We start from the raw sequence: 52,017 nt of genomic DNA on the forward strand, positions 1-52,017 counted from the left end.
GTGCCGCCCCGCACAGGGGCAACACCAATATACCGACATGAAAACAAGGAAAGGCCAACAAAACCAAAACCCTCACCCCAACACCACCAAAACCCGAGAAATCACCCCATCAAAACACGCACTCAGTGCCCGTCGCGCGGGTGCTCAAGCTGCGCGGCACGCCAGCGACTGGGCGGCTGCCCAAATTCCCCACTAAACCACCGCGAGAACGCACTGGGCTCGGAAAACCCCAGCCGGTCGCTAATATCGGACACCGCATGCCGCGGCTGCGCCAGATACCGCACTGCAAGCGAGGCACGCACTTCATTCACCAGCAACGAGAACTTCTCGCCATGTTGCTCGAGCTGTCGCTGCAGCGTGCGCGGCGTGAGTCCGAGGCGCGCGCTCACGGGCTCGATCGCACCCGCGCCGCGCGGCAACAAGAGATGGATCGCCCGTCGCACGTTGTCGGCGAGCGAAGTCTCGCTATAGCGCGGCTGCAGATCGAGCAGCTCTTGTGCGTAGCGCGCGAGATGGCTGTCGGCAAGCGGGTTCGCGCGATCGAGATCGCGGTGCGCCAGCACGATGCCGTCGAACTCGCTTTCGAATTCGATTCGCGATCCGAAGAAACGCCGGTGCACCTGAAGGCGCTCGGGCGCCGCATGCGCGAAATGCACGGCGCGCGGCGCGTATTGGGCGCCGAGCACGGCGCGCACGAGACTGAGCACCGCGCCGACTGTCAATTCCACGATCTCCGGCCCCGGATCCGGGCGCGCGGTGACAAGCGCGACGTGCAGCACCGCGGTGTCCTCGATCTCCTCGACCTGAACCGAGACCGAATCGCTCAACAAATGCCGGTAGAGCTCGATGCGCGCGAGCGCCTCGCGCAGTGTGGGCTGGTGTTGCAGCAAGAGGCTGAGCGAGCCGAAGTCGGAGAGCCGCCATGCCTCGCCAATGCGCGCGCCAAGTGTGCGGCACTCTGCCTGCCCGGCGCCGCCCGCCAGCGACACCTCGAACACGCGCGCAAGGCTCGTCTCGGGAATGCGCAGGTCCGGCGTCGTGAGGCAAGACAGATCGAGTCCCGCCTCACGCAGCGCGCGCACCGGATCGATGCCCGCGTGGGCGGCAATCTCCGAAAACTTGGTGAGGGACGCGCTTCGAACAAGGATGGGCATGGGGTCACATGGAGGGCTGCAAGGACGATTGCTTCGATGACGATTGCACGAGCAGGCGCCGGTAGCCGAGCGTACCGTTGCAACGGCGCTTCGTCTGTGGGGAATAACCATGAGTGCGTGCGCATGTCGTCGCGCGTCAGGTCGTGGCGCGCAGAGTCAAGCATGCGGGCCGTGCATTTCACACAATGCCATTCATGCCGGCACCGTCACGCAAATCACGCAGATCGGGCGCACGCAAACCCACTCAAAGGAGACCGCCCATGCGAGTCAAACAACTGACCTGTACCATTGGCGCCGAAGTGTCGGGCGTTCATCTCGGCGATGTCGCGCGCGACGACGCGCTGTTCGCCGAAATCAAGGCGCTGCTGCTCACGCACAAGGTGCTGTTCCTGCGCGACCAGCACATTACGCGCGCCGAGCACGTGGCATTCGCGCGCCGCTTCGGCGATCTGGAGGATCACCCGGTCGCGGGCAGCGACCCCGAGCATCCGGGCCTCGTGCAGATCTATCGCAGCGACAAGAAAGAGCACTACGAGAACAGCTATCACACCGACGGCTCGTGGCGGCCCTGCCCGCCGATGGGCGCGGTGCTGCGTTGCATCGAATGCCCCGAGGTGGGCGGCGACACGATCTGGGTCGACATGGCGGCCGCGTATCGCCATTTGCCCGAGGACATCAAGCAGCGCATCGGCGGACTGCGCGCGAAGCACAGCATCGAGCATTCGTTCGGCGCCGCGATGACGCTCGAAGCGAGAACGAAGCTCGCAGCCGAGAATCCGATGGTCGAGCATCCGGTCGTGCGCACGCACCCCGAGACCGGCGAGAAAATCCTCTACGTGAACAGCTTCGCCACGCACTTCGCGAACTTTCATACGCCGGAGAACGTCCGCTATGGGCAGGACAAGACGCCCGGCGCGAGCCATCTGCTCAATTACCTCATCAGCCAGGCCTACATTCCCGAGTATCAGGTGCGCTTTCGCTGGACGCCCAATAGCGTCGCCATCTGGGACAACCGCGGCACCCAGCACTATGCCGTGCAGGACTACTGGCCCGCGCCGCGCAAGATGGAGCGCACGGCTATCGTCGGCGACCGGCCTTTCTGAGCCGCGCGATTGCGCTTCATGGCGCCCGATTGCGTCACGCGGCCTCGTGGCTGAATCCGCGCAATCGGTGCCATCGCTGCCATCGGCTCGATTGGCGCCATCGCCTCAATCGCCGTTTTCCAGCAACCCCAGTAGTTGAGCGCGCAGCACCGCATGCTTGCGGGTGCTCGCGCTCAGCTTGCCGAACAGGTTCTTCACATGCCACTTGGCGGTGACTTCCCCCACACCGATTGCTTGCGCGATCTCCTTGTTCGAGAGATTGCGGGCCAGCAATTCGAGCACTTCGCGCTCCTTGGGGGTGAGCACCATGCTCGGCACGGCGCGTGGCGCAGCGTGCGCGCGCCGGGGCTGCCCAGCGGCCTGGGCCGTGCGCGCAGGCGTGGCCGTTGTAATGGCGGCCTGCTTGCCGCCGTCTTGCGCCGCCAGGCTGCGCACCCAGTCGGCCAGCGCGGGATGCGCATCGGCGAAAACACGCACGAGGCCGTAGGTGGCGGTCAGCCCGATCGCCTCGCGCAGCAGCGGCAGGCCGTCTTCGCCATGGACTTTGCTGGCGAGGGCGCGCAGTCCCATGATCTCGATGCGCTCGCGACCGAGCTTCATTTCGTCGGCCAGTGCCTGCGCCTGGGCAAGCTGCCCGAGCGCCCGGGCTCCGTCCTGCTGGGCAAGCGCCGTGTACGCATGGGTCATCGCCTGGCGCCACGCCACATCGCGGCGCCAGAGCGGGCCGTGCGATCCTGCGCACTGCTCGACCAGGGCGTCGAGCTGCGCGCTCAATGCACGGCATGTTTCGGCGCGCCCGTGGCCCGCGTGGATGCGCACGCGCTCCGCCAGGCTCGCGATGGACAGACGTGGCAGCTCACGCGCCATGCCGGCGGCGTGCATGGCTTCGAGCAGGTCGAGCGCGCGCCGCTCCACGCCTTGGGCTTGCGCCACGCGCGCGGCGCACAAGTAAGCGATCAGCGAAGTCTCGGCAGAGCCGGCGCGCTCGAGCACGTCGAGCCGGTTCGCGAGCAGCGCATCGGCTTCGTCCACGCCGTTGCGCTCGAACAGGGCGGCCGCCAGCACGGCCGCGAGCATGCAGGGCAGCGGATGGCGGCGGCCCAGCTCGGCTTCGGCGCTCGTCAGCGCGGGGCGCAGCACGGTCTCGGCGAGCACGGCCTGGCCTTCGCTCAGGTAGCTCAGGCCGATCACGAATTCGCCCCAGTGCGCGGCGTAGCGGTGCGCCTTGCCAAATTCGCCGCGTGGCGTGAGCTGCAGATGGCGGCGCGCGTTGGCGGGCTCGCCCTGCAGCAGCGCGGCCATTGCGAGGCGGTTTGCGTGCGTCTGGAGCCGACGCGGCTCAGCGAGCGGAGGCGGCTCGCGCCACGGCGCGAGGAGCGCGAGGAAGCGGTCGGGCTCGTCGGCGTAGTACGCCGCCACGCTCAGGATGAGCGCGCATTCGTAGCGCCGCTCGGGCGTGCAATCGGGCGCCTCGGCCATCGGCGCGACGAGCCTGCCGGCCTCTGCGTGGCGCTCGCTGAGCGCGAGCGCCCAGGCGGCGGCGAGGCGCAGGTCCGGCTGCCGGTCGAGCTCGTCCTCGGGCAGCAGCTCGAGCCATTCGAGCGCGGCAGTGAGGCGCCCCTGCATGACCGCGCCATAGAGCGAGCGGCCGGCCAGTTCGAACGCCACGTCGCGCTCGCCCGCCGCATGCGCGTGGCGTGCCGCTTCTTCATGGATCCCGTGCGCGGCGAGCCAGTGCATCGCGCGCCGGTGCAGGGCGGCGAGCTCGCCGGGCGCAAGCTCGGCCAGACGCGCGCCCAGCGCCGCGCGGGCGAGCGTGTGCAGGCGGCACCAGTCGCTGCCGTCGCTGATCATGAAGATGGGCGTGTCGCGCATGAGCCGCGCGAGTTGAGCCGGGGCCTGCGGATCGTCGAGCAGCGCGCGGCACAGGTCGGGATGCAGCATGTCGACGAGCGCGAGGCGCGTGAGGAACGCGACATCTTCGGGCGCGAGCCGCGCGAGCAGGCTGCTCACCAGATGCTCGCCTTGCTGGCCCGGCTGCCCCGACATCGCGTCGATGACTCCGCGCGGGTCGCCGCTCTTTTCCATCGCGGCAAGCGCGAGCTGCAGGCCAAGCGGCCAGCCGTCGGTGAGCTCGTGCAGGCGCGCGCAACTGTCGGTGTCCACGCGGTCGCCGAAGCGCCGGCGCACGAGCGCCAGCGTTTCATCAAGGCGAAAGCGCAGCGCTTCGGGCCCGAGGCAGACGCACTGGCCGTACGCGCTCAGGTCGTCGACGGCGGTCTCGAAGCCGCTGCGCGCGGCCACGACAATGCGCAGGTTCGCGGGTGCGTTGTGCAGCAGATAGAGCAGCGCCGCGCTGCCCACCGGCGAGAGCCGCTCGGCTTCGTCGACGATGAGCACGAGATCGAGCGCCGATTGCGAGACCTCGGCGAGCCAGCCGGTCAGGCCCTCGGTGTCGCCGGGCGCGGCGAAGCTGCTTTCGAGCAGCGTGCGCCCGAACTCGGGGCGAGCGCCGCCCACGCGCACGGCGAGCACGAGGCTGTGCAAGAAGCGTTGCGGGTCGTCGTGCGCATCGGCCGACACCCAGGCGACGGCGGCGCCGTGCGCGAGATGCTCGCGCCGCCATTGCGCGAGCAGCAGCGTCTTGCCGAAGCCGGGCGGCGCCTGGACGACGATCGCGCTCTGATTGCGCAAGGGCTCGCTGGCGAGATTCAGGCGCTCGCGCGCGAGCAGGTGGCGCGGCGCGCGCGGCGGCGTGGTCTTGAGCGTGAGTTCGGAAAACGCGGGCTGTGCGCCGCGGTTCGCGGAGGTCATCTGATGAATCGAAATAAGCCGTGGGGCCGGCGTGCCGGCGAGGTGATCTGGAGGCGCGTGCCGGCTGCGCCGCGCATGGCCGCGCCGCATGGCAAGGCCGTGCGGCTCGGGGTATCGATCGGACGATTATATGCACGGCAGCCGCTTTCCTGACAATTGGGTCGCAGCCGGGTAAGAATCGCGTCTGTGTTGGGTGGGTGCCGGGCTCCCCCTCCTGCAAGGAGGGCGCGCGGCGCGCAACCCCGTCCTACGATGAATTCAGACACGGTGTCCCGCTGGATTGGGCCGCATGGGCAGCGACACGAGCGCCGCCGCGGGATATCGACAGCTCAAGCAGCAGCAGGAACAACAAGGAGACAGAAGATGGCACATGCGATCAGGTTCCACGAGACCGGTGCGCCGGAAGTGATGCGCTGGGAAGAAGTGGACGTGGGCGCGCCCGGTCCGGGCGAGGTGCGGCTGCGCCACGAAGCGGTCGGCCTGAATTTCGCGGACACGTATTTCCGCTCCGGCCTCTATCCGGTGCCGCTGCCTGCGGGCATGGGCGTGGAGGCGGCGGGCGTGGTGGAGGCGGTGGGCGCGGGCGTGACCAACGTCGCGCCGGGCGACCGCGTCACCTACACCGGCTTCGTGAACACGCTGGGCGCCTACAGCACCGAGCGGCTGATTCCGGCGGCGCCGCTCATCAAGCTGCCCGACGCCATCGCCTGCGAAACGGCGGCGGCCATGACGATGCGCGGCCTGACCTCGGCCTACCTCATGCGCCGCATCTGGCCGCTGCAAGCCGGCGAGACGATCCTCGTGCACGCTGCGGCGGGCGGCGTGGGCCTGATCGTTTGCCAATGGGCGAAGCTGCTCGGGCTGAAGGTGATCGGCACGGTGTCGACCGAGGAGAAGGCGGCCATCGCGCGCGCTCACGGTTGCGATCACGTGATCCTCTACCGCAGCGAAGATGTCGCGAAGCGCGTGCGCGAGCTGACCGATGGCGTGGGCGTTTCGGTGGTCTACGACAGCGTCGGCCAGGACACCTTCATGGCGTCGCTCGATTCGCTCAAGCGCCGCGGCCTGCTCGTGTGCGTGGGCACGGCCTCGGGCAAGCCGCCCGCGTTCGAGCCGCAGATCCTCGCGATGAAGGGCTCGCTCTACATCACGCGCCCCGCGCTGGCCGACTATATCGCCGATCCCGCGGAGAAGGCCGCGCTCGCCGAGGAGATCTTCGGCCACGTCGCGGCGGGGCGCATCAAGATCGAGATCAACCAGCGCTACGCGCTGCAGGACGCCGTGCAGGCGCACCACGACATCGAAGCGCGCAGGACGACGGGCTCGTCCGTCTTCACGATCTGAGGCCGCCATCATGAGAGTCGAGCAACTGACCTGCGCCATCGGCGCGGAACTGGTGGATGTGCATCTGGGCGATGCGGTGCACGACGATGGCTTGTTCGCAGCGATCAAGGCGGCGCTGCTCGAGCACAAGGTGCTGTTCCTGCGCGACCAGAAGATCACGCGCGCCGAGCACGTGGCCTTCGCCCGTCGTTTTGGAGAACTCGAGGGTCATCCGGTGGCGGGCAGCCATCCCGAGCATCCGGGCCTCGTGCAGATCTACAAGACGCCCGAGCAGCCGAACGACCGCTACGAGAACTCGTGGCACACCGACGCCACCTGGCGTGCCGCGCCGCCGATGGGCGCGGTGCTGCGCTGCGTGGAATGCCCGCCGGTGGGCGGCGACACCATGTGGGCCAACATGGTGCTCGCCTACGAGAACCTGCCGCAGCACGTGAAGGACGAGATCGCGGACCTGCGCGGGAGCCACAGCATCCAGGCGAGCTTCGGCGCGGTCATGCCGATCGAGAAGCGCCTCGCGCTGAAGGCGCAGTACCCGGACGCCGAGCATCCGGTGGTGCGCACGCACCCGGAGACGGGCAAAAAGGTGCTGTTCGTGAACGGCTTCACCACGCACTTCGTGAACTATCACACGCCGGCGCGCGTGCGCTACGGCCAGGACGGCAATCCGGGCGCCGCGCAACTGCTGCAGTACCTCATCAGCCAGGCGTACATCCCCGAGTACCAGGTGCGCTGGCGCTGGCGGCCGGACAGCGTGGCGATCTGGGACAACCGCAGCACGCAGCACTACGCGGTCATGGACTACCCGCCGTGCCACCGCAAGATGGAGCGCGCGGGGATCATCGGCGACGTGCCGTATTGATCTGATTGGCCGCTACCCGAGACAAGAACCCGACACTGGAGGAAGACATGCAATTTTTCGACGATTCGCTGCACCCGGAGAACATGGAGAAGGTGGTCATCACGGTTGCGCCGTATGGCCCGGAGTGGATGCCGGAGGACTTCCCCGAGGACATTCCCGTCACCATGGACGAGCAGGTGCAAAAGGCCGTGGACTGCTACAACGCGGGCGCGACAGTGCTGCATCTGCACGTGCGTGAGCTGGACGGTAAGGGCTCCAAGCGCCTCTCCAAGTTCAACGAACTGATTGCGGGCGTGCGCGCGGCGGTGCCCGACATGATCATCCAGGTGGGCGGCTCGATCTCGTTCGCGCCGGAAGACGACGGCCAGGCCGCGAAGTGGCTCTCGGACGACACGCGCCACATGCTCGCGGAGCTCGAGCCGAAGCCCGACCAGGTGACCGTGGCGATCAACACCACGCAGATGAACATCATGGAGCTGCTCTACCCCGAGTATCTGGAGGGCACCTCGCTCGCGAACCCGGCGCTTCAGGCGGCCTACAGCGAAATGACGGTGCCCGCCGGGCCGCAGTGGCTGGAAGAGCATCTGCGCCGCCTCCAGGCCTCGGGCATCCAGCCGCATTTCCAGCTGACGGGCATCCACGCGCTGGAAACGCTCGAACGCCTCGTGCGCAAGGGCGTCTACCGCGGGCCGCTGAACCTCACGTGGATCGGCATCGGCGGCGGCTTCGACGGCCCGAACCCGTTCAACTTCTTCAACTTCGTGCATCGCGCGCCCCAGGGCTGCACGCTCACGGCGGAGTCGCTGCTCAAGAACGTGCTGCCGTTCAACATGATGGCGATGTCGATGGGCCTGCATCCGCGCTGCGGCATCGAGGACACGATCATCGGTCAGCATGGCCAGCGCATGACCTCGGTGGAGCAGATCGAGCAGTGCGTGCGCGTGGCGCACGAGCTCGGGCGCGAAGTCGCCTCGGGCAAGGAGGCGCGCGAGATCTACCGCATCGGCACGTTCTACAAGGACGCCGATGAAACGCTGGCCGCCTGCGGCTATCTGCCGAACCGCAAGCCGGCGGGCCTGGGTCTCGTGAAGTCGGCGGCGTGAGCATCATGCGCCAGGAACCCACCATCGTCATCGTTCCGGGGCTGCGCGACCACGTCGCGCAGCACTGGCAGACGCTGCTCGAAGCGCGCTTGCGCGCGCAGAACCGGCCGGTGGCCGCCGTGCCGCCCATGGGCCGCGACGATCTCGATTGCGCGGCGCGCGTCGAGGCGATCGAAGCCGTGGTCGCGCGCATCGAGACGCCCGTGATCATCGTGGCGCACAGCGGCGGCTGCGTGATGGTCGCGCACTGGGCGCAGCGCTATCCGCGTGCGATTGCCGGTGCGCTGCTGGCGGCGCCGCCGGACTTCGAAGTGCCGATGCCCGACGGCTATCCGACACTCGAAGCGCTCGACGCGAGCGGATGGCTGCCGGTGCCGCGCGCACCGCTGCCGTTCGCCTCGATCGTCGCAGCGAGCCGCGACGATCCGCTCGCCCGCTACGAACGCGTGCTCGAACTCGCGCGCGTGTGGCGCAGCGAGGTGGTCGATCTCGGCAACGTCGGCCATCTGAATCCGGCCAGCGGGTTCGGCGAATGGCCCGGCGCCGACGACCTGATCGCCGCGCTCGTGCGGCGCGCGCAGGCGCGCGGCATGGCAAACGATGCATCCCGACAAGGCGAGCCGCAAGACGCGCTGGACGCGTCGCGCCGCGCCTGACCCCCGCCCGCTCACGCGCCTCGCTTCAAGGCGCGTGAGCGGACGCCGGACCCGCTGCACTTTCGCGAGGAGAACGCGATGGAGCTGGAAGGAAAGGCAGCAATCGTCACCGGCGCTGGCCGTGGCGCAGGCGTTGGCATCGCGCGCGTCATGGCGCGCGAGGGCGCACGCATCGCGGTCGTGGACCGCGACTTCGACGCCGCGCAGCAGGTGGCGGCGGCGCTCGTCGCGTCCGGCGCACACGCGCTCGCGATTCGCGCGGACGTCTCGAAGAAGGCCGATGCGCAAGCCATGGCCGAGCAAACGCAAGAGGCGTTTGGCGCCATCGATATCCTCGTGAACAACGCGGGCGTGGGCGGCACGGCTTCGTTCATGCGCGACGTCACCGAGGAAAACTGGGACCGCGTGATGGACGTGAACGCCAAAGGCATTCTGTTCTGCTGCCAGGCGGTGCTGCCGGCCATGACGGCGCGCGGCAAGGGCAAGATCGTCAACATCGATTCGATCGCGGGCATGCGCATGGCGTTCTTCAGCAGCGTCGAGTACACCGCTTCGAAGCATGCGGTCACGGGGCTCACGCGCCATCTCGCGTGGGAGCTCGCGGACCTGCGCATCAACGTCAATGCCGTCTGCCCCGGCGGCATCCTCACCCCCGCCATCGAGACCTACGCCACGCCCGAGCGGCGCGCGGCGATCGTCGAGCGCGTCGTGCCGCTCGGACGCTTCTGCGCGCCGGAAGACATCGGCGAAGCGGTGTGCTTTCTCGCGAGCGAGCGCGCCGATCTCATCACGGGGCAATTGCTCGCCGTCGACGGTGGCGCGCTCACGGGATACGGCGAGGACTTGCGCGCGGTGCTGCGCAAGCGAGTGAGCGAAACGCAGGCCCAGGCGCAGACCCAGGCCCAAGCCCAGGCAAGATCGGGCTGACGCCCGCGCCCACCACAGCATCAAACAAAAAATACACATTCGGAGACAACAATGCAGACGCAAGAACCGCAGTTGCGCGGCAAGGTCGCCATCGTGACCGGCGCGGGCAGAGGAATCGGCCGGGCCATTGCGCTCGCCTATGCGCGGCAGGGCGCGGCGGTGTGCTGCGCGGCGCGCTCGCTGGGGCAGGTGCAGGAGACGGCCGCGCAGATCGCAGCCGAGGGCGGCCGCGCGCTGGCCGTTGCCACGGACGTGACCGACTTCGCGAGCGTCGAGCGCATGGTGGGCGAAGCCGAGCAGGCGTTCGGCGGGCTCGACATCGTCGTGATGAATGCGGGCGTGGGCGGCGGCCAGCAGACGGTCGAGGCGAGCGACCCGCAAACGTGGCGCGCGACCATCGAGGTGAACCTCATGGGCGCCTACCACTGCGCGAAGGCCGCGCTGCCCGCGCTCAAGCGGCGCGGTGCCGGCAAGATCATCGCGATAGGGTCCGGTCACGGGCAGCGTGGCAGGGCCGGCGTTTCCGACTACGCTTGCTCGAAGGCCGGACTCTGGATGCTCACGCGCGTGCTGGCCCAGGAACTGGCGCCGCACAACATCAGCGTCAATCAACTGATTCCGGGCCCGGTGGTAACCGAGATGACCGGCGACCTGCTGGCGCGCAACACCTTCGAAGGGGAATGGGTAAAGTCCCCCGAAGACGTCGCGCCGCTTGCGGTGTTTCTTGCCGCGCAGCCCGAGCCGGGGCCAACCGCGCAGAGCTTCAGCCTGATGCGCCGCGACGCGTGATGCGTCTGGCGGCTAGACCGCATCGATAAATATCCAAGGAGACAAAAGTGGGAATGCATGTGACCGCCGCGCTGGGAGACGCCCCCGCGGGCGCACCGTCCGTATCCAGGGCCTATGCCTGGAGTGTCTTCGCACTGACCTTCGGCCTGCTGCTTGCCGACTACATGTCGCGCCAGGTGCTCAATGCCGTCTTTCCGCTGCTCAAGGCCGAATGGCTGCTCACCGACACACAGTTAGGATCGCTGAGCAGTGTGGTGTCGGTGATGGTGGGTCTGCTCACCTTCCCGCTCTCGATTCTTGCGGACCGCTGGGGCCGGGTGAGAAGCCTCGTCCTCATGGCCGTGCTGTGGAGCTTCGCCACGCTTGCCTGCGCGGTCTCGGCGAACTATGGGCAGATGTTCGCGGCGCGCTTCTTCGTGGGCGTGGGCGAGGCCGCATACGGGAGCGTCGGCCTCGCGGTCGTGCTTAGCGTCTTTCCCGTGCACCTGCGCGCCACGCTCTCGGGCTCGTTCCTCGCGGGCGGCGCTTTCGGCTCCATGCTGGGGATGGCGTTGAGCGGCATCGTGGCCGCGCATTTCGGCTGGCGCTGGTCGTTCGCCACGATGGCGGTGTTCGGCCTCGTGCTCGCCGTGATCTATCGCCTCGTGGTGACCGAGCGGCGCCTCGCGCCCGAGCGCGCGCTTGCGGCCGGCGGCGTCTCGCGCGCCGCGCGGACCCGCTTCACGCCGCGTGGACTCGCGCAAGCGCTGTTCGCCTCGAAATCGGTCGTCTTCGCGTATCTGGGCTGCGGCGTGCAACTGATCCTGCCCGGCGCAATGTTCGCGTGGCTGCCGAGCTATCTCGTGCGCGCCTATGCGATGCGGCTCGACCATGCGAGCGTGCTGGCCGCTGCCTTCGTGCTCACCTCGGGTATCGGCATGATCACGTGCGGGGTACTGACCGACCGCATCAGCCGCCGCAACCCGGCCCGCAAGTGGACGATGGCGGTGACCTATTGCGCGCTGGTGGGCGTGGCGATGGCCACGGCGTTCCACCTGCCGCCGGGGCCGTTGCAACTCGTGCTGATCGGCATCGGCATGTTCCTCGCCTCGGGCGTGTGCGGCCCGACCGGCGCACTGGTGGCCGAACTCACGCCGCCCTCGATTCACGCGACGGCCATGGCGCTCTGGGCGCTCGCCAATAACCTGCTGGGTCTTGCAGCGGGCCCGGTCATCGCGGGCATGATCGCCGACCGCATGGGGCTGCACGTGGCGCTGGAATGGATCCCGTTCGCGGCGATCGGCTCGGCGCTGCTGTTTATGCTCGGCAAGCGCCGCTACGGGGACGACCTCGCACGCATCGCGGCGCCGCAGCGCGAGGCATGAGCACGACAGAAAAAAGCAGCAGCAATCGAAGTAGCGAACCACAACAAGACAACAACAAAAAAAGCCAACGAGCCGTTGAATAGAAGGAAGACAGCGGGCCCAAAAGAAACAGGCGGCCTTGACAATAGTTTGGAGGAGACAGCATGAAACGGAAGTTGAGCGTCGTGGCCGTACTCGCGGTCATGGCTGGCGCGGCGCACGCGCAATCGTCGGTGACGCTGTTCGGCGCCATCGATACGGGTCTGTTCTATCAGAGCACGGGCGCGACATCGTTCGCGTCGAACGCGAAGAATCTCGGCCACGTCTTCGCGTTGAAGGACGCGGGCATCTATGCCAGCTTCTGGGGCATCAAGGGCACCGAGGACATCGGCGGCGGCTACAAGGTCAATTTCCGGCTGCAAGGCGTGTTCAACAGCGGCAGCGGCAAGCTCGGCCTCGCGGACACGACCGGCGGCACGGCCATCTTCAACCAGCAGACGACCATTGGTGTTTCGGGGCCGTTCGGCTCGATCGACGCGGGGCGGCAGTACACGCCCATGATCTACGCGATGGCGGACACCGACGTGCGCGCCGCGCAGTACTTCGGCAGCATCTTGAGCGCGTGGCTCGGGCTGAATCAGGCGGGAGGGTGGGGCGGCACCAACACGAACGTGCCGATTGGCGCGCTGTACGACAGCAATGCGATCGTCTATCAGTCGCCGAAGTTCTACGGCGCTTCGCTTGGGCTCGAATATGCGCCGGGCGGCGTGCCCGGGCAAATCCAGGGCGGCACGCGCGAGTCGGCGGTGCTCAGGTATTCGAACTATGGCCTGAACCTTGCCGCGGTCTACTACAACGCCCACGATACGAACCTGCCGGCCACCACGCCGGCCACCGGGCTCGACAATAACCGCTTCTACTATCTGGGCGCGAAATACACGTTCCACTCGCTTTCGGTATCGACTTCCTATGGCATTGGCAAGAATCCGTCGAACGCGGGCCACTCCGACTACGAGATGATTTCGGGCGGCCTGGGCTACCAGTTCACGCCCTTCTTCAAGATCACCTCGGGCTTCTATTATCTGAAGGACCGCAACAACTCGGCGAACCATTCGAGCGAATACGCGCTCGGGGCGGAATACGGCTTGTCCAAGCGAACCCTGGTTTATGCGCAAGTGGGCTACGTTGCGAACCACGGCACGATGAACCAGACGATCACCTACGGCGAGCCCGTCGCGCCCGGCGTTTCGACCACTGCGGCGATGCTCGGCATCCGCCATACCTTCTGATCTCGCTGTTCGGCTAACCGGAGCGTTTCCATGATGAATAAAAAAGGATTCCTGCGTATGGGTGTGGCTGCCTCGGTCGCTGCGATGCTGGCAAGCGCGCCAGTGGGCGTCTGGGCACAGGGTAGCGAGACGGCGGGCGCATCGGCGGCGCCCGCCGCACCTGGAGCACCCGCTGCATCCACGCCGAAAGAGGTGAGAAAGGCCAACCGCGCGCTGAGCCGCAAGGTGTATGCGGCGCTGGCGAAGCACAAGGAGATCGAGGCCGGGAGCATCAGCATCGTGGCGCGGGACGGCGCCGTGACGCTCAACGGCACGGTCACGGACGCCTCCCAGATAGACACCGTGGCCGCCATCGCGAAGACCGTGCCCGGCGTGAAATCGGTGACCAACCGGCTTTCGGTGCAGCGGCCTATTGGCGAATAAGGGAATAGGGGAATAGGCGAGTAGGGGGTAGGCCAGCAGGTCGGCGACCCAGCAGAGCGTTTCTCCAGACGAAGAACCGGCGCGCGCGTGCGCGCCGGTGTACCCACGCCCGAACGAGGACATCCGCATGACGACAGACACCCAATCCCAGGCCTCATCCACGCCGGTTTGCGACACGATGCGCGAGCGCGGCGCCTGGAACCCGCTTTGGGATCCCTTCGCCCAGCTCGACGCGGCATGGACCGAGAAGTTCATGGCGCTGGCCGTCGTGCCGCACGAGGTGCTCGACCCCAAGACGATCGAGTTCCTCTCCATCGCGGTCAATGCCGCGTGCACGCACATGTACGCGCCGGGCGTGCGCCGGCATATTCGGCGCGCGCTCGATCTGGGCGCGACGCCCGAGGAAATTGTTGCGGTGCTGCAGGGCGTGGTGACGCTCGGCATCCATAGCATGAGCCTCGGCGCGCCGATCCTGCTCGAAGAGCTCGAACGGCGCGGCCAGCGGCCTCGCGGGGCGTAGGCAGGGCTCAACCCGGGGCCGGATGGCAGCCTCAAAGCGGGCCAAACCGTCAACCATAAGGCCAGCCGATAGAACAGATCGCGAATCACGACTTTTATTATGTTCACTGGGTTTATACGATGAGAGGGCATTCACACATATGCCGCCCTCATCGCAGGCGGACCGGGAGGAACGATGGAGCACAAGGCCCGCACCCAGAATGAGCAGCTCGAAGTCAAGACCACGACCTGCTACATGTGCGCCTGCCGATGCGGTATTCGCGTTCATCTGCGCGACGGCGAGGTTCGCTACATCGACGGCAATCCGGAGCACCCGCTCAACCAGGGGGTGATCTGCGCGAAAGGCTCGTCGGGCATCATGAAGCAGTATTCGCCCGCGCGCCTCACGCAGCCGCTCATGCGCAAGCGCGACGCGGAGCGCGGCACCGCGCAATTCGAGCCGGTATCGTGGGACGTGGCGTTCGACGTGCTGGAGAAGCGCCTCTCCCACCTGCGCGCTACCGACCCCAAGAAGTTCGCGCTCTTCACAGGGCGCGACCAGATGCAGGCCCTGACCGGCCTCTTCGCCAAACAGTTCGGCACGCCTAATTATGCGGCGCATGGCGGATTCTGCTCGGCGAACATGGCGGCCGGCATGATCTACACGATGGGCGGCTCGTTCTGGGAGTTCGGCGGCCCCGACCTCGACCGCGCGAAGCTGTTCTTCATGATCGGCACGGCGGAGGACCATCACTCGAATCCGCTGAAGATTGCGCTTTCGAAGTTCAAGCGCGTGGGCGGCCGCTTTATCGCCATCAATCCGGTGCGCACCGGCTACGCGGCCATTGCCGACGAATGGGTGCCCATCCGTCCCGGCACGGACGGCGCGCTTTTCATGGCGCTGATGCGCGAGCTGATCGAAAGCGGGGCCTACGACCACGAGTTCGTCGCGCGCTACACGAACGGCGCGGAACTGCTCGACGTGCGCGCGGAAAGCGACGCGTATGGCCTCTTCGTTCGCGACCCCGGCGTGGAGGAGCGCAACGCGCTCTTTCCGCAGAACCATATGTGGTGGGACCTCGAAACGCAGCGCGCCGTGCCGCATCACACGCCGGGCGCGCGGCCGGCGCTGGAAGGGCGCTACACGCTAGAGGACGGCACGACCGTGGCGCCTTCGTTCACGCTGTTGCGCGAGCGCATGGCCGACTGCACGCCGGAATGGGCTGCGGAAATCACCGGCATTCCCGCCGACACGATCCGCAGGCTCGCGCGCGAAATGGCCGAGGTGGCGCGCGACCAGAAGATCACGCTGCCGATCCGCTGGACCGACGCCTGGGGCGAAACACACGAAACCGTCACGGGCGTGCCGATCGCGTTTCACGCGATGCGCGGCCTCGCGGCGCATTCGAACGGATTTCAGTCGATCCGCGCGTTGGCCGTGCTGATGTCGCTGATGGGCACGATCGACCGGCCGGGCGGCTTCCGCCACAAGTCGCCGTATCCTCGCGCGGTGCCGCCATCGGCGAAACCGCCCAACAAGCCCGAAGACGTCAAGCCGAATACGCCGCTCGCCAACGGTCCGCTCGGTTGGCCGGCTGCACCCGAGGACCTGTTCATCGACGAAAACGGTGGCCCGGTGCGCATCGACAAGGCGTTCTCGTGGGAGTATCCGCTCGCCGTGCACGGCCTGATGCACAGCGTGATCACGAACGCGTGGCGCGGCGACCCGTACCCGATCGACACGCTGCTGATCTTCATGGCGAACATGGCGTGGAATTCGTCGATGAATACCGTGGAGGTCCGCAAGATGCTGGCGGACAAGCACGAGAACGGCGAATACAAGATCCCGTTCATCGTCGTGTGCGATGCGTTCCAGTCGGAGATGACGGCCTTCGCCGACCTGATTCTGCCCGATACGACCTACCTCGAGCGCTACGACGCGATGTCGATGCTCGACCGCCCGATCTCGGAGTTCGACGGCCCCGTGGATTCCGTGCGCGTGCCCGTCGTGCCGCCCACGGGTGAGTGCAAGCCCTTCCAGGAAGTGCTGGTCGAGCTCGCGGGACGCCTGAAGCTCCCGGCATTCACCACACCGGAGGGCGGGCGCAAGTATCGCGACTATCCCGACTTCATCGTCAATCACCAGACGGCGCCGGGCTCCGGCGTGGGCTTCCTGATCGGCTGGCGCGGCAAGGACGGCAAGGACGCGCTGGTGGGCGAGCCCAATCCGCGGCAGTGGGAGGAATACGCGAAGAACAATTGCGTCTACCACTACACGCTGCCCGAGACCTTGCAATACATGCGCAACTGCAACGGGCCGTATCTGGACTTCGCGGTCGAAAAGGGCTTTCGCAAGTTCAATGAGCCTATCGTCATCGCGCTCTATTCGGACGTGATGCAGAAGTTCCGCCTCGCCGCCCAGGGCAAGACAAAAGGGCGCCAGCCGCCGGATCATTTGCGCGCACGCGTGGAGCAGTATTTCGATCCGCTGCCGTTCTACCATGCGCCGCTCGAGCACGCGGCAACGGATCACGCGAAGTACCCGCTCGCAGCGCTCACGCAGCGCCCGATGGCGATGTACCACTCGTGGGATTCGCAGAACGCATGGTTGCGCCAGATTCATGGGGAGAACTATCTATACATGAATCCGGGCACGGCCGCCGCGCAGGGCATCGAGGACGGCGGGTGGATCTACGTGGAATCGCAATGGGGCAAGGTGCGTTGCATGGCGCGCTACAGCGAAGCGGTGGAGCCGGGCACGGTGTGGACGTGGAATGCGATCGGCAAGGCGGCGGGTGCGTGGAACCTCGGCCCGGACGCGAACGAATCGCAGCGCGGCTTCCTGCTCAACCACCTGATCTCGGACGAGATTCCCGACGCGCAACGCAGTGGGCGGGTATCGAATTCCGATCCCATCACGGGGCAGGCCGCGTGGTACGACGTGCGCGTGCGCATCTATCCCGCCGAGCACGATGCCGATCACACGCTGCCGCAGTTCGCGCCCATGCAGGCCTTGCCCGGCGTGACCGGCACGGGAGTGGGCGGAATGCTCCAGCGCGTCGTGCAGACGTATTTCGCGGGACGCGGCGAATTCGCGCGTCGCCTGCGCAAAGCCACACAAGACAATTGAAGCAAGGAGCACGCTATGACACAGATGGCGCTCGTAATCGACCTTAACGTGTGTGTGGGCTGCCACGCTTGCGTGACGAGCTGCAAGGAGTGGAATACGTCGGGGGAGGCCGGCAGCCTCTCGGACATCCGCCCTTACGATGCGGATCCCTCCGGCACGTTCTTCAATCGCGTGCAGACCTTCGAGTCTGGCGTGTTTCCGCTGACCGACACGATTCACTTTCCGAAGTCGTGCCTGCACTGCGAAGATCCGCCGTGCGTGCCGGTCTGTCCGACCGGGGCGAGCTACAAGCGCAAGGAAGACGGCCTCGTGCTGGTCGATTACGACCGGTGCATCGGCTGCAAGTACTGCTCGTGGGCTTGCCCCTATGGCGCGCGCGAGCTGGACGAGGAGCGCAAGGAGATGACCAAGTGCACGCTCTGCTCGGACCGCATCAATAACGAGGCCTTGCCCGAGCGCGACCGCAAGCCCGCATGCGTGCTCGCCTGCCCGACCTCGGCGCGCCTCTTTGGCGACATTCACGACCCGGAGTCGGTGGTGTCGAAGGCGATTCGCGAGCGCGGCGGCTATCAGCTGATGCCCGAATGGGGCACGCGGCCCTCCAATCACTATCTGCCGCGCCAGAAGGTGTCGTCGTGCGGCAGCGGATCGTGTTCGTGCAAGGGCGAGTCCGCCGACGATGCGCCGGCCTCCCTCGAATCGCAGGTCGAACGCGGCGAGCTGCACCTGGCGTCGATGGCGTCGCGCACCCAGGCGCATTAACCTCCTTCACGGGCAAAGGAACCAACATGAATCCGGCATTTTCCGTGGTGTTTCTCACCACCTTGATTGGCGCGGCGCAGGGGCTCGTGATCGCGCTCGTGGGCGTGGAAGCGGCGGGCCAGCTCGGCCTGGTCGATGGGGCGGCGGTGCCGCAGCTCTTCTATGTGGTCGGGGCGGCGCTTTCGTGCCTGCTCGGCGCGGCGGGGCTCGTGGCATCGTTTTTCCACCTTGGGCATCCCGAGCGCGCGTGGCGGGCCATTGCGATGTGGCGCACGTCGTGGCTCTCGCGCGAATGCCTGTGCCTGCCGTTGTTCCTCGCTTGCGCGTTTGCCTACGGCGTCGCGCACTTGTGCGGCTTGCCGTATACGCTTGCGATCGGTGCCGTGGCCGTCGTGGCGAGTGGCCTGCTGTTCGTCTGCACCGGCATGATCTACGCGTGCCTGCGCTTTCTTCAGGAATGGGCGACGCCGCTCACGCTCGTCAATTTCGCGCTGCTCGGCTGCGCCTCGGGCTTCACGCTTGCGACCGCGAGTGCAGCCTGGCTCGCGCCCGCGCTGGTCGGGCCGCTCGCGGTGCTGGCTTGCCTGCTGACGCTGGCCGGATGCGCCTCGCGTGTCGCCTCGCTCGTGCGCAATGCACGGCTGCGGCCCAAATCGACGGTGCAGAGCGCAACCGGCATCCGCGGCGCACGCGTCGAGCAGAAGTCGCGCGGGTTCACGGCCGGCGCGTTCAATCTGCGCGAGTTCTTCCACGGCAAGACGCCGGCCACGCTCAAGCGGATCAAGTGGACGTTCCTCGTGGCGGCGTTTGCCGTGCCGCTCGTGCTCGTGGCGTTCGGTGCGAACGTGCGGCCGGTGTGGGCTTCGCTCGCGTTGCTGTGTGCCGCCGCGGTGATTCAGTACGCCGGGCTTGTAGCGGAGCGGTGGTTCTTCTTCGCGGAAGCGCGGCATCCGCAGAATCTCTATTATCGGCAAGCCTGACTAGCCGGCTCGCATCGAACGCTGTAGACGTGAGCACGTGCCGCCTGACCAGAAGCAGCGTTCTGGTTCAGGCGGTTTTGCTTGTATCAATGAACTGCACAATGCGCGACGGTGTCTCGGGCATCGAAGTTGGCGAAAAGCTCGCATACCGCGCGTGGATCCCGGCAGTCGTGCAGTTGCTCTCGAAAGCGTTGATCGCAAAAGTGCTGCGCCACATCGGCCAGCAATTGCAGGTGCACCATGTTGGCCCACTCCGGTACGAACAGCGCGACCAGGTCGGTCACGGGCCCGCCGTCCGGTGCATCGAACGCAATCGGCCTGAGCGGGCGCACATACAGCGCCAAAGCCTGCGTCAAGCCTTTGATTTGACCGTGAGGCACGGCCACCCCCTGGCCCAGCGCAGTCGAACCTAATGCTTCCCGCGCGGCTAGCCCCGCTACAACGGCATGCGCTGCCAGGCCATAGCGTTGCTCGATGAATTCGGCAAGCTTCGCGAACAGCGAATCGCGGTCTGCAACGGCCAGATCGAGCAGGACATGGTCCTCCTTCATATAGTGAGCGATCGCATCCTGACCCACGGCCGGCTCCTTGCGCAGGCGATGGGCATCGGCATACGACGTTTCTCGATGCATCAGCTGGTTCCAGGCGTCCGTGGGCGCATCTGGAACGTCAAGCAATCGTCCGATTTCGGCGGTCGGCGCCAGCCACGTCACGCGCCGCATCGCCTCCCTCAATGCCGACCTGGGCAAATAGAGAACCAGTTGAACGCGGTCCGTTCCGCGCAAGGGCGTCACACGTATCGTCCACGACTGACCCGCGCAGTCGCGGATCAGCGCCTGGCGCAACGGCAGGGCGTGCTGCGCATCCAGTGTCACGTGCATGATCACATTGCGGCTGGCAGATGGCGGCGACGTGCGGTGAGAGGCAAGTTTGCGCAAGTGGAGAAGCGCGCTCAAGTCTGGCAGTCCGTGTTTCATGCTATTCCTCGAATTCAACCGGCAAGCTTTCTCATGTATAGGGCAGCCGAGATAAAAATGCCGTAAATCCCGCGGGGGAACGTGTAAGCGGCGGATATTGTCGAACGTTATAGAGCAGACGCTCGAACGGCCTTCCCACGACGCCGAGCAACGGCGGATTGCCGCCGATCGCGCGCGCCATGTAAAGGCCCAGCGGCTTGACTAGCGCGATCAGTACGGCGAGGAATAGGGCGATCTGCAAACCGCTGCCAGCAACCATTTCAACTCCTGCGCAACGTCAAAGCGCCGACTTACCTTCTCTATTTCACCTCGCGCAATGTGAATTCGATGCAAAGATCGCTGGCTCCCGTATAAAAAAGTGGTCAACGTCGGGCCGTATATCGCGCCTATGCACAAACCCCCTCCGGATTTACGGAATTTTTATTCGCAGCCTCCTATACCTTAAGCACCCCGCAGAACAAGGGGGCACACTGCGCGTTCAGGCGCAGCGGCAACGTTTGGCCGAAACATTCTCATTGGGGATGCGCAATGAACCTCATCGTCTGGCTGCCGCTCTTGTTTGGGCTTGGGCTGGCGAGCCTCATCCTGTGCCTGCTGTTCGTCGATGCCTGCGAGCGTATATAGATAAGGAGAGCGTAATGGCCTGGCTTGCCGCTGCAATATCCGCGCTGACGTTCGTGTATCTGTTTGCCGCGCTGATCCGCCCCGAGTGGTTTTGATGCGCCTCGCGCCCATGGGCGCCGCCGCTGCACTCGTTCTCAATCGATTGCCTTTTCCGGCTTGAAAGGGGCTGTCCATGTGGACCCTGCCGATCATCATTCTCGTCATCGCGATCGCGATATCGATCCCGCTCAGCCGTTACATGGCCGGGATCATGGATGGCCATTTGCACGCGCCGCGCCTGCTGCGCTGGTTCGAAGCACGGCTCGATAGCGGCCAGCATGACTGGAAGCAGTACACGGTCGCGCTACTCGTCTTCAACGTGGCGCTGTTCGTGTTCGGCTTCGTGGTGCTCTCGCTGCAGCCGCTCATGCCGCTCAATCCGCTAGGCCGCGGCATGCTTGCGCCTTCGACGATCTTCAACACGGTCATCTCGTTCATGACCAACACGAACTTGCAGCACTATTCGGGCGACCAGCACTTCTCCAACTTCAGCCAGATCTTTTTCATCCTGCCGAACATGTTTCTCTCGGCGGCGGTGGGTGTGTGCGCGCTGAGCGCGATCATCCGCGCGCTGCGTGGCCAGCAGTTGATCGGCAACTTCTTCGTCGACATGTGGCGCGTGGTCGTGTACATGTTTGTGCCCATCGCGCTCGTGGTGGGCACGATCTTCATTCACGAAGGCATGCCAATGACCTACGCGAGCGACGTGCAGGTCACGACGCTCGAGCCCACCGCGATGGGCACCGACGACCACGGCCAGGCGAAGCAGCAGACGCTGATTGTCGGCCCGGTTGCCGCGGTCATTCCGATCAAGATGCTCGGCACCAACGGTGGCGGCTTCTATGGCATGAATAGCGCCCAGCCGTATGAAAACCCCACGGCGCTCTCGAATATCGTCACGACGCTCGCCATGATGATCTTCCCGTTCTCACTGGTGCTGATGTACGGGCGCATGCTCGGGCGCATGCGCCACGCGGTCGTGATCTACAGCGTGATGCTGACGATGATGATCGCGCTGATAGGCTGGGCGGTGTATTGGGACACCATGCAGCCCAATCCCGCGTTCACCGCGCATCCGGCGCGCACCTATGCGCTCGCGGGCACCCATCAGAGCGTGACGAGCCCTGCCGTGGCGGCGCTGCCGGTCGATCAGCATCTGGGCAATCTGGAGGGCAAGGAGCTGCGCTTCGGCACGTCGGCTGGCGCCACCTTCGCCGCGATCACCACCGACGTGACCTGTGGCGCGGTCAACGCCGAGCACGACAGCCTGAACCCGATAGCGGGGCTCTCGCCGATGATCGGCATGTGGCTGAACTGCGTGTTCGGCGGCAAGGGCGTCGGCATGATCAACCTGCTGCTGTTCCTCATTATCGGCGTGTTCCTCGCTGGCCAGATGGTCGGGCGCACGCCCGAGTATCTGGGCCGCAAGGTGGGCGCGCGCGAGATGAAGCTGGCGATGATCGCGCTGCTCGTGCACCCGATCCTGATTCTGGGGCCAACGGGCCTGTTCTCCGCCACCGACTGGGGCACGAAGGCCGAGGCGAATCCGGGCGCGCATGGCTTCAGCGAGATCGTTTATCAGTTCTCCTCGGCGTCCGCGAACAACGGCTCCGCCATGGACGGACTCGCGACCACCTACGGCCTGAACGCGAATCCGAACCCCGCGCCCACCGCCGTGCAGTGGGACACCGCGACGGGCCTCGTGATGCTGTTCTCACGCTATCTGCCGATCGTGGCGCCGATCGCCATGGCCGCGTTCCTCGGCCGCAAGAAGACGGCGCCTGTCACACTCGGCACGATGCGCGACAACACGGCCACGTTCGGCTTCCTGCTGCTCGGGACCATCTTGATCGTGGGCGCGCTGCTGTTCCTGCCGGTCGCGGCGCTCGGCCCGCTGGCGGACCATCTGGGGCCGCTGCCGTTCGGCGGATGACCAAGCAGGGCAAAACAGTTTCTGTGACAGACAACGTACTCAGGATGGCTAATCATGAACTCGACTCATGCCGTTCCCGATGCGGTCAAACCGGTTTCGAGCGGTCCTCAGCCACCGCATCACGAGCATCGCGAGCCGCTTTTCGACCGCGAACTGCTGCGTCTCGCGCTAAGGCAGTCGATTATCTCGTTGCGGCCGGATATCCAGTGGAAGAACCCGGTGATGTTCGTCGTCGAGATCGGCGCCGTGCTGACCTTCGTGTTCATCCTCGAGATCGCCTTCGGCATTGCCCATAGCGCCGCGCCGCTCACCTATTTCATCGCGCTCGACGCCTGGCTGTTCCTGACCGTGGTGTTCGCGAACTTCGCGACCGCGATCGCGGAGGAGCGCGGCAAGGCGCAGGCCGACACGCTGCGGCGCGCGCGGCGCGACACGTCCGCGAGCCGGGTGCGCAGCGACGGCACGTTCGAGACGGTGTCGTCCGTGAGTCTGCATCGCGGCGATCTCGTGGTCGTACGCTCCGGCGAAGTGATCCCGGGCGACGGCGAGGTGATCGAAGGCACGGCCTCGGTCGACGAATCGGCGATCACGGGCGAGTCCGCGCCGGTCATTCGCGACGCTGGCGGCGACCGCTCGGGCGTCACGGGCGGCACGACGGTGCTCTCCGACGAGATCACGGTGCGCATCTCGGCCGATCCCGGCGAGACGTTTCTCGACCGCATGATCGCGCTCGTCGAAGGCGCGGTGCGCCAGCGCACGCCCAACGAGATTGCGCTCACGCTCGTGCTCTCCGCGTTCACGCTGATCTTCCTGATCGTGGTGGTGCCGCTGTGGCCGATGGCGTTCAACGCCGAGCAGTACATGACGAGCTACCTGGGTCTCTCCGAGCCGCTGCACAGCCTGGGCACCGATGTGCCCACGCTCGTGGCGCTGCTCGTGTGCCTGATCCCGACCACGATTGGCGCGCTGCTCGCGGCCATCGGCATTGCTGGCATGGACCGCGCGCTGCGCGCGAACATCATCGCCAAGAGCGGCAAGGCCGTGGAGGTGGCGGGCGACATCGACACCGTCGTGCTCGACAAGACCGGCACGATCACCATGGGCAACCGCCGCGCTACGGCGTTCATGCCGGTGGGCACCGCTGACGAAAACGAGCTCAAGCGTCTCGCCGCGATGGCCTCGTTTGGCGACATCACGCCGGAAGGCAAGAGCATCGCCGCCGCCGGCGGCTCCCCGCTCGCGCCCTATGCCGGCCATCCGAGCCACGGCGTTCCCGGCGCCGCGACGGACGCGAATACCCGCGTGATTCCGTTCTCGGCGCAAACGCGCATGAGCGGTGTCGATCTAGCCGACGGACGCTCGATCCGCAAGGGCGCGCCCGACGCGGTGATCGCGTGGGTGCACGAACGCGGCGGGGAGGTGCCGTACGGGCTCGAAGCCATTCTCAAGCATGCGGGCGCGCAGGGCGCGACGCCGATCGCCGTCGCCAACGGCAACGAGATCGCGGGCGTCGTGCTGCTCGAAGACATCCTGAAGCCCGGCATCCGCGACCGTATCCAGCGGCTGCGCGCGATGGGGCTCTACACGGTCATGGTCACGGGCGACAATGCGCTGACCGCCGCGACGATCGCGCGGCTCGCAGGCGTGGACCACTTCATCGCGGAGGCCACGCCGGAGGCGAAGCTCACCTATCTGCGCACCGAGCAGGCCGAGGGCAAGCTGGTCGCGATGATGGGCGATGGCACCAACGACGCGCCCGCGCTCGCGCAGGCCGACGTGGGCCTCGCCATGAACTCGGGCACGCAGGCCGCGAAGGAGGCCGGCAACATGGTGGACCTCGACAGCGACCCGACCAAGCTGATCGAGGTCGTGGAGATCGGCAAGCAGTTGCTGATGACGCGCGGCGCATTGACGACGTTCTCGATCGCCAACGACGTGGCCAAGTACTTCGCCATCGTGCCGGCGCTGTTCGCGGGCACGCTGCCGTGGCTTGGCGCGATGGACGTGATGCATCTGCATTCGCCCACGTCCGCGATTTTGTCCGCGGTGATCTTCAACGCGCTGATCATTCCGCTGCTGATTCCGGTCGCGCTCAAGGGCGTGCGCTATCGCGCGCTCGGCGCCGACGCGCTGCTGCGCCGCAATCTGCTGATCTGGGGGCTGGGCGGCGTGATCGTGCCATTCGTGGGCATCAAGCTGATCGATGTCGTGATGACCGCACTGCACCTCGTTGCCTGACGCCAAGGGGAAAGTCATGCTACGCCACATCTCAAAGAGTCTCTGGCTGCTGGGCCTTGCCGTCGTCATCGTGTGCGGCATCTACCCGGGCATCCTGTGGGTGATCGGTCAGACCGCCTTCCCGTTCCAGGCCAACGGCAGCGTGGTCAAGGGCCCCGACGGCAAGCCCGTCGGCTCGCTCCTGATCGCTCAGCCGTTCACGAAGGACGAGTACTTCCAGCCGCGGCCGTCCGCCGTGTCGTACGACGCCACGTCGTCGGGGTCTTCCGGGCTCGGCGCCGCGAATTACGCGTTGCGTGACCGCGTCGCGCGCGCCATCGGACCGATCGCGCAATATGCGGACGGCCCGAAGGCGGGCAAGCCTGTCGCGCCCGATGTGCAAGCCTGGTTCCAGGCGGACCGCTTCGGCGGCCAGCCGCACATCGTCGCGCAATGGGCCAACGCGCACAACAGCCTCGCGCAGGCCTGGGTCAATGCCGATCCCACGCATGCGGCCTATGTCGACGCATGGGTGAAGCAGCATCCGAACGACGTGAAGCAGTGGATTGCCGCGAACCCCGGCACGCCGCAGCCCAAGGCGGCCGATCTCGCGGTGCCGTTCTTCGCATCGTTCTCGACGGCGCATCCAGGCATGTTCCCCTCGGCGGTCACGCACAAGGACGGTAACGGCAAGGACGTCACCGCAATCGAACCGGTGAGCACGGGCAGCGATATCCAGTCGGTGTTCTTCGACATGTGGCGCCAGGACCATCCCGACGTCGCGCTGCAAAATGTGCCGGGCGATCTCGTGACCACCTCGGCTTCGGGTCTCGACCCGGACATCACGCTCGCAAACGCGATGTTCCAGCTAGACCGAGTCGCGGCGGCGTGGGCGAAGGATACGAAGCGCGATCCCGCGCAGGTTCGCACGGAGATTGCGGCGATGCTGCGCGATGCGACGCAGGCGCCGCTCAACGGGCTGGTGGGCGATCCGTTCGTCAACGTGTTGCAGGTCAATCTCGAGTTGCGTCGCAAGTATGGGGCGCCGGCATGACCGGTGCGCTCCGTTGGCGGGAACTGCGCCGGGGCACGCACCCACAGCGGCGGGGCCTTCGCTCAAGCGGCAACATCGCTGTCGATAGTCGCCGGCCGCCGAATACGAGGAAAGCATGACAACTTCCGCTCAACCGCCTGTCCATCGTCCAGGGAATCTTGGTCAGACACGTACGGCAGCACGCTCGATGTTCGATCCGGTGCTCGTGAAGCCCGCGATTGTGGACTCCTTCAGAAAGCTTGCGCCGCGCACGCAACTGCGCAATCCGGTGATGTTCTGCGTGTACGTGGGAAGCATCCTGACGACGATTCTGTGGATTGCCGCGCTTGCGGGCCAGGCCGAGGCGCCGGCCGGTTTCATCCTCGCGATCGCCCTGTGGCTGTGGTTCACGGTGTTGTTCGCCAACTTTGCCGAAGCGCTCGCCGAAGGCCGCTCGAAGGCACAGGCGGCGTCTCTTCGCAGTGCAAAGCACAATGTGATGGCCAAGAAGCTCGGCGAGCCGCATCCGAAGGCGGCCGTGGAGGTCATGACTTCGAGAGATCTGCGCAAGGGCGATGTCGTGCTGGTCGAGACGGGGGACACGATTCCAGCGGACGGCGACGTGATCGAAGGTGTCGCGTCGGTCGACGAATCGGCCATTACGGGCGAATCGGCGCCTGTGATCCGCGAATCGGGCGGCGATTTTTCGGCGGTAACGGGGGGGACGCGCGTGCTGTCCGACTGGATTGTCGTACGTGTTTCGGTCAATCCCGGGGAGGCGTTCCTCGACCGCATGATCGCGATGGTCGAGGGCGCCAAGCGGCAGAAGACCCCCAATGAGATCGCGCTGACCATCCTGCTGGTGGCCTTGTCGCTGGTGCTGCTGTTCGCCACGGCGACGCTGCTGCCGTTCTCGATCTTCGCTGTCGAGGCAACCAAGGCTGGACACGTCGTCACCGTGACGGTCCTTGTGGCGCTCCTCGTATGCCTGATCCCGACCACGATCGGCGGCTTGCTGTCTTCGATCGGCGTCGCGGGCATGAGCCGGATGTTGCAGGCGAACGTCATCGCCACGTCGGGCCGCGCGGTCGAAGCGGCGGGCGACGTCGACGTGCTGTTGCTCGACAAGACCGGCACCATCACGCTCGGCAACCGCCAGGCGTCGGCGTTTGTGCCGGCCCCGGACGTTTCGGAGCACGACCTTGCCGATGCGGCGCAGCTCGCCTCGCTGGCCGACGAAACACCGGAAGGCCGCAGCATCGTCGTGCTTGCCAAGCAGCGCTTCAATATCCGCGAGCGCGACATGAGCGCGCTGCACGCCACGTTCCTCGCGTTCACGGCGCAAACGCGCATGAGCGGTGTCGATCTGCCGAACCGCGAAATCCGCAAGGGCGCGTCCGATGCGGTGAAGCACTATGTCGAGGCGCACGGCGGCAGTTATCCGGCCGAAGTCATCAACGCGGTAACCGACATCGCGCGACGCGGCAGCACACCGCTCGTGGTGGCGGAGAAGCCAGGCGCCCATGACAGTGCCGACATCGCCCCGGCACGCGTGCTTGGGGTGATCGAGTTGAAGGATATCGTCAAGGGGGGGATCAGGGAGCGCTTTGCCGAGCTGCGCAAGATGGGCATTCAGACGGTGATGATAACGGGCGACAATCGCCTGACCGCCGCTGCGATTGCGGCCGAAGCCGGGGTGGACGACTTCCTCGCCGAAGCAACGCCGGAAGCCAAGCTCGCGATGATCCGCTCGCACCAGGCACAGGGGCGCCTCGTCGCGATGACCGGCGATGGCACCAACGATGCGCCCGCGCTCGCCCAGGCCGACGTTGCGGTGGCGATGAACACGGGCACGCAGGCCGCCAAGGAGGCCGGCAATATGGTCGACCTCGATTCGAACCCGACCAAGCTGATCGAGATCGTCGAGATCGGCAAGCAGATGCTCATGACGCGCGGTTCGCTCACGACGTTCTCGATTGCCAACGACGTCGCGAAGTACTTCGCGATCATTCCGGCTGCATTCGCTTCGACATACCCGAGCCTGCGTGTGCTCGACGTGATGCACCTCTCGTCGCCATCGTCGGCCATTCTCTCGGCGGTGATCTTCAACGCGCTGATCATCGTCGCGCTGATCCCGCTCGCGCTCAAGGGCGTGCGCTATCGTGCGCTCGGCGCGGCGTCGCTCTTGCGCCGCAATCTGCTGATCTACGGCCTTGGTGGAATCCTCTTGCCATTTCCGTTCATCAAGCTGATCGACATGGTGCTCACCGCACTGGGATGGGGCTGAGCCATGAAGCATTCGTTGCGGCCCGTGCCGGTATTGTCATGAGCGACCCAACGGCCAGCATTGTCGTGATCGAGGACGAAAGGTCCATTCGCCGATACGTGCGAGCTTCGCTGGAGAGCGAGGCGATGCGCGTGTTCGACGCGGAAACGGGGCTGCAGGGTCTCGCAGTGGCGGCCACCGCCAGGCCCGATCTCGTGATCGTCGATCTGGGCTTGCCGGATATGGACGGTCTGGACGTGATCCGGCAACTGCGGGGCTGGTCCAATATTGCGATCATCGTGCTCTCGGGCCGAACGCGGGAGGACGACAAGATCGCGGCGCTTGACGCCGGCGCCGACGATTACCTGACCAAGCCTTTCGGCATGGCTGAATTGCTGGCGCGAATCCGGGCACTGCTGCGCAGACGGGATCGCTCCGTGGCGGCGGACTTGACGACAGTGTCCTTCGGCTCGATCACAGTCGATCTGGCGGCGAGACAAGTACAGGTCAACGGCGTGGTCGTGCATCTGACGCCAATCGAGTATCGCTTGCTGGTCGCACTCATCCGTCACGCCGGCTGTGTGCTCACTCATCGCCAGCTTCTGCAGGAGGTCTGGGGACCCGCACATGCGGAAAGCTCACAATATCTGCGGACCTATATGGCACATTTGCGTCACAAGCTGGAGAGCGATCCGGCTCAGCCCGAATACATTGTGACGGAGACCGGGGTGGGTTACCGGCTCATGGGGATCAAGTAGAGCGGGCCCGCGTTGCCCGATTCTTTACGACATTTTTTCTTGCTGCGCCTCGGCACCGTCCCTAGACTTGAAAAAACGACGATGCAAGGGAGTGGTCATGTCGAAGCGAAACCTGTCCCGTTCCGAACATAAGGCGCGCCGGCAGACTGGGAGCGGTGTGGGTAACGTTGTGCTAAGACGCTTCGACCCATTGCTCGACTCATACGGAGAACTCACGGTGCTGTTGCATCGCGCTTTCGCGCGTCTCGGGATGATGGGCTTGAACTGCACCTGTGTGGATCAGGATGCCGCGCTCACGCAACGCCGCGCGCAGGCCGGCGACTGCTTTGTCGTCGTGAGCAACGGAAAGCTGATCGGTACGATGACACTGTATGCGCGCGATGCGGAGTCGCACTGCGAACACTATCAACAGAGCGACATTGCTTCAGTTCGTCAACTGGCCATTGATCCTGGCTGGCAAAACCGCGGCATCGGCAAATCGCTACTGGCATTCGCCGAGCACTGGGCCGCGACACGCGGCTATGCTGAGCTCGCGCTCGATACGCCGTATCCTGCTGCGCATCTCGTTGCCTTTTATCGTTCGCAGGGTTTTCGCATAGTCGACACGCTACGATTTCCGGGAAAGGTCTACGACAGTGTGATTCTAAGCAAGGCTCCCGTCGTGGCTCGGACGCTGGCTGCGTGGACGCACCAGATCGCACTGCCGCGTTCGCGTTTTGTGCGCTTTGCGGCATGAGGGGCAACGGCATGCACGAGCCTGAGCGAAACGCCAACAGGCCTGACGCCTTGAGCGAGGCGGAGCGCGCCCGTCTCAAGACATTCATGCGTTCGCGCGCCTGGCTAAAGATCGTTATCTTTACGATATGTGCCGACCAGGTCTTGACTGCGGCGTTTACCTACGTTGGTCAGATGATCGATCCAGGCATGACGGAGATTCAAACGCTGGTCTTTAGCTGTTTGACATGCGTGCTCGTGAGTAACTGGCTGGTTAGCGACGCACGCGCTGCATGGGCCAATGCGAAGCAACACGGCCACGTCGCAACGACACAGTCCGATTCAGGTGTGCGAGAACTCAAGATCGCCGATACCTGCCCGCGGCGCTGGCTCGTTGTGCTTCACATCGAATTGAACCCGGAACTCGCTGAAGTCGTCTGATTTCAGTTGGCGCGGTGCAGGGCCGCGTGATCGCGCTCGTGGGCGTGGAAGCGGCAGGCCAGCCTGCCAAGTCAAATTCCAATCCTGAATAAACGATGTGCAGACATACGTTTTCAATCAATCAAACAATCATGCGGTTTTGTAAGGCATTAATCTGAATTAAGCGAAACTATAATCGAGCCTGACAGCGTTGCTGCTGATGCTGTTGCTGTAACAAATACTGAAATATCTTCTATCTATAAGTAAAAAATGTCTAAGATCTACTAGTATTGCTTTCATGGTCACCGCAGGTGATGGGCGATCGCGTTGCAGCGCTGTCGCTCTCATGCGGATCGTCTCGATCAGCTTTTCGCGCCCCATAATAGTAGACAGAAAGCCGCAAAAGCACGACGCGAATTAGCGGTCGCCGTGAAAGTCGTCATTGAGCTCGTTTCGAACGTTGCAGCCACGAACGTGCATCCCGAACGACCAGGATGGGCGTGGCGCATGTTTGCAGACGGGGAGCTATTCGCCATGCAGAACGGCATGTCAGATTGCGGACTTGTGCCGACAGTTGTCGCTGCCATGATCACGTGGTTCCGCGCATCGGAGCGTCCGCGGTTTCGTCCGCTTGCCGTCCTGAATGGCGTGACTCGATCCGTTCGGCGCTTGAGCAGGCACTGGGCCCCCGAAGCGCGGAGGGCTCTCGCGCCGCAAAACCGCGCGCACAGGCAGCACCTCGGGGGCGTCGAATCGTTCCTCACCGGTACGCCAATGCGCGACGCGCTGGAGGTCGTGCCGGTTGCGATTCTCGCTATCGACGAGGCCGGCAAGATCGCGTTCGTCAATGAGAAGGGGACCGAACTGTTTGGCTACCGCGGCGATGAACTGAGCGGTGCGCGCGCGAGCCTTCTGATTCCCGAATGGCGCATGCAGGGTTCGCACGCGCTGGCGGCGAAGCACGCGTTAGCCGACTCGTTTCTGCGTACGGTCGTTGCGCGGCGCCACGACGGCGCTGAGTTTCCCGCCGAGGTCACGACGCGCCCATGCCGCGTGGATGGCGTGCCGACCCTGCTCGCCGTGGTCGTGGAGCGCAGCGAGCGCAACGAGTTGCACCGCAACCGCCAGGAGCTCGCGCATCTGACGCGCGTCTCCGCGCTCGGCGAGCTTGCCGGCTCGCTCGCGCACGAACTCAATCAGCCGCTCACCGCGATCCTGTCCAACTCGCAGGCCGCCCAGCGCTTTATGGAAGCGGACCCGATCAACCTGCGCGAAGTGCGCGAGACGCTGAAAGATATCGTCGCCGACAATCGCCGCGCGGGCGAGATCATTCGGAAAATGCGCGCCCTTGTCAGGAAGTGCGACATGGAATGGCAGCCGGTCGACGTGGGCGGCGTCGTGCGCGACGTGGTCTCGCTCATGCACAGCGACGCCATCGTGCGCGGCGTGCGCACGACGATCGAGATCGCCGGCGCATTGCCCACGGTGCTCGGCGACAAGGTGCAGCTGCAGCAGGTGCTGCTGAACCTGATGCTCAACGCGCTCGATGCGGTGCAGGAGTGTCCGGCCGCGCGCCGCCTCGTGACGGTGCAAGCGGGTGTCGAGCCCGGCGGCGACGTGCGTCTTTGCGTGCGCGACTGCGGCCGTGGCTTGACGGTGGACCAGATGGACAAGATCTTCCAGCCCTTCTTCACTTCGAAGCCGCATGGACTCGGGCTCGGGCTATCGATCAGCCGCAGCATCGTTGGCGCGCACGGTGGGCGCGTCTGGGCTGAGAACAACGCGGAGGGCGGCGCCGCCTTCTATGTTTCGCTGCCCGCGGAGCGCGCGAGCGGACAGAACTCCGTATGCTCACGGCCATGACTGACTCGTCGTCCCGCGTCTTTGTCGTTGATGACGATGACGGCGTTTGCCGCGCCCTTGGGCGTCTGCTGCGCTGCGCGGGGTATCGGGCCGAAGTCTTCGCCTCCGCGCGCTCGTTTCTGGCCGACGCGGACTTCACGAGCGAGCCGGCTTGCCTCGTGCTGGACTTGCAGATGCCGGACCTGAACGGGCTCGAGTTGCAGCGCGAACTGAACATGAGCCTGCCGATCGTGTTTCTGTCCGGGCATGGCGATGTCGGCACGACCGTCAACGCCATGAAGGCGGGCGCGAGCGATTTTTTGACCAAGCCGGTCAGCGATACCGTGTTGCTCGATGTGGTGGAGCGCGCGCTCGCGCGCGCGAGGCAGATGCACGAAGAGCGGCGGGGGCTTGCGGAGATCGGGCAGCGGCTCGCGACCCTCACGCCGCGCGAGCGCGAAGTGATGGCGCGCGTGGTCACGGGGCGCCTGAACAAGCAGATTGCGTTCGATCTTGGCATCGCCGAGAAGACGATCAAGGTGCATCGCGCACGCGTCATGGAGAAAATGAAGGCGGACTCGCTGGCCGACCTGATCCATCTCGCCGACAAAGCAAGCGCCGGCGGGATTGCGTACGCGTTGCACTGAGCGTCCGCGCGCACGTAGCGCGCCATTACCCTCACTCTGCGAGATAGTCGTGCACCACCGTGCCGAGCCCGAGCGTCAGGTCGCTCAGGATATGCACGCCGGAGATCACCTCGAGCACGGGCAGCGCCGCGACCGGCGCGAGCGCGTGATGGAACAGCTCGAGTGCGGCGGGGCCGTCCCACGCGCCCTTGATTGTGATGTCCTCGCAGAAGTAGCGAACCAGCTCGCAGATCCGCACCGTGCCATCGACGTGCGGAATGATCTTTAGCAGATAGTTCGGCGCCGAGAGCGACGCGAGAATCTTGTCGTGCGGCAGGGCGCGATACTTGTAGCCCATCGTGGCGACCGCGATCGGTACCGGCCCGTATCGCAGCACTCCGCCAATCGTATCTTTTTCGACGCGCAGCTGCGGCGACGCAAGCTTCTTCGGAAACCCCCAGATTTCGCGGCCGCCCGCGATTGGCGCCATGTCGTCGAGATACATGGCATGCACGTAGCCGCCGGGCTGACCGTGCAGCCGTACCGGGATCACCTGTCCGCTCTCGGTGTAGTCGCCAAAGCCGGTCGAATCCGGCATCCGGATGAATTCGAACTTGACGATCGGATCAGTCATCTCCAGCGGCGCGGGGATCACCTTCGCGAGGGCGTCCGGGTCGGTCCGGTACGTAACGATCAGAAACTCGCGATCGACGAAACGATACGGACCCGGTGCAAACGCAGGGCTCGTGAGTGGCATCGCGAATGCGCGCTCTCTCACTTCGGATTCAGTCATCGTGGTGACTCCTGTTGGGCAGATTCCATCGGCGTGAGGTCGCAGACATGAATGCCTTGCGCCATCTCCGTCGCATTGCGCCATGCCTCGGTGGCGATTGCACGGCGTACGTCCGCGTAACCGCCTTCCCACAAGTCCAGCACGGTCGCGCGCGAGAATTCGTAGTCCTTGAAGTCGGATGAGCGCGTGTCGTGGCGGTTGGTGAAGCGCACGAGCAGCACCTCGCCACGCGTGCTGATCGCGGCCAGCCGCTCGACGTCCGGATCGGACTGTGCATTCGCGGACAGCATCGCCAGCACGCGCCGCAGCGACGCGCGCAGCTCCTCCTGCTGCTTGACCCGGGCCGCGTTAAAGCGCACCTTGCTCGCGTACTGCAGGTCCTTCATGCGTTCCTGTGCTCGCCATGACGTGCTCGGGCCCGAGACGCATCCTGGTGTTGTCGAAATACACGGATTCGCCGGTACATATGTTGACCGCCCCGAGTGACAGGCGCACCGCCTTGCTGTTGATGAGATCGAAGTCGGCGAGCTCGTCGAGCGTCGTGCGCAGCGACTCCGTGTCGTAGAAGATCAACGGCGGTGGGCAATCCTGCCTGTGCGGCGCGCGTGGGACGGCGCGCTGCGACCGTGAGGGTGCGTAAAGCCTATGTCGCCACGGCCACGCGGACAATTGGACCTTGGTCCTACTCCGGAGCCGCTTGTCTCTTGCGTGTTGGACCAAAGGCCTATACCCGTTCCGCTTCGGGCCGCATAGCCTGAATCTCAAGGATCGCGGTTACATGGGTAACTGCCGCCTCTGGACTTCTCATGATGGGTGATCCAGATCCATTTGTGGTCATTGTCGACGACGACGAATCGGTGGGCCGGGCGATCAGGCGTCTGCTGCGCTCCGCCGGGATCGGCGCGGACACGTATTTGAGCGGCGAAGAACTTCTGGACACGCTGTCTTCAATGCCCTCTTACCGGCCCGGCTGCGTGATCCTCGACATCCAGATGCCGGGGCTCAATGGGCTGGAAGTGCAGCAACGCCTTGGCGGCAGCGGCATCCCCGTGATTCTGATCACCGCTCACGACGATGTGGGTGTGCGCGCGCAGGCGCTTGCGTCGGGGGCGTTCGGTTACCTGTGCAAGCCCTTTAACGATTCGCTGCTGATCAAGACGGTGCAGGCGGCACTCGGCATTGCTCCGACGCCATGAACCGGGCGCGGGTGGGTGCGATTGGGCGCGACTGGGTGCGATTGGGCGCGACTGGGCGCAATGGGGTATGGGACCAAAGTCCCATTGAGTTTGCCAACAACAGCTACCAGACTTGACCACGAAGGGCCGCGCGAGCCATTCGGGGTCCTGTTCATCTGATCTGGCAACGGGAGTCGGAATCATGATCCAACCTGTTCACAAAGTGACGGTCCTCGCTCTCTTGACCTTGCTCGCCGCGTGCGGCGCCACGCAGCAGACGTCCATGATGGACTCGGGCGCCTCGACACAGACGGTCACGCAGGCCGATCCGACGCTCGACGCGGATTGCAAGGCGGCGCTGGCTTCGCTTTATGCGAATACGCCGCATACCCAGGAGCTTGGCCAGAAGGCGAAGGGCATCCTGATATTTCCGCAAGTCGTCAGAGCGGGATTCATTGCCGGCGTCGCGCACGGCGCGGGCATTCTGTATGAGAACGGCAAGGCTACGGGCTCGTATGCCACGACCTCAGGCACGTTCGGGATGCAGGCTGGCGTTCAGACCTACGGGTATGCCATGTTCTTCATGACCGACAAGGAGCTGAACGACGTGAAAACGAACCCTGGCTTTAGCGTGGGTGTTGCACCGACGATCGTGGTTGCGGACCAGGGTACGGCGAGGAACCTGAACACCACAACGCTCCAGTCCGAGATCTATGCGTTTATTTTCGACCAGAAGGGATTGATGGCCGGATTGGGACTGGAAGGGTCGAAGATCACCAAGATCAGGGATTTTTCACCGTCGTGATGGAACCGGAAGCTGTCCTGGAGTCGTGCGCGAACGCGAATAAATTCGGATGACGAATCAAATTGTAAGGTAATAGAGGCGATACATGAAGCGGCCGCCAAAACAGTCGAACGGTGCGCGAGCGTGCGTCCAGCCTGTGGGCCACCTGCCGGGCGTCGGCAGGCGCGTGGCGGGCGCGCTGATGCTGACGTTCGCGGCGCTCGCATGGGCACAGCCGCAGCCCATTTTCTACCCGGCGAAAGGCCAGAGTGCGCAAAAGCAGCAAAACGACATGACGCAGTGCCAGGGCTGGGCGAAGCAGACGACCGGTGTCGACCCCGTTGCACTGGCACAGCGCTCGGCGAACCAGCCACCGCCGCCTGGTCCGCAAGGCCAGCGGCTCAGGGGCGCTGCCGGCGGCGCCGCGCTCGGCGCGGCGGCAGGCGCGATCGGCGGCGACGCGGGCAAGGGCGCGGCGATCGGAGCGGTCACTGGCACGGTGGCCGGGGCTGTGCGCCAGCGGCGCGAGGCGCAGGCTTACAACCAGCAGGAGCAGGCGGTGCAGCAGAACACGCAGAGCCAGCTCGCAACGTTCAATCGCGCCGTGACGGCCTGCATGAACGGGCGAGGCTATACGAGCCAGTAGCATCGAATGCGGGTGGAGGATTGCGGCCATGAAGAGGTTGGTCACAGCGGCATTCGCCGTTTGTATCGCGCAGACGCAGGATGCCTGCGCCGCACACTTGTGACGCGCTGCGGGAGGTCTTTCATGAGCGACCCGTTGTTTCCCGGCCCTCGACGGTTACGCGGTTTTGCGACCCTCGGGAGCCTCCTGCTGCCGATACTCGTCCTCGTGGCGATGGCGTTTTTCGCTGGCTGCAAGAAGGCGTCGGGCCCGCCGGCGCTCGGCGCGCCAGAGGTGACGGTGATGACGGTCGTTGCCCAGGACACGCCCGTCGATCTCGAGTTCACGGCGCAGACGCAGAGCTCGCGCGAAGTCGAGATTCGCGCGCGCGTGGACGGCTTCCTCGACAAGCGGATGTACACCGAAGGCGAGGAGGTGAAGGCCGGTCAGACGATGTTCCAGATGGACCCGAAGCCGTTCGAGGCCGCGCTGCAGACGGCGCGGGGTCAGCTCGCGCAACAGCAGGCGCGGCTCACGGTTGCGCAGCAGAACCTCGCGCGGGTCAAGCCGCTCGCCGCACAGCAGGCATTGAGCCAGAAGGACCTCGACGATGCGATCGGCAACGAGAAGCAGGCGCAAGCCGCGGTGATTTCGGCGCAAGGGCAGGTCGACACGGCGCAGATCAACCTCGGCTACACGACGATCAAGTCACCGCTGAACGGTCTCGCGAGCTATGCGCGGCAGCAGGACGGCAGCTATCTGATCGCGACCGCATCGGGCCTGCTTACCTACGTCTATCAACTCGATCCGATGTGGGTGAATTTCAGTATTTCGGAAAACGAAATGCTGCACTTCCAGGATCAGATATCGATCGGAAAATTGGTCTTTCCGCCCAATAGCCAGTTCGTCGTGTCGGTCGTACTGGCCAACGGCAAGGAGTTTCCGCAGCAGGGCACCATCAGTTTCGCGAACCCGGCGTTCAGCACCGAGACCGGAACCTTCCTCGTGCGGGCCGTCCTCGCCAATCCGAAAGGCACGCTGCGGCCAGGGCAGTTCGTGCGCGCGCGCGTGTCGGGCGCGGTGCGGCCGAATGCGATCCTCGTGCCGCAGCGAGCGGTGCTGCAGGGCGCGAAGAGCCACTTCGTGTGGGTGGTCGACAGCGAGTCGAAGGCCCATCAGCGCGTCGTCGAGGTTGGCGACTGGAATGGCGACAACTGGTTCATCACCGATGGCCTGAAGGCCGGCGAGCGCATCGTCGTGGACGGCGCGATTCGCGTCGTGCCCGATGTGGCGCTCAAGATCGCCGGCACGGTCGCTTCGACGCAAACCGGTGGCAAGACCGTCGTCGAGAAGGGCGGTGCTTCGGCGCCAGAGGCGCCCGAGGGCGCCCGCCCGATGGCCCAGGGCGCGGCCAGCGGCGCGTCGCAGTAAGGGCGGATCCGATGAACATCTCCCACTTCTGCATCGACCGGCCGATCTTCGCGTCCGTCATTTCGATCGTCATCACGCTCGGTGGCGCGCTGACGATGTTCTCGCTGCCGATCGCGCAGTACCCGGATGTCACGCCGCCGCAAATCACGGTTTCCGCGACTTACCCGGGCGCGAGCGCGGACGTCGTCGCGAACAATGTGGCCGCGCCGCTCGAGGAGCAGGTCAACGGCGCGGACAACATGATCTACATGTATTCGTCCAGCTCGTCGACCGGCAACCTGACGCTCAACGTCTTCTTCGAGATCGGCACCAATCCGGAGCTTGCCCAGGTCGACGTGCAGAACCGCGTGAATCTCGCGCTGCCGCAACTGCCGCAGCAGGTGCAGTCGCAGGGCGTCCAGGTCCAGAAGAAGTCGAACGCCTTCATGATGGTGATCGCGGTTTACTCGCCCGACCAGCGCTTCGACCCGACCTATATTGCGAACTATGCGAACGTCTATGTGCTCGATACGCTCAAGCGGATTCCGGGCGCGAACCAGTCGGCGATCTTCGGCACACCTGACTACGCGATGCGGATCTGGCTGAAGCCGGATCGCATGGCGCAGCTCGGCATTACCGCGGGCGACGTGCAGAACGCGGTGCGCGCGCAGAACCAGCAGTTCGCCGTTGGCACCGTTGGCCAGTCGCCGACCGGCAACCCGGTCGAGCAGTCGTTCGCGGTGACGACTACGGGGCGGCTCGCGACAGCGGAAGAGTTCGACAACATCATCATCAGAGCGGCCAGTAGCGGTGCGGCGATCGTTCGCCTGAAAGACATCGGCCGGGCTGAACTGGGCCAGAAGAGCTATTCGAACCGCACCACCTACCAGGGCAAGCCGGCCACGATCATCGCGGTCTACCAGCAGCCGGGCGCGAACGCGCTCGATGTTTCGAAGCAGGTGCGCGCGACGCTCGATCAACTGAAAAAGGCGTTTCCCGAAGGGCTCGACTATCAGATCGCGATGGACACGACGGACTTCACGCGCGCGTCGATCACCGACGTGATCCACACGTTCTTCGAGGCGCTCGTGCTGGTGGTGATCGTCGTGTACGTGTTCCTGCAGAGCCTGCGCGCGACGATCATTCCGGTGATGGCGGTGCCGGTGTCGATCGTCGGCACGGCGATGGGCATGGCGGAACTGGGCTTCTCGATCAACATGCTGACGCTGTTCGGGATGGTGCTTGCGATCGGCATCGTCGTGGACGATGCGATCGTCGTGATCGAGAACGTCGAGCGCAATATGACCGTCCACAAGCTCAACCCGAAAGACGCGGCCAAGCGCGCGATGGACGAGGTGTCGGGCCCGGTGGTCGCGATCGTGCTCGTGATGTGCGCGGTGTTCGTGCCGGTTGCGTTCCTCGGCGGGATCACCGGGCAGCTGTACAAGCAGTTCGCGATCACGATCGCGATCTCCGTGGTGTTCTCGGGCATCGTGGCGTTGACGCTGTCGCCCGCGTTGGCCGCGATCCTGCTCAAGGAAACGCACCACGAAAAGAAGGGCTTTTTCCTGTGGTTCGACAACAAGTTCGCGCGCATGACGGCCGGCTACGGGCGCGCCGTGCGGTTCGTGATCCGGCGCTACGTGATGGGCATCATCGTTTTCGCGGGCGTGATCGTGCTCGCGGTCCTGATGGCCAAAACGATTCCGGGCGGCTTCCTGCCGCCCGAGGACCAGGGCTACCTGCTCGGCGCGATCATCATGCCGGACGCGGCCAGTCTCGACCGGACCGCGGACGTCGGGGACAAGGTCACCGACTACTTCATGAAGCAGCCCGCGGTGAGCAGCGTCACGATCGTCAATGGATTCAGCCTGCTCGACAGCCAGAACAAGAACAATGCGGGCACGTTCTTCGTCGGCCTGAAGGGCTTCGACGAGCGCTACAAATTCTCGAACATCAAGGAGCAAAACGCGCGCGCGGTGCTGATCAAGGCCTATGAGACGCTTTCGAAGGTCCAGGAGGGCATCGTCGTGCCCGTGAATCCGCCATCCATTCCAGGCCTCGGCACGACGGGCGGCACGGAGATGTGGATCGAAAGCCAGGGGGATGGGTCGATCCAGCAGCTCGCGGCCGTTGTGCAGGACTTCGTGGCGAAGGCGAAGGCGCGGCCCGAGCTCTCCGGCGTGACCTCGACCTTCAACGCGGCTTCGCAGCAACTGCTGGTGAACGTGGACCGGGATCAGGCGGAGACACTCGGTGTGCCGGTCGAAGAGGTGTACAGCGCGATGCAGACGATGTTCGGCTCGCTCTACGTGTCGCAGTTCAACAAGGACGCACGGCTGTGGCAGGTGATCGTGCAGGCCGATCCCCGCTACCGGCTCACGCCGGGCGACCTCGACCAGATCTATGTGCGCAGCCGGACCAACAACATGGTGCCGATCAAGGCGGTGATGACCTACCGCTACGTCACGGGCCCCGACCTGATCACGCGCTTCAACAATTTCCCGGCGGTGAAGATCACCGCGAACGCGGCGCCGGGCTACAGCTCGGGCCAGGTGATCTCGACCTTGCAGGAGCTCGCCGCGCAGATGCCGCCGGGCTACGCCGTCGGCTGGAGCGGCGAGGCATTCGAGGAGATCAAGTCGGGCTCGGCCGGCGGCCTCGTGTTCGTATTCGGCATCATCATGGTGTTCCTGATCCTCGCCGCACAATACGAGAAGTGGTCGCTGCCGTTCGGCGTGCTGATGGCGGTGCCGTTCGCGCTGTTCGGCGCGTTGCTCGCGATCCTGCTGCGCGGCCTGAACAACGACGTCTACTTCCAGATCGGCCTGACGATGCTGATCGCGCTCGCCGCGAAGAACGCGATCCTGATCTTCGAGTTCGCGGTGCTGAACCGGGAGGAGGGCAAGTCGCCGTACGACGCGGCGCTCGTGGCCGCCGAAGAGCGTCTGCGGCCGATCGTGATGACCTCGCTCGCGTTCATCCTTGGCTGCGTGCCGCTCGCCATCGCACTGGGCGCATCGCAGAACAGCCGCCACTCGATCGGCACGGGCGTGATCGGCGGGATGCTGGGCGCCACCGCGATCGCCGTGTTTTTCATCCCGATGTTCTACTGGGCGATCGAGTCGCTCGGCTCTCGCAAGGGCGGCGGCAAGGCAACACCCCAGTCGGGCAGCGGGACGCCACCGGCGGCCCCGGGCGGCTCGGGCTCGCCGCATGTCACGCCGTCCGCACGGCATGAGGATGACTGACATGCGTCCCGCAGCCTTCGCGCGCGTTGCTGCGCCGCTCCTCGTCATCGGATTGCTGCACGGCTGCCTGCTCGGCCCCAACTACGAGCGGCCGAAGGTGGCCGTGCCCGACACGTACCGCTTCCCGTACGCCAACGCGGCGGATGTCGCCAACACCGCATGGTGGGAGCAGTTCGGGGACCCGGTGCTCAACGACCTCGTGAAGACCGCGCTCGCGAACAACCTCAATGTGAAGCAGGCGGGCGCGCGCGTCGACGAGTTCCTGGGCCAGTTCGTGAGCACGCGTTCGGCGTTGTTCCCGCAGGCGAGCGTCGGCTTCGGCGCGTCGCGCCAGCGCGCGTCGCGGGATGGGCCCACACCGATACCGCCCGGCGTCTCGCCGGTGTTCAACGAGTTCCAGCCGAGCGTCTCGGGCTTCTGGAATATCGACCTGTTCGGCCAGGTGCGGCGCGAGACGGAGGCGGCGCGCGCGAATGTGAACGCGGCCGAGCAGAGCCGCCGCGCGACCATCCTCACACTGGTCTCGTCGGTCGCGACGTCGTATATCACGCTGCGCAGCCTCGACGCGCAGCTCGAGATTGCCCAGAGCACGCTGGCGAGCCGTGCCGATTCCGTGCACGTGTTCACGCTGCGCCGGCAGTTCGGCCAGACCTCGGAGATGGAGCTGGCACAGAGCCAGTCCGACTATGAGGCCACGGCGGCGACCATTCCACAGCTCGAGCAGCAGATCGCGCAGCAGGAAGATGCGCTCTCGGTGCTGCTCGGCAGCAATCCGGAGCCCATCCTGCGCGGCCACGCGCTGGCCGATATCGCAACGCCCCTCGTGCCCGCGGGCATGCCATCGGACCTGCTCGATCGCCGGCCCGACCTGTTGCAGGCCGAGCAGAACCTGATCGCGCAAAACGCGCTGATCGGCGCGGCGCGCGCATTGTATTTCCCGCAGATCTCGCTCACGGGGCTGTTTGGCTCGGTCAGCACACAGTTCTCGAACCTCTTCACCGGACCCGCGCGGGTATGGTCGTTTGCCGGGTCGGCAACGCTGCCGATCTTCACGGGCGGCAACATCTACGGCCAGAACAAGCAGGCCGAAGCGCGCCAGCAAGAGGCGCTGTTCGCGTATGAAAATGCGATCCAGGTGGCGTTCCAGCAGGTCGACGATGCGCTGATCGCGGTGCAGAAGTCGCGCGAGCAAGTGGCGATCCAGCGCCGCCAGGTCGACGCGCTGCGCACCTATCTGCGGCTCGCGCGGCTGCGTTACGAGGGGGGCTACACGAGCTACCTGGAGGTGCTCGACGCCGAGCGCAATCTGTTCAGCGCGGAGCTTCAATTCACGCAGACGCAGGCCGCGACGCTCACGAATCTCGTCAATCTCTACATGGCGATGGGCGGCGGCTGGGTCGTAGAGGCGGAGCGGCTGAGCGTGCCCGCACCGGCCCCCGGACAGCCGCAGGCTGCGCAACCCGCCGCGTCACAACCCGCCGCTCAGGTGCCGCAATGACAGCAGGCAAGCTCATTGCATGCCACGAGTGCGACCTCCTGCAGCGTGAAGTGCCCGTGCCGGAGGGTGGGGTGCTGCGCTGCCGCCGCTGTCACGCCGAGTTCTACCGGAACCTCCCGGACAGCCTCGAGCGTGCGCTCGCGCTGTCGCTCGGCGCAGTCGTTCTGTTCGCCATCTCGAATGCGTATCCGATCGTTGGACTGTCGGTCAACGGCACGCTCGTCGAGACGACGCTGATGGGCGCGGTGCGCGTGCTGTATCGGGACGGCAAGTGGCCGCTCGCCAGCCTCGTGTTCGCGACTACGGTGCTCATGCCGATCCTGCAGACCACGGGCATGTTGTGGATGCTGGTGCCGTTGAAGTACGAGCGCGTGCCGTGGGGCGGGCCATGGGTGTTCCGGTTGTGCCATCTGTGCCAGCCGTGGGGGATGACCGAAGTCCTGATTCTCGGCTTGCTGGTCGCGCTCGTGAAGCTCTCGAAGATCGCGGGCGTGGTGGTCGGCCCGGCGCTATGGTCGTTCGGCGCGCTGATGCTGGTCCTCGCAGCGGCTTCGGCCGCCTTCGACACGCACATCCTGTGGTTGCGCGTGGCCGCGGTGGAGCACCGGCATGGGCTGCCCGCGCTCGACGAGTCGTTGCCGCGCGGCGCGCTCACGGCGGCGCAATGCGGTCTCGCGCTGTGCCACGACTGCGGACTGCTCGCGAGTGTGCAGCAGCATGCGCACCATTGCCCGCGCTGTGGCGCGGCGCTGCACCTGCGCAAGCCCGCGAGCCTGTCGCGCACCTGGGCCCTTCTGATTGCCGCCATGGTGATGTACATCCCGGCGAACATGCTGCCGGTGATGTACACGAGCTCGTTGTTCGGCGCCGAGAACGACACGATTCTCTCCGGCGTCGTCTATCTCTGGACATCGGGCTCGTGGCCGCTCGCGATCGTGGTGTTCGTCGCGAGCATCGCGGTGCCGATGCTGAAGATTCTCGCGCTCGTCTACCTGGCGGTCTCCACGCAGATGCACTCGCGCTGGTACCCCGTCGAGCGCACGCGGATCTACCGGATCGTCGAGTTCGTCGGGCGCTGGTCGATGCTCGACATCTACGTGATCACGATGCTCGTCGCGCTGGTGCAGTTTCAGGCGCTCGCAACGATCCAGGCCGGTAACGCGGCGATTGCCTTTGGGGCGGTGGTGGTCCTCACGATGTTCGCGGCGATGGTGTTTGACCCACGTCTGATGTGGGACGAAGCGGAGCAAGATCATGCCAGCACAGGACCCCAAGCCTGATTTCCCCAACGCCGAGGCCGTGCCGCGCTCGCGCTGGCGCCTGCAGCTCATATGGTTCGTGCCGATCCTCGCGGTGTTGATTGGCGGCTCGCTCGCGCTCAAGGCGGTCATCGAAAAAGGCCCGACGATCACCATCAGCTTTGCGACTGCCGAAGGGCTCGAGGCGGGCAAGACCAAGATCAAGTTCAAGAACGTCGATATCGGCATCGTCAAGTCGGTGACGCTCACGCCCGACCACATGCGCGTGCTCGCGACCGCCGACATCAACAAGGACGCGACCGACATGCTGGTCGATAACACGCGTTTCTGGGTCGTGCGTCCGCGCATTTCAGGCGGGACGGTGTCCGGGATCAGCACGCTCCTGTCCGGCTCGTACCTTGGGATGGACGTCGGCAATGCCAAGGCCGAGCGGCGCGACTTCGTCGGCCTCGAAGTGCCGCCGGTGATCGCGAGCGACGTGCCCGGCCGTGAATTCGTCCTGAAGAGCGCGGACATGGGCTCGCTCGACATCGGCTCGCCGGTGTACTTCCGCCGTCTGCAGGTCGGCCAGGTCTCGGGCTACAAGCTCGATCCCGACGGCAGCGGCGTGACGCTGCACGTGTTCATCAACGCACCGTACGACAAGTTCGTGCTTGCGGACACGCGCTTCTGGCATGCGAGCGGCGTCGACGTGAAGGTCGGCTCCAATGGCATTCAGGTCAACACGCAGTCGCTGGTGTCGATCATGATAGGCGGCGTGGCGTTCGAAGCGCCGCCCGACGGACTCGACAAGACCGTTGCCACGAACGGCTCGACGTTCACGCTGTTCCCGGACCGGACCGAGGCGATGAAGGCGCATTACCGGATCGTCGTCAAGTACGTGGCCAACTTCAATGAATCGGTGCGAGGCCTGACGGTGGGCGCGCCCGTCGATTTCCGCGGCATCGTGATCGGCGAAGTGACGGCAATCTATACGCGCTTCGATCCGAAGACCGAGAAGTTCACCATTCCGGTGGAATTCAATCTCTATCCGGCGCTCTTCACGTCCCGCTACAGGACCCGGGCGGCGACCGACACCGACGACCGGTTGACCAACCAGCCCTACGCGCTCGCAGACAGCCTCGTCGCAAAGGGACTGCGCCTGCAGCTGAGAACCGGCAACCTGCTGACCGGGCAACTGTACCTGGCCGTCGACTTCTTCCCCGACGCGCCGAAGGCCATGGTCGACTGGCAGTCCTCGCCTCCGGCGCTGCCCACGATTCCCGGCAACCTGCAACGGTTGCAGGACGATGTCACGCAGCTCGTGGCGAAGCTGAACAAGATTCCGTTCGAGGCGATTGGCAAGAACACGCAACAGACGCTCGCGAGCGCAAACACGCTGCTCAACCATCTCGACACCGAGATCGTCCCGCAGGCGCAGGACACACTGGTGGCGGCGCACGCCGCGCTCGGCGCCGCCACCAACGCGCTGCAGCCGAACTCGGCGCTGCAGCAGAACACCGCCGACGCGATGCAGGAGCTGGCGCGCACGGCCGCGTCCTTCCGCACCCTTGCTGATTATCTGGAGCGGCATCCGGAAGCGTTGATTCGCGGAAAGTCGCAGGAGACCCAGCCGTGAAGCGCACATTCCTGTTCCCCGCTGCCGTGCTGATCGCAGGCCTCGCTGGCGGCTGCAGCAGTTCCCCGACCGCCAGCTTCTATCGCCTGAAGCCGGACGCCACGCTCACCACCCTGGGCACCGCCGCGCCGCTGTATGTCGTGGTGAGCCCTGTCACCATTCCGGAGCTGGTCGACCGGCCGCAGATCGTCGTGACCCTCGCCGGTAACCAGGTCTCGCCCAACGAATTTCAGCGCTGGGCCGACCCGCTGAAAAGCGACATCCAGCGCGCAATCGCTGGCGACCTCGCGGCGTTGCTCGGGTCTGAGCACGTGAGCGTTTTTGGTGCCGACTCCGGCGGGCCGCCGGTGTGGCGCGTGCGCGTCGATGTGATGCGCTTCGATTCGGTGGTGGGGGAGACAGCGAGCGTCGACGCGCTATGGACGATCTGGCCGCCGAAGGAGACGAAGCCGATCCTCGGGCACACGTCCGCGCGCGAGCCGGTGCAAGGGCAGGGCTATGACGCGCTCGTGGCTGCGCACGATCGGGCGCTGGCTTCGGTGAGCCGCGATATTGCAGCGGCCATCCAGGCGGACTTGCCGCGATGACCCGCGCGGGCGCGGCTCCTGGGTGTCTGCCGTGCCGGCTTCGCACGTCTTGATCGAGAGGCGTTGGGGTGGCGGCGAGCGCCGTCAATTGCAGCCGTGACTGTTGGCGGTTCGATAACACGTGGTGCCGCCGGGCCCCTTGACCACGCCTTTGCCATTCATCGTTTTTGCTTCGCCGCCCCGGTTCGTCTGGGTCGTGCGCACGCCATTCTGATTCACCTGGGATGTCCAGGCCGTGCCGGTATTGCGGTTATAGCCTCCAGCGGTCTGACCATTGCCGCAGACCGTTTCGCCACGGGCATTCGTTGCGCATGTTGCATACGCATGGGCGCTGAGCAATGCGCATACCAGTATCATCAGGGTCTTCATGGAAGTTCTCCTGCAAGTGCTGAATCCGTCGAGAAAGCCTGGTTATGCAGACCGAATTCTGATGCCAGGGCGATGGAGATCTGGCCGGCTCGCCACCTACAAGTCTAGGTCGTCCCCATTCGCTTTTCTTCCGGAACGACTTGTTTTTCTTGTGTCCCGATACAGATAGATATCCTGATTATTTATGGACACCGTGAAGGCGTCTTGCCCGCGCGTTCACCCCCTGCAACAAATCCTTCACGAAGTGCCTATACGGTAGTGTCGATTGACCTTGAGTTCGTCCGAACAAGAAGTATTCAATTCCTTACGGAGACGTTACAAATGGCCATCGCAATCGATCGTTCCGCATTTCGTCCCACGCTTCTCGCCCTTGCAATCGCCTGTGCCAGCACCGGCGCCATCGCCCAGCCCGCCTTCGGCGGACCGGGCCTGCTGGTCGTGAGCCGCGGCGTCTACGACAACGCGTCCAGCAACGTGCAGACCGGCGAGGTGCTGCCGCCGAAATGCGCAAGCACGCAGGCCGGCTGCCCGACCGGCAACGGCGCAACCAATGACGGCACCTACCCGTATGTCTGGAACAACGCGCTCTACGATGGGAGCTTCGGCCTCACGGCGCGCGTCTTCCTCGACGCCATCACGCCGGGCGGCGAAGTCGTCCATTCGCTCGAAGTGCCGAACAGCCTGCATCCCGGCGACGGTCACGACCAGCTCGTGACGAGCTTCAGCTCCAAGTCGGAGCTCGCGCTCAACCTCTCGGCGGACGGCCGCTACCTGACGTTCATGGGCTACGTCGCGCCGGTCAATGCCATCGACGTGTCGAATTCGAACACGCCGGGCGCGAATGATCCGACGAATCCGGATGGCGTGGCGTACTACCGCGCCGTTGCGCGCGTCGACCGCGAAGGGCACTTCACCTTCACCGAGACCAACGCCTATAGCGGCAACAACGGCCGCGCCGCGATCCTGAACAACAGCAACGCGAACGGCAATGGCGACGGCTTCTACTACACGGTCGGCAACGCGGGCAACGGCTCGAACCCGCAGCCCACGAACGTGATTCTCGGCGCGGGCTCGCAGTTCATCGCGGCCACGCACGAACACGAAGCGCAGCAAACGCCGGGCACGCCCGCGCCGCTCGCGAGCTTCTCCGTCACGCAGCTTGGCGCGAAGGCCGACAAGGTGGGCAAGGACGATAACTTCCGCGGCCTGACCGTGTTCAACAACGTCGTGTACTTCACGAAGGGCAGCGGCGGCAATGGCGTGAATACGGTGTACTTCGTCGATACGACGGGCACGGCGTGTCCCTCGGGCGTGGGCGTGCCGGCACAGGGCGCGAAGCTGCCCACGCAACCGCTCGCCTATAACGCGGCGACGGTCCAGTCGAGCGGCCTGCCGAGCAACGTGTGCGTGCTCGCTGGCTTCCCGACTACGCCGAACAAGACGGCGACTACGACGGCCTATCCGTTCGGCGTCTGGTTCGCCGACGCGAACACGCTCTATGTCGCCGACGAAGGCGACGGCTACGCGGGCGGCGCCGACCTCTACACGCACGCTGCGGCGCAGACCACCGCGGGCCTGCAAAAGTGGGTGTACAACGCGGGCACGAAGTCGTGGAAGCTTGCCTACACGCTGCAAAACGGCCTGGGTCTGGGCACGGCCTATACGGTGCAGGGCTACCCATCCGGCTCGAACAGCGCGACCGGCCTGCCGTGGGCGCCGGCCACCGACGGCCTGCGCAATCTCACCGGGCATGTCGATAACGACGGCACGGTCACGCTCTGGGCGATCACCTCGACGGTGAGCGGCAACGGCGATCAGGGCGCGGACCCGAACCGCCTCGTCGCGATCCGCGACGTGTTGCACAACAGCCAGGCGAGCGGCGCGACGCAGGAGCAATTCGTCACGGTGCGCAATGCCGGCTTTGGCGAGGTGCTGCGCGGTGTTTCGCTCGCGCCGGGTGCAATCAACGGCAAGTGGTTCTGAGCACGCAAGCGTAACGACTGCGGGTGTTCCACACACTCGCGGCCGGACGGTTGATCAGGAACCGTGGATGCATGCGCGATGCGCATGCATCCAGCAATCGCAAGCGAGGCTCAGGCCATCGGCGTAGCGAGAGGCGCGCCGAAGATGGCGGTCTGATACTCGGCGAGCAGCGCGGGTTCTTCGATCGACCCGTGATGATGGAGCTGCCGCCACGCGTCATCGATCTTCGCGAACCAGCGCGTCGTGCGAATGCGCAACGGGATCGTGCGATCGGGCAGCACGCAGGTCCCTTCCGCGCGGCCGACGAACAAGTGCCAGTCGTCACCGCCTTCCGGCGTGAAGTCGTGGAACGCGACCTGCACGCGCGCCGGACCTTCAAAGAGCGCCTGGTAACCCGCGCGAATGGCGGGCCAGCCGTGCCGAATCCGGCCAATGGGATTGGCCATGCTCGGACGCTCGCCCGGCGCCCAGTTGGCCGCGAGCGCGTCCAGATCGCCGGTGTTGAAGGCGCGATAGAAGGCCACTAGCGCTTCCAGCGGACTGCCCTCGGTAGCGAGTTCACGGTGCGTTTGTTGCTGGCCCGGTCGAGCATCCAGAGATCGCGCAGGCACGCGTGTTTACCGAAGAGCTCGTGCTCGTTGCGAGTCCTGCGGTGTCCTCATTAAAGGATCTGGCGAAGATTGCGGACCTTAAAGCCGTGGTGTTTCAGTTCGGCTGTTCGTATCGGCAGCGGTTGGAGGCATTTCTCTATGGGCGCGGGCTCGTCGTGGCCAAGCCGCTGGAGTTCGGTTCGCTCGACGCGATTCTGAGTTGCGTCGCGGCGGGCGTTGGCGTGACGCTGCTGCCGCAGGGTGTGGTCGCGCAAGCGGCCGCCGCAGGCAAGGTTAGCGCGCATCGTATGCCAGCGGAGCTGGCGCGTATGCAGACGCTGTTTATTCGGCGGCGCGATGGGTATGTTTCGAGCGCGTTGGGGGCGTTTCTGGAGATGGCGGAGGGGGCGGCGCGGGGGAAGCTTAGGGCGGCTTAGGTGGTTGTCGACGTTTGGAGCGGTGCATATGGGCGCTGCTGGAGGTGCCTGGCGTTGCCGGCACGGTGGAGCACATTCTCATCGCGCGAAGCCGTTGAGGCATGAGCGAATTGCGAAATCGTGCGTTCGAAGCGTTGGGTCATTTGGCGGCCTCCGGTTTACCGTACAACTCGCGAATGCGCTGTTCCTTTTCCTCGCGCTTCTGCTTGCGCATCGCGGGAGTGACGTACGGGTAATCGCGTCGGATGTAGATGGAACTCAAGCGCAACATGTCTGCGTTCATGTTGTCTCTGTAGCTAAAAAACATATCGACATCGACCGGCACGCGCCCGCTTTCATGCGGGTTGGCCCGATAGCGACAAATTAGAATTCCACGTGCTGGTGCTGGTGATGGATAACAGTTTCTCTTATTCTCCTTCCCATCAATACCAACCCAATAGTTCGCAAGATCGAGCTCCCTTTCTAAGGAGCCTTTGCTCAATTCGCCAGTCAAATCATAGAAATCAATTTCGAACTTTACTGGAACCACGGGAACCAGCGTTCTATCCTCAACATCGTTAAGTGGGTCAGAATATGTCGTAATCGTTGTCTGCGAATCTGGTAATTTACTATTGCGGTACTCGTAACTAATCCCGGGATCATCCGGACTATTTTCTGTAGATTTTAATTCTCCGAAGGCGAACTGCTTCGGGTTAAATGGTTTATCATCGCGCAGAACGCCCATCACTTCATTGAGTAGGCTGGATAGTGCAGTACTTTGCTCCTTGGTGATCTGCTTAGGCATTTGCGCCGCCTCCAATTGCATTGATGGTTTTGAGGTATTCTCTTGTGCATGAGCCGGGATTGCGCATGGAATCAGGATCAGATTTGTCATTAGACCAATACGAATCCACGAGATCCCCGCAACTGAAAGCATCTTCTTCATGCAATTGACTCCTGTAGCCTGTCTCATGGTCTGCCATTTTCCTCGCTACTTCTGATGTAACGTTCAGTAGTTTGCAAATCTCGGCCTCTACCGCCTCCTGATCATTGGCCAAAAATTCGTATCCCGATTTGTCCTTGTTTCCCATGATTGTCCAGTAGTAGTCGAACATCAACATTCGATGTACGCCAATACGAACAAGGTCGTTGTTTGGAAACGGAGTTGTCTGGGCGCACAACAGGATGTTCTTCGCTACGTTAATTTCTTGAAAAACCACGAATTCCTTCAACTTCTCGTAGTCACTTGGATTGCTGTGGTAAAGGGAGAGCATCCAGAATTTCTGTTGGCAATGCCTCGCTTCGTGATACATCGTATTAGAAATTGTCTGCATGCGAGCATGATTATCAAACACCGCGGATTTCTTTATAGTTTCGTCAGTCATTTTGCTGATTGCAATTTCATTGGTGGCGATGTGATCGATTCTATTTTTATTAATTACTAACGCCCATGTTGGATTATGGAAACATCCGTTATAGTCTGACTTCATTCCAAAATCATCCCATTGATCTGGGCCAGCCACAATTATTTTTGGCATTGCACGTACGGGAAGACCAAACGATCCATATTGCAATGCAGCCAAAATTGCACCCCGAACCACGGGTTTAACTGCGTCATTGACCGCGTCGGAGGATTTGCCCGACAACCCTACCCAATCCATGCCTGTCAAAGCTGACTTCATCGCCTTGGTATATGCCTTCGCGACGGGATACTGAATTTTCCCCACGAACAGGTACTTCGGGTCGTCCGCCTTCCCACCTGAGAGGAACTGGTAGGTGCGCAGTCCGAAGTTGAGTGGATCACATCCCATGTATGTGGCTGGCTTCCCCTGCGATGTTGTATTCGTGGGGGGCGTGCTGATGGTTTTACCGCCTACGGTCGTTGTACGTTGTGCCGCGACCTCTACAGCCGGCATTGCTACATCGGCCTGTTCGTACACTGTGGTCTGAGCAATCCCAATTATCTGTTCCGGGTTAGTCTGCGACAGCAACTCGATCATGCCGAACGACACGACGTTACTCGTCGCCATCTGCATTTCGCCCAGTTCGTTTGTGACGCCCTGGATGATTTGCCCATCGTCCAGCGTGAGGCGGTATGGCTGATTCGGGACCGGAAAACCACCACCGCTCTCGACGAGCACATGATGGGCGGCGAGCTTGCCAGGATTCTCGGACGTAACCGGGAACTGCACAGGTGGCGCCTGCGGGTCATCCGTCGCGTGATTTGCTGCATGGACGAGGTATTGCCCATCGGTATACGTGAAGATGCCCTGAGGCGTGAAGCGGACCGTTGTGTTCTCAACCTTGATCTCGACGCATTGCCGAGCCGTCAGCCTGATCACTCCATCAGTGCTCGTCTGGGTTATATCACCCCTCGCAGTCATATCGATTCCGTTCAAGCGCGATTCAATGCGCACAAGTTCACGGGCAATGAAGCTCATGGACTTGTAGGCAAAGAAAGACACCACGCGCCGGACCGAAACGAACAGTGACTTCGCGGCAATCGCCACATCGCCGCCCGCCGTAAGCGCGGTATTCTCGCGACTCGCAATGTGCGTGCTGCATTCCGCCGCCGTGTGCACATTAGCTGCGCTGGAGATGACAATGTCGGGGTTGTCGAACTCCGGGAATTCTCCGCCCTCTTTGCCGCGAAGTGCGGCGTTGGCGTCCTTGATGGCCCGCGTTACGTCCGTCTGGTTGTCCGTCGCCTCCTGCGCGCCGTGCTTCTGTGCACTCTGCGCCAGCTCCTCGTGAATTCCGCGCGCCTCGGTCAGGTGCGAGTGCGTCTCGCCCATGTCCTTGGCTTTGCCCGCCGCCTTCTCACGGCCAAACGTGGTCAGCAGCAGACCGAGCGCTGCGCGCAGCGCCCCCCATCGGTCGCTGCGTAGCTCGAAGCCCTCGCCCCTGGCATCCTGCCGGCCCGCATTGCCCTCGATGCGTGTGATATAGCCCAGGCTCAGGCTCGACTTTCCGCGATCGCTCGCGAGCTGGGCCTGCTGCCGGTTCTCGGTGTCGTCCAGCGCGAGATGGTTGGTC

Annotated in this window: 46 protein-coding genes and 1 pseudogene; 36 read left to right on the plus strand and 11 right to left on the minus strand. The window is 64.6% G+C overall.

Features of this window, described 5'->3' with window-relative positions; all coding sequences use genetic code 11:
• Window positions 1-122: 122 nt before the first annotated feature.
• A complete protein-coding gene (locus tag EYW47_RS37250) occupies window positions 123-1,154 on the minus strand; it encodes an AraC family transcriptional regulator (RefSeq protein WP_133199810.1) in 1,032 nt (343 codons plus the stop codon).
• Window positions 1,155-1,414: 260 nt separating this feature from the next.
• Between EYW47_RS37250 and EYW47_RS37255 the strand changes: the two genes are divergently transcribed.
• Window positions 1,415-2,257, plus strand: coding sequence for a TauD/TfdA dioxygenase family protein (locus tag EYW47_RS37255; protein WP_133199811.1), 843 nt, complete (start codon window positions 1,415-1,417; stop codon window positions 2,255-2,257).
• Window positions 2,258-2,362: 105 nt separating this feature from the next.
• On the opposite strand, the gene EYW47_RS37260 is transcribed toward EYW47_RS37255, so the two are convergent.
• Window positions 2,363-5,071 (minus strand): winged helix-turn-helix domain-containing protein, encoded by a 2,709-nt coding sequence (locus EYW47_RS37260; RefSeq protein ID WP_133199812.1) that lies wholly within the window; start codon window positions 5,069-5,071, stop codon window positions 2,363-2,365.
• Between the two features lie 3 nt (window positions 5,072-5,074).
• Here EYW47_RS37260 and EYW47_RS41190 point away from each other — a divergent pair, with 3 nt between their 5' ends.
• From EYW47_RS41190 to EYW47_RS37325, 14 genes are all read left to right on the plus strand, one after another.
• Window positions 5,075-5,224 (plus strand): hypothetical protein, encoded by a 150-nt coding sequence (locus tag EYW47_RS41190; RefSeq protein WP_165976786.1) that lies wholly within the window; start codon window positions 5,075-5,077, stop codon window positions 5,222-5,224.
• 210 nt (window positions 5,225-5,434) lie between these two features.
• Window positions 5,435-6,415 carry a quinone oxidoreductase family protein gene (locus EYW47_RS37265; protein ID WP_133199813.1) on the plus strand — a complete coding sequence of 327 codons (981 nt, stop codon included), beginning with the start codon at window positions 5,435-5,437 and terminating at the stop codon, window positions 6,413-6,415.
• Between the two features lie 10 nt (window positions 6,416-6,425).
• The gene (locus EYW47_RS37270) at window positions 6,426-7,274 is read left to right on the plus strand and encodes a TauD/TfdA dioxygenase family protein (RefSeq protein ID WP_133199814.1); all 849 of its coding nucleotides are present in this window, start codon (window positions 6,426-6,428) and stop codon (window positions 7,272-7,274) included.
• Between the two features lie 47 nt (window positions 7,275-7,321).
• Entirely contained in the window at window positions 7,322-8,377 is a 1,056-nt protein-coding gene (locus EYW47_RS37275) for a beta-keto acid cleavage family enzyme (RefSeq protein WP_133199815.1), read from the plus strand.
• 5 nt (window positions 8,378-8,382) lie between these two features.
• On the plus strand, window positions 8,383-9,033 hold the full coding sequence (locus EYW47_RS37280; RefSeq protein WP_133199816.1) for an RBBP9/YdeN family alpha/beta hydrolase: 651 nt from the start codon (window positions 8,383-8,385) through the stop codon (window positions 9,031-9,033).
• Between the two features lie 78 nt (window positions 9,034-9,111).
• The gene (locus EYW47_RS37285) at window positions 9,112-9,960 is read left to right on the plus strand and encodes an SDR family NAD(P)-dependent oxidoreductase (RefSeq protein ID WP_133199817.1); all 849 of its coding nucleotides are present in this window, start codon (window positions 9,112-9,114) and stop codon (window positions 9,958-9,960) included.
• 51 nt (window positions 9,961-10,011) lie between these two features.
• Complete coding sequence (locus EYW47_RS37290) at window positions 10,012-10,749, plus strand: SDR family NAD(P)-dependent oxidoreductase (protein ID WP_133199818.1); 738 nt, start codon at window positions 10,012-10,014, stop codon at window positions 10,747-10,749.
• A gap of 53 nt (window positions 10,750-10,802) precedes the next feature.
• Window positions 10,803-12,113, plus strand: a complete 1,311-nt coding sequence (locus EYW47_RS37295) for an MFS transporter (RefSeq protein ID WP_133199846.1) — start codon at window positions 10,803-10,805, stop codon at window positions 12,111-12,113.
• Window positions 12,114-12,256: 143 nt separating this feature from the next.
• Complete coding sequence (locus tag EYW47_RS37300; protein WP_133199819.1) at window positions 12,257-13,381, plus strand: porin; 1,125 nt, start codon at window positions 12,257-12,259, stop codon at window positions 13,379-13,381.
• A gap of 30 nt (window positions 13,382-13,411) precedes the next feature.
• On the plus strand, window positions 13,412-13,804 hold the full coding sequence (locus EYW47_RS37305; protein WP_377785344.1) for a BON domain-containing protein: 393 nt from the start codon (window positions 13,412-13,414) through the stop codon (window positions 13,802-13,804).
• A gap of 127 nt (window positions 13,805-13,931) precedes the next feature.
• Window positions 13,932-14,324, plus strand: a complete 393-nt coding sequence (locus tag EYW47_RS37310; RefSeq protein ID WP_133199820.1) for a carboxymuconolactone decarboxylase family protein — start codon at window positions 13,932-13,934, stop codon at window positions 14,322-14,324.
• A gap of 174 nt (window positions 14,325-14,498) precedes the next feature.
• On the plus strand, window positions 14,499-17,432 hold the full coding sequence (locus EYW47_RS37315) for a molybdopterin oxidoreductase family protein (protein ID WP_133199821.1): 2,934 nt from the start codon (window positions 14,499-14,501) through the stop codon (window positions 17,430-17,432).
• Between the two features lie 15 nt (window positions 17,433-17,447).
• The gene (locus EYW47_RS37320) at window positions 17,448-18,194 is read left to right on the plus strand and encodes a 4Fe-4S dicluster domain-containing protein (protein ID WP_133199822.1); all 747 of its coding nucleotides are present in this window, start codon (window positions 17,448-17,450) and stop codon (window positions 18,192-18,194) included.
• A 26-nt stretch (window positions 18,195-18,220) separates the two neighbouring features.
• Window positions 18,221-19,174 (plus strand): dimethyl sulfoxide reductase anchor subunit family protein, encoded by a 954-nt coding sequence (locus EYW47_RS37325; protein WP_133199823.1) that lies wholly within the window; start codon window positions 18,221-18,223, stop codon window positions 19,172-19,174.
• A gap of 86 nt (window positions 19,175-19,260) precedes the next feature.
• Here EYW47_RS37325 and EYW47_RS37330 read toward each other — a convergent pair whose 3' ends face one another.
• Window positions 19,261-20,151: a PTS sugar transporter subunit IIA gene (locus tag EYW47_RS37330; protein WP_133199824.1), complete on the minus strand. Its 891-nt coding sequence runs from the start codon at window positions 20,149-20,151 to the stop codon at window positions 19,261-19,263.
• Between the two features lie 31 nt (window positions 20,152-20,182).
• Complete coding sequence (locus EYW47_RS37335) at window positions 20,183-20,410, minus strand: hypothetical protein (RefSeq protein WP_133199825.1); 228 nt, start codon at window positions 20,408-20,410, stop codon at window positions 20,183-20,185.
• Window positions 20,411-20,789: 379 nt separating this feature from the next.
• On the opposite strand from EYW47_RS37335, the gene kdpF reads away from it, so the two are divergent.
• From kdpF to EYW47_RS37385, 10 genes are all read left to right on the plus strand, one after another.
• Window positions 20,790-20,870 carry a K(+)-transporting ATPase subunit F gene (gene kdpF, locus EYW47_RS42760; RefSeq protein ID WP_377785345.1) on the plus strand — a complete coding sequence of 27 codons (81 nt, stop codon included), beginning with the start codon at window positions 20,790-20,792 and terminating at the stop codon, window positions 20,868-20,870.
• Between the two features lie 77 nt (window positions 20,871-20,947).
• Window positions 20,948-22,747 carry a potassium-transporting ATPase subunit KdpA gene (gene kdpA, locus EYW47_RS37345; RefSeq protein ID WP_133199826.1) on the plus strand — a complete coding sequence of 600 codons (1,800 nt, stop codon included), beginning with the start codon at window positions 20,948-20,950 and terminating at the stop codon, window positions 22,745-22,747.
• 54 nt (window positions 22,748-22,801) lie between these two features.
• Window positions 22,802-24,985: a potassium-transporting ATPase subunit KdpB gene (kdpB, locus tag EYW47_RS37350; RefSeq protein WP_133199827.1), complete on the plus strand. Its 2,184-nt coding sequence runs from the start codon at window positions 22,802-22,804 to the stop codon at window positions 24,983-24,985.
• 16 nt (window positions 24,986-25,001) lie between these two features.
• Window positions 25,002-26,018: a potassium-transporting ATPase subunit C gene (locus tag EYW47_RS37355; protein WP_133199828.1), complete on the plus strand. Its 1,017-nt coding sequence runs from the start codon at window positions 25,002-25,004 to the stop codon at window positions 26,016-26,018.
• Window positions 26,019-26,133: 115 nt separating this feature from the next.
• Complete coding sequence (kdpB, locus tag EYW47_RS37360; RefSeq protein WP_133199829.1) at window positions 26,134-28,284, plus strand: potassium-transporting ATPase subunit KdpB; 2,151 nt, start codon at window positions 26,134-26,136, stop codon at window positions 28,282-28,284.
• 38 nt (window positions 28,285-28,322) lie between these two features.
• On the plus strand, window positions 28,323-29,021 hold the full coding sequence (locus EYW47_RS37365; RefSeq protein WP_133199830.1) for a response regulator: 699 nt from the start codon (window positions 28,323-28,325) through the stop codon (window positions 29,019-29,021).
• Window positions 29,022-29,118: 97 nt separating this feature from the next.
• Window positions 29,119-29,757, plus strand: coding sequence for a GNAT family N-acetyltransferase (locus EYW47_RS37370; RefSeq protein WP_133199831.1), 639 nt, complete (start codon window positions 29,119-29,121; stop codon window positions 29,755-29,757).
• A gap of 11 nt (window positions 29,758-29,768) precedes the next feature.
• On the plus strand, window positions 29,769-30,176 hold the full coding sequence (locus tag EYW47_RS37375) for a hypothetical protein (protein WP_240764084.1): 408 nt from the start codon (window positions 29,769-29,771) through the stop codon (window positions 30,174-30,176).
• Between the two features lie 753 nt (window positions 30,177-30,929).
• Entirely contained in the window at window positions 30,930-32,018 is a 1,089-nt protein-coding gene (locus EYW47_RS37380; protein WP_165976788.1) for a sensor histidine kinase, read from the plus strand.
• Window positions 32,015-32,644, plus strand: coding sequence for a response regulator transcription factor (locus tag EYW47_RS37385; RefSeq protein WP_133199833.1), 630 nt, complete (start codon window positions 32,015-32,017; stop codon window positions 32,642-32,644). The genes EYW47_RS37380 and EYW47_RS37385 overlap by 4 nt, the downstream gene beginning before the upstream one ends.
• A gap of 31 nt (window positions 32,645-32,675) precedes the next feature.
• Here the strand turns inward: EYW47_RS37385 and EYW47_RS37390 are convergent, their stop codons facing one another.
• The 3 genes from EYW47_RS37390 to EYW47_RS42265 are packed head-to-tail and all read right to left on the minus strand — an operon-like array spanning window position 32,676 to window position 33,989.
• Window positions 32,676-33,416 carry an acetoacetate decarboxylase gene (locus EYW47_RS37390; protein ID WP_133199834.1) on the minus strand — a complete coding sequence of 247 codons (741 nt, stop codon included), beginning with the start codon at window positions 33,414-33,416 and terminating at the stop codon, window positions 32,676-32,678.
• Window positions 33,413-33,802 (minus strand): DUF3734 domain-containing protein, encoded by a 390-nt coding sequence (locus EYW47_RS42260; RefSeq protein WP_240764085.1) that lies wholly within the window; start codon window positions 33,800-33,802, stop codon window positions 33,413-33,415. Before EYW47_RS42260 ends, EYW47_RS37390 begins: the two co-directional genes overlap by 4 nt.
• Complete coding sequence (locus EYW47_RS42265) at window positions 33,765-33,989, minus strand: patatin-like phospholipase domain-containing protein (protein ID WP_240764086.1); 225 nt, start codon at window positions 33,987-33,989, stop codon at window positions 33,765-33,767. The genes EYW47_RS42260 and EYW47_RS42265 overlap by 38 nt, the downstream gene beginning before the upstream one ends.
• Window positions 33,990-34,225: 236 nt before the next feature.
• Between EYW47_RS42265 and EYW47_RS37400 the strand changes: the two genes are divergently transcribed.
• From EYW47_RS37400 to EYW47_RS37440, 9 genes are all read left to right on the plus strand, one after another.
• A complete protein-coding gene (locus EYW47_RS37400) occupies window positions 34,226-34,612 on the plus strand; it encodes a response regulator transcription factor (RefSeq protein ID WP_133199850.1) in 387 nt (128 codons plus the stop codon).
• Between the two features lie 181 nt (window positions 34,613-34,793).
• On the plus strand, window positions 34,794-35,396 hold the full coding sequence (locus EYW47_RS37405; protein WP_133199835.1) for a lipid-binding SYLF domain-containing protein: 603 nt from the start codon (window positions 34,794-34,796) through the stop codon (window positions 35,394-35,396).
• Between the two features lie 181 nt (window positions 35,397-35,577).
• On the plus strand, window positions 35,578-36,021 hold the full coding sequence (locus EYW47_RS37410; protein ID WP_133199851.1) for a YMGG-like glycine zipper-containing protein: 444 nt from the start codon (window positions 35,578-35,580) through the stop codon (window positions 36,019-36,021).
• Between the two features lie 213 nt (window positions 36,022-36,234).
• Entirely contained in the window at window positions 36,235-37,431 is a 1,197-nt protein-coding gene (locus tag EYW47_RS37415) for an efflux RND transporter periplasmic adaptor subunit (RefSeq protein WP_240764089.1), read from the plus strand.
• Window positions 37,432-37,442: 11 nt separating this feature from the next.
• Window positions 37,443-40,661: an efflux RND transporter permease subunit gene (locus EYW47_RS37420; protein ID WP_133199837.1), complete on the plus strand. Its 3,219-nt coding sequence runs from the start codon at window positions 37,443-37,445 to the stop codon at window positions 40,659-40,661.
• Window position 40,662: 1 nt separating this feature from the next.
• Entirely contained in the window at window positions 40,663-42,159 is a 1,497-nt protein-coding gene (locus tag EYW47_RS37425; protein WP_133199838.1) for an efflux transporter outer membrane subunit, read from the plus strand.
• The gene (locus EYW47_RS37430; protein WP_133199839.1) at window positions 42,156-43,439 is read left to right on the plus strand and encodes a paraquat-inducible protein A; all 1,284 of its coding nucleotides are present in this window, start codon (window positions 42,156-42,158) and stop codon (window positions 43,437-43,439) included. The genes EYW47_RS37425 and EYW47_RS37430 overlap by 4 nt, the downstream gene beginning before the upstream one ends.
• The gene (locus tag EYW47_RS37435; protein ID WP_133199840.1) at window positions 43,414-45,036 is read left to right on the plus strand and encodes a PqiB family protein; all 1,623 of its coding nucleotides are present in this window, start codon (window positions 43,414-43,416) and stop codon (window positions 45,034-45,036) included. The genes EYW47_RS37430 and EYW47_RS37435 overlap by 26 nt, the downstream gene beginning before the upstream one ends.
• Window positions 45,033-45,623: a PqiC family protein gene (locus EYW47_RS37440; protein ID WP_133199841.1), complete on the plus strand. Its 591-nt coding sequence runs from the start codon at window positions 45,033-45,035 to the stop codon at window positions 45,621-45,623. The genes EYW47_RS37435 and EYW47_RS37440 overlap by 4 nt, the downstream gene beginning before the upstream one ends.
• An 84-nt stretch (window positions 45,624-45,707) precedes the next feature.
• On the opposite strand, the gene EYW47_RS37445 is transcribed toward EYW47_RS37440, so the two are convergent.
• A complete protein-coding gene (locus EYW47_RS37445; protein WP_133199842.1) occupies window positions 45,708-45,992 on the minus strand; it encodes a hypothetical protein in 285 nt (94 codons plus the stop codon).
• A 321-nt stretch (window positions 45,993-46,313) separates the two neighbouring features.
• Here EYW47_RS37445 and EYW47_RS37450 point away from each other — a divergent pair, with 321 nt between their 5' ends.
• A complete protein-coding gene (locus EYW47_RS37450; protein WP_133199843.1) occupies window positions 46,314-47,975 on the plus strand; it encodes a hypothetical protein in 1,662 nt (553 codons plus the stop codon).
• Between the two features lie 110 nt (window positions 47,976-48,085).
• Here the strand turns inward: EYW47_RS37450 and EYW47_RS37455 are convergent, their stop codons facing one another.
• Window positions 48,086-48,499, minus strand: coding sequence for a YybH family protein (locus EYW47_RS37455; protein ID WP_205710222.1), 414 nt, complete (start codon window positions 48,497-48,499; stop codon window positions 48,086-48,088).
• Between the two features lie 44 nt (window positions 48,500-48,543).
• On the opposite strand from EYW47_RS37455, the pseudogene EYW47_RS37460 reads away from it, so the two are divergent.
• Window positions 48,544-49,002, plus strand: a pseudogene (locus tag EYW47_RS37460) (LysR substrate-binding domain-containing protein); the annotation flags it as partial.
• A gap of 139 nt (window positions 49,003-49,141) precedes the next feature.
• Here the strand turns inward: EYW47_RS37460 and EYW47_RS41195 are convergent.
• Both EYW47_RS41195 and EYW47_RS37465 read right to left on the minus strand, forming a co-directional pair.
• Window positions 49,142-49,786, minus strand: a complete 645-nt coding sequence (locus tag EYW47_RS41195) for a hypothetical protein (protein WP_165976789.1) — start codon at window positions 49,784-49,786, stop codon at window positions 49,142-49,144.
• Window positions 49,779-52,017, minus strand: a 2,239-nt coding sequence (locus EYW47_RS37465) for a type VI secretion system Vgr family protein (RefSeq protein ID WP_133199845.1), incomplete at its 5' end; no start/stop codon positions are given. The genes EYW47_RS41195 and EYW47_RS37465, both read right to left, overlap by 8 nt.

The sequence above is a fragment of the Paraburkholderia silviterrae genome (genome assembly GCF_004353915.1).
GTDB lineage: Bacteria > Pseudomonadota > Gammaproteobacteria > Burkholderiales > Burkholderiaceae > Paraburkholderia > Paraburkholderia silviterrae.

Coding starts and splice junctions, on each gene's coding strand:
- EYW47_RS37405 (WP_133199835.1), top strand. CDS start 34,794: ATGATCCAACCTGTTCACAAAGTGACGGTCCTCGCTCTCTTGACCTTG.
- EYW47_RS37265 (WP_133199813.1), top strand. CDS start 5,435: ATGGCACATGCGATCAGGTTCCACGAGACCGGTGCGCCGGAAGTGATG.
- EYW47_RS37260 (WP_133199812.1), bottom strand. CDS start 5,071: ATGACCTCCGCGAACCGCGGCGCACAGCCCGCGTTTTCCGAACTCACG.
- EYW47_RS41195 (WP_165976789.1), bottom strand. CDS start 49,786: ATGCCTAAGCAGATCACCAAGGAGCAAAGTACTGCACTATCCAGCCTA.
- kdpB (WP_133199827.1), top strand. CDS start 22,802: ATGAACTCGACTCATGCCGTTCCCGATGCGGTCAAACCGGTTTCGAGC.
- EYW47_RS37385 (WP_133199833.1), top strand. CDS start 32,015: ATGACTGACTCGTCGTCCCGCGTCTTTGTCGTTGATGACGATGACGGC.
- EYW47_RS37410 (WP_133199851.1), top strand. CDS start 35,578: ATGCTGACGTTCGCGGCGCTCGCATGGGCACAGCCGCAGCCCATTTTC.
- EYW47_RS37290 (WP_133199818.1), top strand. CDS start 10,012: ATGCAGACGCAAGAACCGCAGTTGCGCGGCAAGGTCGCCATCGTGACC.
- EYW47_RS37280 (WP_133199816.1), top strand. CDS start 8,383: ATGCGCCAGGAACCCACCATCGTCATCGTTCCGGGGCTGCGCGACCAC.
- EYW47_RS37310 (WP_133199820.1), top strand. CDS start 13,932: ATGACGACAGACACCCAATCCCAGGCCTCATCCACGCCGGTTTGCGAC.
- EYW47_RS37390 (WP_133199834.1), bottom strand. CDS start 33,416: ATGACTGAATCCGAAGTGAGAGAGCGCGCATTCGCGATGCCACTCACG.
- EYW47_RS37250 (WP_133199810.1), bottom strand. CDS start 1,154: ATGCCCATCCTTGTTCGAAGCGCGTCCCTCACCAAGTTTTCGGAGATT.
- kdpB (WP_133199829.1), top strand. CDS start 26,134: ATGACAACTTCCGCTCAACCGCCTGTCCATCGTCCAGGGAATCTTGGT.
- EYW47_RS37355 (WP_133199828.1), top strand. CDS start 25,002: ATGCTACGCCACATCTCAAAGAGTCTCTGGCTGCTGGGCCTTGCCGTC.
- EYW47_RS42260 (WP_240764085.1), bottom strand. CDS start 33,802: ATGAAGGACCTGCAGTACGCGAGCAAGGTGCGCTTTAACGCGGCCCGG.
- EYW47_RS37420 (WP_133199837.1), top strand. CDS start 37,443: ATGAACATCTCCCACTTCTGCATCGACCGGCCGATCTTCGCGTCCGTC.
- EYW47_RS37255 (WP_133199811.1), top strand. CDS start 1,415: ATGCGAGTCAAACAACTGACCTGTACCATTGGCGCCGAAGTGTCGGGC.
- EYW47_RS37320 (WP_133199822.1), top strand. CDS start 17,448: ATGACACAGATGGCGCTCGTAATCGACCTTAACGTGTGTGTGGGCTGC.
- EYW47_RS37380 (WP_165976788.1), top strand. CDS start 30,930: ATGCGCGACGCGCTGGAGGTCGTGCCGGTTGCGATTCTCGCTATCGAC.
- kdpA (WP_133199826.1), top strand. CDS start 20,948: ATGTGGACCCTGCCGATCATCATTCTCGTCATCGCGATCGCGATATCG.
- EYW47_RS37335 (WP_133199825.1), bottom strand. CDS start 20,410: ATGGTTGCTGGCAGCGGTTTGCAGATCGCCCTATTCCTCGCCGTACTG.
- EYW47_RS37275 (WP_133199815.1), top strand. CDS start 7,322: ATGCAATTTTTCGACGATTCGCTGCACCCGGAGAACATGGAGAAGGTG.
- EYW47_RS37365 (WP_133199830.1), top strand. CDS start 28,323: ATGAGCGACCCAACGGCCAGCATTGTCGTGATCGAGGACGAAAGGTCC.
- EYW47_RS37305 (WP_377785344.1), top strand. CDS start 13,412: ATGATGAATAAAAAAGGATTCCTGCGTATGGGTGTGGCTGCCTCGGTC.
- EYW47_RS37330 (WP_133199824.1), bottom strand. CDS start 20,151: ATGAAACACGGACTGCCAGACTTGAGCGCGCTTCTCCACTTGCGCAAA.
- EYW47_RS37375 (WP_240764084.1), top strand. CDS start 29,769: ATGCACGAGCCTGAGCGAAACGCCAACAGGCCTGACGCCTTGAGCGAG.
- EYW47_RS37425 (WP_133199838.1), top strand. CDS start 40,663: ATGCGTCCCGCAGCCTTCGCGCGCGTTGCTGCGCCGCTCCTCGTCATC.
- kdpF (WP_377785345.1), top strand. CDS start 20,790: ATGGCCTGGCTTGCCGCTGCAATATCCGCGCTGACGTTCGTGTATCTG.
- EYW47_RS37315 (WP_133199821.1), top strand. CDS start 14,499: ATGGAGCACAAGGCCCGCACCCAGAATGAGCAGCTCGAAGTCAAGACC.
- EYW47_RS37415 (WP_240764089.1), top strand. CDS start 36,235: ATGGCGTTTTTCGCTGGCTGCAAGAAGGCGTCGGGCCCGCCGGCGCTC.
- EYW47_RS37285 (WP_133199817.1), top strand. CDS start 9,112: ATGGAGCTGGAAGGAAAGGCAGCAATCGTCACCGGCGCTGGCCGTGGC.
- EYW47_RS37370 (WP_133199831.1), top strand. CDS start 29,119: ATGTCGAAGCGAAACCTGTCCCGTTCCGAACATAAGGCGCGCCGGCAG.
- EYW47_RS37450 (WP_133199843.1), top strand. CDS start 46,314: ATGGCCATCGCAATCGATCGTTCCGCATTTCGTCCCACGCTTCTCGCC.
- EYW47_RS37400 (WP_133199850.1), top strand. CDS start 34,226: ATGGGTGATCCAGATCCATTTGTGGTCATTGTCGACGACGACGAATCG.
- EYW47_RS37435 (WP_133199840.1), top strand. CDS start 43,414: ATGCCAGCACAGGACCCCAAGCCTGATTTCCCCAACGCCGAGGCCGTG.
- EYW47_RS37430 (WP_133199839.1), top strand. CDS start 42,156: ATGACAGCAGGCAAGCTCATTGCATGCCACGAGTGCGACCTCCTGCAG.
- EYW47_RS37300 (WP_133199819.1), top strand. CDS start 12,257: ATGAAACGGAAGTTGAGCGTCGTGGCCGTACTCGCGGTCATGGCTGGC.
- EYW47_RS37270 (WP_133199814.1), top strand. CDS start 6,426: ATGAGAGTCGAGCAACTGACCTGCGCCATCGGCGCGGAACTGGTGGAT.
- EYW47_RS37445 (WP_133199842.1), bottom strand. CDS start 45,992: ATGAAGACCCTGATGATACTGGTATGCGCATTGCTCAGCGCCCATGCG.
- EYW47_RS41190 (WP_165976786.1), top strand. CDS start 5,075: ATGAATCGAAATAAGCCGTGGGGCCGGCGTGCCGGCGAGGTGATCTGG.
- EYW47_RS37325 (WP_133199823.1), top strand. CDS start 18,221: ATGAATCCGGCATTTTCCGTGGTGTTTCTCACCACCTTGATTGGCGCG.
- EYW47_RS37295 (WP_133199846.1), top strand. CDS start 10,803: ATGCATGTGACCGCCGCGCTGGGAGACGCCCCCGCGGGCGCACCGTCC.